Origin of the sequence: Denitromonas halophila, assembly GCF_007625155.1 — a bacterium.
Classification (GTDB): domain Bacteria; phylum Pseudomonadota; class Gammaproteobacteria; order Burkholderiales; family Rhodocyclaceae; genus Nitrogeniibacter; species Nitrogeniibacter halophilus.
In genome coordinates this window covers 1-54,929 of record NZ_VMNK01000019.1, presented here as the reverse complement: position 1 = coordinate 54,929, position 54,929 = coordinate 1, and the positions used below count along the sequence as shown (strand labels likewise).

Annotated in this window: 51 protein-coding genes (1 of these 51 running past the window's edge); 30 read left to right on the top strand and 21 right to left on the bottom strand. The window is 65.9% G+C overall.

Annotated features, from left to right (window positions below):
* Together FHP91_RS19360 and ribA are read left to right on the top strand one after the other, a co-directional pair.
* On the top strand, positions 1-1,192 hold the 3' portion of the coding sequence (locus FHP91_RS19360; RefSeq protein WP_144311142.1) for a uracil-xanthine permease family protein. 53 nt of this gene lie to the left of the window's left edge; the window shows 1,192 of its 1,245 coding nt (coding positions 54-1,245); its start codon lies beyond the left edge, outside the window; the stop codon is at positions 1,190-1,192.
* 116 nt (positions 1,193-1,308) lie between these two features.
* On the top strand, positions 1,309-1,968 hold the full coding sequence (ribA, locus tag FHP91_RS19355; protein WP_144311141.1) for a GTP cyclohydrolase II: 660 nt from the start codon (positions 1,309-1,311) through the stop codon (positions 1,966-1,968).
* A gap of 4 nt (positions 1,969-1,972) precedes the next feature.
* On the opposite strand, the gene FHP91_RS19350 is transcribed toward ribA, so the two are convergent.
* Together FHP91_RS19350 and FHP91_RS19345 are read right to left on the bottom strand one after the other, a co-directional pair.
* On the bottom strand, positions 1,973-3,235 hold the full coding sequence (locus tag FHP91_RS19350) for a nitronate monooxygenase (protein WP_144311140.1): 1,263 nt from the start codon (positions 3,233-3,235) through the stop codon (positions 1,973-1,975).
* Positions 3,236-3,385: 150 nt separating this feature from the next.
* On the bottom strand, positions 3,386-4,168 hold the full coding sequence (locus tag FHP91_RS19345) for an exodeoxyribonuclease III (protein WP_144311139.1): 783 nt from the start codon (positions 4,166-4,168) through the stop codon (positions 3,386-3,388).
* A gap of 35 nt (positions 4,169-4,203) precedes the next feature.
* On the opposite strand from FHP91_RS19345, the gene pyrE reads away from it, so the two are divergent.
* From pyrE to FHP91_RS19330, 3 genes are read left to right on the top strand one after another with little or no spacing between them, the layout of a single operon-like run.
* Entirely contained in the window at positions 4,204-4,845 is a 642-nt protein-coding gene (gene pyrE / locus FHP91_RS19340; protein WP_144311138.1) for an orotate phosphoribosyltransferase, read from the top strand.
* Positions 4,846-4,856: 11 nt separating this feature from the next.
* On the top strand, positions 4,857-5,480 hold the full coding sequence (locus FHP91_RS19335) for a hypothetical protein (RefSeq protein WP_144311137.1): 624 nt from the start codon (positions 4,857-4,859) through the stop codon (positions 5,478-5,480).
* Positions 5,481-5,508: 28 nt separating this feature from the next.
* The gene (locus FHP91_RS19330; protein ID WP_144311136.1) at positions 5,509-7,578 is read left to right on the top strand and encodes a molybdopterin-containing oxidoreductase family protein; all 2,070 of its coding nucleotides are present in this window, start codon (positions 5,509-5,511) and stop codon (positions 7,576-7,578) included.
* A gap of 43 nt (positions 7,579-7,621) precedes the next feature.
* Here FHP91_RS19330 and FHP91_RS19325 read toward each other — a convergent pair whose 3' ends face one another.
* On the bottom strand, positions 7,622-10,054 hold the full coding sequence (locus FHP91_RS19325) for a hypothetical protein (RefSeq protein WP_144311135.1): 2,433 nt from the start codon (positions 10,052-10,054) through the stop codon (positions 7,622-7,624).
* A gap of 113 nt (positions 10,055-10,167) precedes the next feature.
* Here FHP91_RS19325 and FHP91_RS19320 point away from each other — a divergent pair, with 113 nt between their 5' ends.
* The 3 genes from FHP91_RS19320 to FHP91_RS19310 are packed head-to-tail and all read left to right on the top strand — an operon-like array spanning position 10,168 to position 12,220.
* The gene (locus FHP91_RS19320; protein ID WP_144311134.1) at positions 10,168-11,013 is read left to right on the top strand and encodes a DMT family transporter; all 846 of its coding nucleotides are present in this window, start codon (positions 10,168-10,170) and stop codon (positions 11,011-11,013) included.
* 53 nt (positions 11,014-11,066) lie between these two features.
* Complete coding sequence (locus FHP91_RS19315) at positions 11,067-11,837, top strand: SIR2 family NAD-dependent protein deacylase (RefSeq protein WP_144311133.1); 771 nt, start codon at positions 11,067-11,069, stop codon at positions 11,835-11,837.
* Positions 11,834-12,220, top strand: a complete 387-nt coding sequence (locus tag FHP91_RS19310) for a hypothetical protein (RefSeq protein WP_144311132.1) — start codon at positions 11,834-11,836, stop codon at positions 12,218-12,220. Before FHP91_RS19315 ends, FHP91_RS19310 begins: the two co-directional genes overlap by 4 nt.
* Before the next feature lie 69 nt (positions 12,221-12,289).
* Here the strand turns inward: FHP91_RS19310 and FHP91_RS19305 are convergent, their stop codons facing one another.
* Positions 12,290-13,606 (bottom strand): diguanylate cyclase, encoded by a 1,317-nt coding sequence (locus FHP91_RS19305; protein ID WP_222105258.1) that lies wholly within the window; start codon positions 13,604-13,606, stop codon positions 12,290-12,292.
* Positions 13,607-13,753: 147 nt separating this feature from the next.
* A complete protein-coding gene (locus FHP91_RS19300; RefSeq protein WP_144311131.1) occupies positions 13,754-14,518 on the bottom strand; it encodes a metallophosphoesterase family protein in 765 nt (254 codons plus the stop codon).
* Between the two features lie 82 nt (positions 14,519-14,600).
* Here FHP91_RS19300 and FHP91_RS19295 point away from each other — a divergent pair, with 82 nt between their 5' ends.
* On the top strand, positions 14,601-15,935 hold the full coding sequence (locus FHP91_RS19295; protein WP_246116379.1) for an MFS transporter: 1,335 nt from the start codon (positions 14,601-14,603) through the stop codon (positions 15,933-15,935).
* Between the two features lie 9 nt (positions 15,936-15,944).
* Here the strand turns inward: FHP91_RS19295 and FHP91_RS19290 are convergent, their stop codons facing one another.
* Positions 15,945-16,148, bottom strand: coding sequence for a hypothetical protein (locus FHP91_RS19290; protein ID WP_144311130.1), 204 nt, complete (start codon positions 16,146-16,148; stop codon positions 15,945-15,947).
* 192 nt (positions 16,149-16,340) lie between these two features.
* Between FHP91_RS19290 and FHP91_RS19285 the strand changes: the two genes are divergently transcribed.
* Positions 16,341-17,345, top strand: coding sequence for a HEAT repeat domain-containing protein (locus FHP91_RS19285; protein ID WP_246116380.1), 1,005 nt, complete (start codon positions 16,341-16,343; stop codon positions 17,343-17,345).
* Between the two features lie 441 nt (positions 17,346-17,786).
* On the opposite strand, the gene FHP91_RS19280 is transcribed toward FHP91_RS19285, so the two are convergent.
* Genes FHP91_RS19280 through FHP91_RS19270 form a run of 3 tightly spaced genes read right to left on the bottom strand, consistent with a single transcriptional unit; the run spans position 17,787 to position 21,258 of the window.
* On the bottom strand, positions 17,787-18,932 hold the full coding sequence (locus FHP91_RS19280) for a hypothetical protein (protein ID WP_144311128.1): 1,146 nt from the start codon (positions 18,930-18,932) through the stop codon (positions 17,787-17,789).
* Entirely contained in the window at positions 18,929-19,501 is a 573-nt protein-coding gene (locus FHP91_RS19275; RefSeq protein ID WP_144311127.1) for a sigma-70 family RNA polymerase sigma factor, read from the bottom strand. Before FHP91_RS19275 ends, FHP91_RS19280 begins: the two co-directional genes overlap by 4 nt.
* A complete protein-coding gene (locus FHP91_RS19270; RefSeq protein WP_144311126.1) occupies positions 19,498-21,258 on the bottom strand; it encodes a vWA domain-containing protein in 1,761 nt (586 codons plus the stop codon). Before FHP91_RS19270 ends, FHP91_RS19275 begins: the two co-directional genes overlap by 4 nt.
* A gap of 171 nt (positions 21,259-21,429) precedes the next feature.
* Here FHP91_RS19270 and FHP91_RS19265 point away from each other — a divergent pair, with 171 nt between their 5' ends.
* Positions 21,430-22,827 (top strand): NfeD family protein, encoded by a 1,398-nt coding sequence (locus tag FHP91_RS19265; RefSeq protein ID WP_222105256.1) that lies wholly within the window; start codon positions 21,430-21,432, stop codon positions 22,825-22,827.
* Positions 22,824-23,609 carry a slipin family protein gene (locus FHP91_RS19260; protein ID WP_144311125.1) on the top strand — a complete coding sequence of 262 codons (786 nt, stop codon included), beginning with the start codon at positions 22,824-22,826 and terminating at the stop codon, positions 23,607-23,609. Before FHP91_RS19265 ends, FHP91_RS19260 begins: the two co-directional genes overlap by 4 nt.
* Before the next feature lie 320 nt (positions 23,610-23,929).
* On the opposite strand, the gene FHP91_RS19255 is transcribed toward FHP91_RS19260, so the two are convergent.
* Positions 23,930-26,386: a Lon protease family protein gene (locus tag FHP91_RS19255; RefSeq protein ID WP_144311124.1), complete on the bottom strand. Its 2,457-nt coding sequence runs from the start codon at positions 26,384-26,386 to the stop codon at positions 23,930-23,932.
* Positions 26,387-26,412: 26 nt separating this feature from the next.
* Here FHP91_RS19255 and FHP91_RS19250 point away from each other — a divergent pair, with 26 nt between their 5' ends.
* Positions 26,413-26,604, top strand: a complete 192-nt coding sequence (locus FHP91_RS19250; RefSeq protein ID WP_144311123.1) for a hypothetical protein — start codon at positions 26,413-26,415, stop codon at positions 26,602-26,604.
* Here FHP91_RS19250 and FHP91_RS19245 read toward each other — a convergent pair.
* Positions 26,592-27,470, bottom strand: coding sequence for a spermine/spermidine synthase domain-containing protein (locus FHP91_RS19245; RefSeq protein ID WP_144311122.1), 879 nt, complete (start codon positions 27,468-27,470; stop codon positions 26,592-26,594). The genes FHP91_RS19250 and FHP91_RS19245 overlap by 13 nt on opposite strands.
* Positions 27,471-27,640: 170 nt before the next feature.
* Here FHP91_RS19245 and FHP91_RS19240 point away from each other — a divergent pair, with 170 nt between their 5' ends.
* Positions 27,641-28,516 carry a lytic transglycosylase domain-containing protein gene (locus FHP91_RS19240; RefSeq protein WP_186301645.1) on the top strand — a complete coding sequence of 292 codons (876 nt, stop codon included), beginning with the start codon at positions 27,641-27,643 and terminating at the stop codon, positions 28,514-28,516.
* A 97-nt stretch (positions 28,517-28,613) separates the two neighbouring features.
* A complete protein-coding gene (gene mgtE / locus FHP91_RS19235; RefSeq protein WP_186301644.1) occupies positions 28,614-30,245 on the top strand; it encodes a magnesium transporter in 1,632 nt (543 codons plus the stop codon).
* Between the two features lie 30 nt (positions 30,246-30,275).
* Here the strand turns inward: mgtE and FHP91_RS19230 are convergent, their stop codons facing one another.
* From FHP91_RS19230 to FHP91_RS19220, 3 genes are all read right to left on the bottom strand, one after another.
* Entirely contained in the window at positions 30,276-31,277 is a 1,002-nt protein-coding gene (locus FHP91_RS19230) for an asparaginase (RefSeq protein ID WP_144311121.1), read from the bottom strand.
* On the bottom strand, positions 31,277-32,677 hold the full coding sequence (locus FHP91_RS19225; RefSeq protein ID WP_144311120.1) for an aspartate ammonia-lyase: 1,401 nt from the start codon (positions 32,675-32,677) through the stop codon (positions 31,277-31,279). Before FHP91_RS19225 ends, FHP91_RS19230 begins: the two co-directional genes overlap by 1 nt.
* 68 nt (positions 32,678-32,745) lie before the next feature.
* Positions 32,746-34,203: an alanine/glycine:cation symporter family protein gene (locus FHP91_RS19220; protein ID WP_144311119.1), complete on the bottom strand. Its 1,458-nt coding sequence runs from the start codon at positions 34,201-34,203 to the stop codon at positions 32,746-32,748.
* Between the two features lie 261 nt (positions 34,204-34,464).
* On the opposite strand from FHP91_RS19220, the gene FHP91_RS19215 reads away from it, so the two are divergent.
* The 4 genes from FHP91_RS19215 to FHP91_RS19200 all read left to right on the top strand — a co-directional run bounded on the left by FHP91_RS19215 (position 34,465) and on the right by FHP91_RS19200 (position 38,231).
* Complete coding sequence (locus tag FHP91_RS19215) at positions 34,465-35,277, top strand: helix-turn-helix domain-containing protein (protein ID WP_144311118.1); 813 nt, start codon at positions 34,465-34,467, stop codon at positions 35,275-35,277.
* Positions 35,278-35,419: 142 nt separating this feature from the next.
* Positions 35,420-36,268, top strand: a complete 849-nt coding sequence (locus tag FHP91_RS19210; RefSeq protein WP_144311117.1) for a hypothetical protein — start codon at positions 35,420-35,422, stop codon at positions 36,266-36,268.
* A 536-nt stretch (positions 36,269-36,804) separates the two neighbouring features.
* Complete coding sequence (locus tag FHP91_RS19205; RefSeq protein ID WP_144311116.1) at positions 36,805-37,761, top strand: DMT family transporter; 957 nt, start codon at positions 36,805-36,807, stop codon at positions 37,759-37,761.
* Positions 37,762-37,820: 59 nt separating this feature from the next.
* Positions 37,821-38,231 (top strand): hypothetical protein, encoded by a 411-nt coding sequence (locus FHP91_RS19200; protein ID WP_246116378.1) that lies wholly within the window; start codon positions 37,821-37,823, stop codon positions 38,229-38,231.
* Positions 38,232-38,329: 98 nt separating this feature from the next.
* Here FHP91_RS19200 and FHP91_RS19195 read toward each other — a convergent pair whose 3' ends face one another.
* The gene (locus FHP91_RS19195; protein WP_246116377.1) at positions 38,330-39,313 is read right to left on the bottom strand and encodes an alpha/beta fold hydrolase; all 984 of its coding nucleotides are present in this window, start codon (positions 39,311-39,313) and stop codon (positions 38,330-38,332) included.
* A gap of 141 nt (positions 39,314-39,454) precedes the next feature.
* On the opposite strand from FHP91_RS19195, the gene pqqA reads away from it, so the two are divergent.
* From pqqA to pqqE, 5 genes are all read left to right on the top strand, one after another.
* Positions 39,455-39,589 carry a pyrroloquinoline quinone precursor peptide PqqA gene (pqqA, locus tag FHP91_RS21530; RefSeq protein WP_246116376.1) on the top strand — a complete coding sequence of 45 codons (135 nt, stop codon included), beginning with the start codon at positions 39,455-39,457 and terminating at the stop codon, positions 39,587-39,589.
* A gap of 49 nt (positions 39,590-39,638) precedes the next feature.
* The gene (gene pqqB / locus FHP91_RS19185) at positions 39,639-40,553 is read left to right on the top strand and encodes a pyrroloquinoline quinone biosynthesis protein PqqB (protein ID WP_144311115.1); all 915 of its coding nucleotides are present in this window, start codon (positions 39,639-39,641) and stop codon (positions 40,551-40,553) included.
* A gap of 18 nt (positions 40,554-40,571) precedes the next feature.
* The gene (gene pqqC, locus FHP91_RS19180) at positions 40,572-41,345 is read left to right on the top strand and encodes a pyrroloquinoline-quinone synthase PqqC (protein ID WP_144311114.1); all 774 of its coding nucleotides are present in this window, start codon (positions 40,572-40,574) and stop codon (positions 41,343-41,345) included.
* Positions 41,342-41,605 (top strand): pyrroloquinoline quinone biosynthesis peptide chaperone PqqD, encoded by a 264-nt coding sequence (gene pqqD, locus FHP91_RS19175; protein WP_144311113.1) that lies wholly within the window; start codon positions 41,342-41,344, stop codon positions 41,603-41,605. The genes pqqC and pqqD overlap by 4 nt, the downstream gene beginning before the upstream one ends.
* Before the next feature lie 109 nt (positions 41,606-41,714).
* Positions 41,715-42,842 carry a pyrroloquinoline quinone biosynthesis protein PqqE gene (gene pqqE / locus FHP91_RS19170; protein ID WP_144311112.1) on the top strand — a complete coding sequence of 376 codons (1,128 nt, stop codon included), beginning with the start codon at positions 41,715-41,717 and terminating at the stop codon, positions 42,840-42,842.
* Between the two features lie 88 nt (positions 42,843-42,930).
* On the opposite strand, the gene FHP91_RS19165 is transcribed toward pqqE, so the two are convergent.
* A complete protein-coding gene (locus FHP91_RS19165; RefSeq protein WP_186301643.1) occupies positions 42,931-43,626 on the bottom strand; it encodes a YceI family protein in 696 nt (231 codons plus the stop codon).
* Positions 43,627-43,780: 154 nt separating this feature from the next.
* Between FHP91_RS19165 and FHP91_RS19160 the strand changes: the two genes are divergently transcribed.
* Positions 43,781-45,250, top strand: coding sequence for a sensor domain-containing diguanylate cyclase (locus FHP91_RS19160; protein WP_144311110.1), 1,470 nt, complete (start codon positions 43,781-43,783; stop codon positions 45,248-45,250).
* A 48-nt stretch (positions 45,251-45,298) separates the two neighbouring features.
* On the opposite strand, the gene FHP91_RS19155 is transcribed toward FHP91_RS19160, so the two are convergent.
* Positions 45,299-46,225 (bottom strand): carbon-nitrogen hydrolase family protein, encoded by a 927-nt coding sequence (locus FHP91_RS19155; protein WP_144311109.1) that lies wholly within the window; start codon positions 46,223-46,225, stop codon positions 45,299-45,301.
* A 298-nt stretch (positions 46,226-46,523) separates the two neighbouring features.
* Here FHP91_RS19155 and FHP91_RS19150 point away from each other — a divergent pair, with 298 nt between their 5' ends.
* A complete protein-coding gene (locus FHP91_RS19150) occupies positions 46,524-47,129 on the top strand; it encodes a hypothetical protein (RefSeq protein ID WP_144311108.1) in 606 nt (201 codons plus the stop codon).
* Positions 47,130-47,199: 70 nt separating this feature from the next.
* Here the strand turns inward: FHP91_RS19150 and FHP91_RS19145 are convergent, their stop codons facing one another.
* Positions 47,200-48,534, bottom strand: a complete 1,335-nt coding sequence (locus FHP91_RS19145; RefSeq protein ID WP_144311107.1) for an SLC13 family permease — start codon at positions 48,532-48,534, stop codon at positions 47,200-47,202.
* Between the two features lie 270 nt (positions 48,535-48,804).
* Here FHP91_RS19145 and FHP91_RS19140 point away from each other — a divergent pair, with 270 nt between their 5' ends.
* Complete coding sequence (locus FHP91_RS19140) at positions 48,805-50,916, top strand: TonB-dependent receptor plug domain-containing protein (protein WP_246116375.1); 2,112 nt, start codon at positions 48,805-48,807, stop codon at positions 50,914-50,916.
* Positions 50,917-50,959: 43 nt separating this feature from the next.
* On the opposite strand, the gene FHP91_RS19135 is transcribed toward FHP91_RS19140, so the two are convergent.
* Positions 50,960-51,724, bottom strand: a complete 765-nt coding sequence (locus tag FHP91_RS19135; protein WP_144311106.1) for an SDR family oxidoreductase — start codon at positions 51,722-51,724, stop codon at positions 50,960-50,962.
* 208 nt (positions 51,725-51,932) lie between these two features.
* Between FHP91_RS19135 and FHP91_RS19130 the strand changes: the two genes are divergently transcribed.
* The 3 genes from FHP91_RS19130 (at position 51,933) to msrA (ending at position 53,535) form a co-directional block, all read left to right on the top strand.
* A complete protein-coding gene (locus tag FHP91_RS19130; RefSeq protein WP_186301642.1) occupies positions 51,933-52,418 on the top strand; it encodes a type VI secretion system amidase effector protein Tae4 in 486 nt (161 codons plus the stop codon).
* Entirely contained in the window at positions 52,403-52,768 is a 366-nt protein-coding gene (locus FHP91_RS19125) for a T6SS amidase immunity protein Tai4 family protein (RefSeq protein WP_144311105.1), read from the top strand. Before FHP91_RS19130 ends, FHP91_RS19125 begins: the two co-directional genes overlap by 16 nt.
* 104 nt (positions 52,769-52,872) lie before the next feature.
* Positions 52,873-53,535 carry a peptide-methionine (S)-S-oxide reductase MsrA gene (gene msrA, locus FHP91_RS19120; RefSeq protein WP_144311104.1) on the top strand — a complete coding sequence of 221 codons (663 nt, stop codon included), beginning with the start codon at positions 52,873-52,875 and terminating at the stop codon, positions 53,533-53,535.
* A gap of 104 nt (positions 53,536-53,639) precedes the next feature.
* Here the strand turns inward: msrA and FHP91_RS19115 are convergent, their stop codons facing one another.
* Both FHP91_RS19115 and FHP91_RS19110 read right to left on the bottom strand, forming a co-directional pair.
* Complete coding sequence (locus FHP91_RS19115) at positions 53,640-54,047, bottom strand: VOC family protein (RefSeq protein WP_144311103.1); 408 nt, start codon at positions 54,045-54,047, stop codon at positions 53,640-53,642.
* A gap of 161 nt (positions 54,048-54,208) precedes the next feature.
* Positions 54,209-54,754, bottom strand: coding sequence for a cold shock domain-containing protein (locus FHP91_RS19110; RefSeq protein ID WP_144311102.1), 546 nt, complete (start codon positions 54,752-54,754; stop codon positions 54,209-54,211).
* Positions 54,755-54,929 lie beyond the last annotated feature (175 nt).

Genomic DNA, 54,929 nt, shown 5'->3' with positions numbered 1-54,929 from the left:
GGGTGCGCAGATTTTGTTCGTGGCCTTTGGCGCGCTGGTGCTGGTGCCCTTGCTCACCGGCCTCAACCCCAGCCTGGCGCTGCTGGGCGCGGGCGTGGGTACGCTGCTGTTTCAGGCGGTGACCGGCCGGCAGGTGCCGATTTTCCTGGGTTCCAGCTTCGCCTTCATCGCGCCGATCATCTACGCCACCCAAACCTGGGGTGTGTCGGCCACCATGGGCGCGCTGGCCTGCGTGAGCCTGGTGTATTTCGTGTTTGCCGCGCTGGTGCGCAAGCACGGTGCCGAGATCGTGCATCGCTTCATGCCGCCGGTGGTGATCGGGCCGATCATCATGATCATCGGTCTGTCACTGGCCGCGGTGGCGGTGAACATGGCGATGGGCAAGAGCGGCGATGGCAAGATCGAGCTGGTGCCCTACGCGACGGCGATGGTGGTGGCGACGGCCTCACTGCTGACCACGGTGGTGGTGTCGATTTTTGCGCGCGGCTTCCTGCGTCTGGTGCCGATTCTGGCCGGCGTGCTGGTCGGCTACATCCTGAGCGTGATGCTCGGGTTGGTCGATCTGAGCAAGATCGCCGACGCGCCGTGGTTTGCCCTGCCCGTCTTTGTGACGCCGAGCTTTGAGTGGGCGGCGGTGCTGTTCATGCTGCCGGTGGCGCTGGCCCCGGCCATCGAGCATGTGGGCGACGTGGTCGCTATCGGCGGCATCACCGGCAAGGATTATACCGAGAAGCCCGGCCTGCATCGCACGCTCGCCGGCGACGGCCTGGCAGTGCTGTTTGCCGGCCTGATCGGCGGCCCGCCGGTGACCACGTATTCGGAAGTGACCGGAGCGGTCACGCTGACGCGCAACTTCAACCCGGCGGTGATGACCTGGGCCGCGGTGTTGGCCATCTTCATGGCCTTCTTCGGCAAGTTCAACGCCATCTTGCAGTCGGTGCCGGTGCCGGTGATGGGCGGCATCATGATGCTGCTGTTCGGCTCGGTGGCCAGCATCGGCTTGAAGACGCTGATCGCGGCGCGGGTGAACATGGACGAGCCGCGCAATCTGGTCATCGTGTCGACCGTGCTGGTGTGCGGCATCGGCGGGCTGGCGGTGAACCTCGATGGCTTCAGCCTGCAAGGCGTGAGCCTGTGCGGCGTGGCGGCGATCGGCCTGCATCTGCTGCTGCCCGAGCGCCGCAGCGCTTGAATGAACGAGAGGGCAGCGATACTGTCATCTGTAAGCCAGGTCGCGACATGGCGCTCGCGATCCTCGACCGCTCCGGTGGCGAGACAACAAAAACGCCCCCGCTAGGAGAGCATTGAATGACCCTTCGTTTTGTCGAAGCCTGCAAGCTGCCCAACCGTTTCGGCGTCTTTACGCTGCATGGCTTCGAGGATACCGACACCGGGATCGAGCATCTGGCCATCACCCATGGTGATATCGCGGACGGCACGCCGGTGCTGGCGCGCATCCATTCCGAGTGCCTGACCGGCGACAGCCTGTTCAGCGAGCGCTGCGACTGCGGCTACCAACTTGAAGCGGCGATGCGCCAGATCGTGGCCGAGGGGCGGGGGCTGATTCTGTACCTGCGCCAGGAAGGCCGCGGCATTGGCCTGCTCAACAAGATTCGCGCCTACAAGCTGCAGGACGAAGGGGCTGATACGGTCGAGGCCAACGAGCAACTCGGCTTCCCGGCAGACATGCGCGACTTCGGCATCTGTCAGCCGATGTTGGCGCACCTGGGTGTGAAGTCACTGCGTTTGATGACCAACAACCCGCGCAAGCTGGAGAGCATGCGTCAGCATGGCTTGATGGTGGTCGAGCGGGTGCCGCTGCAGGTTGGGCGCAATCCGCACAACACCGACTATCTCGATACCAAGGCCAACAAGCTGGGACATCTGATGAAGCCCGCCGTGGCCTACCGCGCGCCCCACCGTAAAGCAGATGGTGGGGCGTCGGCGCCCGAGCGGGAAACCGCCTGAGCGCTCAGGCGGTGGAGGAGATCAGCTCGGGCAGGGCAATCTTGTTGTCCTTGCTGAACTGGTAGTCCTGGAACACATGCTCGGCAGTGAGTAGCTGATAGCTGCCGTCCTCGTTCTGACGCGTGGTGTCTTTCAGGCGATAGGTATAGTGCCCGCAGGTCCAGCACTCGAAGTTGCGCATGTGGGTGCACAGACAGGTCTTGTCCATCACCTTGACGCGCTTGGCGCCGGGGTGCAATGCCACTTCGCGGTTGTAGGCTTCGATGTACTGGCAGTTGCCCTTGGCGTCGAGCAGGTAGCCGTAGGCTTCGCAGTTCGGGCGGATGCCGTCGCCGATCGCCGGGCTGCTCTTGAGCATGCGCATCGGATAGCCGGTGGGCGAGATCTGATTCACCTCGATACCGTCTTCTTCGGCCGTCAGGTAGTGCTGTTGCACGTCTTCTGGCAGGCCGCATTCGTGCGTGACGGTGAAGCGCGTGGCCACCTGAACCGCGGCGGCGCCGGCTTCGAGGAAGTTCACCGCGTCGGTGCCAGTGAAGATGCCGCCGGCCGGAATCACCGGAATCTCGAGCTGTTCGGCTTTCAGCCAGGCCTGGATCTCGTTGGTGATGGTGGCCAGGTCGTACTCCGCCCAGTCCATGCCAAAGCCGAGGTGACCGCCAGCCAGCGGGCCTTCGACCACCACGTAATCGGGCAGGCGACCGGTGCGGGCACTCTTTTTGAGAAACAACTGCAGCGCGCGCAGCGACGACACGATGATGCCCAGATGCACATCGCGGAAGCGCGGGTGATCTTCGATCAGGGCGAAAGAGCCCAGGTGCAGACCGGCGGCCAGGGTGATGCCCTCGATGCCGGCATCCATGGCGGCCCGCAGACGAACGCGCAGGGTTTCCCTGGGCGCGTTCATGGTCAGCTTTTCCATGCAGTTGATGAAGATCAGCCCCGGGCCGCGTTTGGCCTCCATGGTGGCGCTGACGTGGCGAGCGGTCGCCTCGGCGAGCATGTCCATGTTGAACTGCACGACGGATTTGTCGGAGTTCGCGACGTTGAATTTGTACTGCTGGAGTTTGTCCTTGACGTACTTGGTCTTGAAGCGGCGGTCAGACACCGTCGGCACCATGGCATCGGAAATATGCCCGACACCGCCCAGGCGCGCGGCTTCAAGGGATAGTTCGGCGGCGGAAATATCCACCCCCATGCCACCTACCATAATGGGCACGAGCTCGTGCTTGCCCAGTCGCAGGCGGAAATCATCTACGCATTTCATTCGGTCAGTGCCCCCCATGGCTGAGCCACCATTATCGCGCACTCGCCTGATTTACGCAGGTTTTTGCCGGATGAACTGAAAATGTCCGAGTGAAAATGACGTTGTCACTTGCCGGACGGCCGTGATGGCCGGCCTTTCGGCGCTTGCCGGTCACAGGCTGATGTCGTAGTCGACGGTCAGTGGCGCGTGGTCGCTGAAACGTTCGTCCTTGTAGACCGACGTGGCCCTGGCGGTGAGCGCGATGCCCGGCGTGGCGATCTGGTAGTCCAGTCGCCAGCCCACGTTCTTGGCCCAGGCCTGACCGCGGTTGGACCACCACGTATAGCATGCGTCGGTCGCGTCCGGATGCAGGGTGCGATATACATCGACCCAGCCCACTTCGTCAAACAGGCGGGTCAGCCAGGCGCGCTCTTCGGGCAGGAAGCCGGAATTCTTCTTGTTGGACTTCCAGTTGGTGAGGTCGGCCTCGCGGTGGGCGATGTTCCAGTCACCGCAGATGATCACCTCGCGGCCGCTGGCGATCAGCTCGGCCATGTGCGGCATAAAGATGTCCATGAAGCGGTACTTGGCGGCCTGCCGTTCTTCCGAGCTGGAGCCAGAGGGCAGGTAGAGCGAGACCACCGACAGCGTGCCGAAGTCGGCCTGAAGGTAGCGGCCTTCGGCATCGAATTCGGCGTTGCCCAGGCCTTCGATCACCCGGTCGGGTGCGCGTCGGCTGTAGATCCCGACGCCGCTGTAGCCGCGTTTGTCGGCGCAGTGGAAAAATCCGTGGTAGCCCGGCGGGGCGAGCATCTCCTCGGAGAGGTCCGGGCGCTGGGCCTTGAGCTCTTGCAGGCAGACGATGTCGGCGTTCTGATTCGACATCCAGGCAAAAAAGCCCTTACGTTCTGCCGATCGGATGCCGTTGAGGTTGATAGTGATGACGCGTAACATTCGGTGTCTTGAGAATCATTCTGATTGAGGCCAACGTGGATTTTAGCCGGGATTTCATTGCACTGGCCTGTGACAAGGGCGTGCTGCGCTTTGGCGAGTTTATGACCAAGGCGGGGCGCAAGTCGCCCTATTTCTTCAACGCCGGGTTGTTCAACGACGGCGCGTCCTTCGGCGCGCTGTGCAGTTTTTATGCGCGGGCCATACTCGCCTCAGGGCTTGACGCGACCATGCTGTTTGGCCCGGCCTACAAGGGCATCCCCCTGGTGGCTGGCACCGCCATGCGGCTGGCCGAGCAGGGCGTGAACCTGCCCTACTGCTTCAACCGCAAGGAAGCCAAGGACCATGGCGAGGGTGGCACGCTGGTGGGCGCGCCGCTGGCCGGCCGGGTGTTGATTCTTGATGACGTGATCTCCGCCGGGACTTCCGTGCGCGAGTCGGTCGAGATCATCCGCGCGCATGGCGCCACGCCTGCGGGCGTGGTGATCGCGCTCGATCGCATGGAACGCGGGCAGGGCGCTTTGTCGGCGGTGCAGGAAGTACGGGCGCAATTCGACATGCCAGTGATCGCGGTGGCGACGCTGACCGATCTGATCGGCTATCTGGGCGGCAGCCCCGATCTGGCCGCCAACCTGTCGGCCGTGCAGGCCTATCGCGACGCCTATGGCGTTGCATCGTAAGGGTAATGCTCATGATGATCCGCTGCCTGGCTGCGATCGGCCTGTTGTTCGCCAGTATGCTGAGTACGCCAGTGAGCGCGGCCGGCGCGATTCTGTGTTGTGAAAGTGCCGAAGGGCGCCGGGTGTGCGGCGATGTGCTGCCGCAGGCCTGCTACGGCCGGGCTTACCGACGCGTGGCCTCGGATGGCACCGTCATCGAGCGGATCGCCGCGCCAATGAGCGAGGCCGAGCGCATTGCGGCCGAGCGTGAATCGCGCCTGCGCGAACTCGAAGAGGCGCGCCGCCGTAGCCAGCGCTTGCAGGACCGGGCACTGCTTGACACCTACCGCAGTGCTGCCGATATCGATCAGCGCGAGAGCCGTGCCATTGGTGAAATCGAACACGATCTGGCCAAGGCCAAAGAGCGCCAGGTGCAGTTGCAGCAAAGTCATGAGCGCTTGCAGGAAGAGGCCAAGCTGCACCCGACCGGTGCCGTGCCGGCCGATCTGACTCAGGCCATTCGCGACAATCAGTCAGAACTGGCCGCGCAGGAAACCGTCATCGACGCCAAGCTCAAGAACATCGAAGCCGTGCGTGCCCGTTACTCGCGCGACCGCGAACGCTACCGGTCGCTGACCAGCCCCGCCGCGCGCTGAGCGGCGCCAACACCCATCGGGAGGTCTGATGGCATCCGAATCCCGCATCGTCCGCGCCGCCTGTCCGCATGATTGCCCCGACACCTGCGCCATGCACATCACCGTCGAAGACGGTCGCGCGGTCAAGGTGCGCGGCGCAGAAGACCATCCCTTCACCCATGGCGCCTTGTGTACCAAGGTGGCGCACTATCTTGACCGCGTCTATTCGCCCGACCGCCTGACCCACCCGATGAAGCGCATCGGCAAAAAGGGCGAAGGCCGTTTTGAGCGCATCAGCTGGGACGAAGCCCTCGACACCATCGCCACCCGTTTTGCCGAGATCGCCGCGGATGACCCGCGCGGCATCCTGCCCTACAGCTACGCCGGCACCATGGGCCTGGTGCAGTCCTCGGGTATGGACCGTCGGTTTTTCCATCGCCTCGGCGCCTCGCTGCTCGATCGCACCATCTGCGCCTCGGCCGGCAGCGCGGGCTGGAAATCCGTCATCGGCGCCTCGGTCGGCACCGACCCCGAGGCCGTCGTCGATGCCAGGCTGATCCTCATCTGGGGTGCCAACCCGGTGGTGTCCAACCTGCACGGCTGGCGCTTCATGCAGCAGGCCAAGCGCAAGGGCGCCCGGCTGGTGTGCATCGACCCGTGGCGTACGCAGACGGCTGAGAAGTGCGACCTCCACCTCGCCCCGCTGCCCGGCACCGACGGCGCCATCGCGCTGGCGATGATGCAGGTGCTGATCGAAGACGACCTCATCGCCCACGACTACATCGCCCAGCACACCCTCGGTTTCGAAGCGCTCGCCGAGCGCGTACGCCACTGCACGCCCGAATGGGCCGCCCCGCTTACCGGCCTCCCCGCCGAGGCGATCCGCCAGCTTGCGCGCGACTACGGCAGCACCCGGCCCAGCGTGATCCGCCTCAACTACGGCCTCAATCGCTGTGCCGGTGGCGGCACAGCGGTGCGCAACATTGCGTGCCTGCCCGCACTGGTCGGCGCCTGGCGCGACGTGGCCGGTGGCGCCGTGTTGTCCACCTCGGGCAACTTCCCCATCGACACCGCGGCGCTCGAGCGCCCCGATCTCTACCCGAACGCCGACCGCTTCCCGCCGCGCACCATCAACATGTCGCCGATTGGTGAAGCGCTGCTCACCGCCAACGACCCGCCCATCCGCGCGCTCTACGTGTACAACAGCAACCCGGTCGCCGTCGCTCCCGACAGCAACCGGGTGCGCGCCGGCTTTGCCCGTGAAGACCTGTTCTGCGTGGTGCATGAGCTGTTTCAGACCGACACCGCCGACTACGCCGACATCCTCCTGCCGGCCACCAGCCAGCTCGAACACGTCGACGTGCACAAGGCCTATGGCCACCTGTACGCCGTGGCCAACACGCCGGCCATCGACCCGGTCGGTGAATCGCTGCCCAACAGCGAAGTGTTCCGCCGCCTTGCCGCGCGCCTGGGCTTTGACGACCCCGCGCTGTTCGAAGACGACGCCACCATCGCCGCCGCGGCCTTCATCCAGCGCGACGCGCGCAGCCTCGGGCTGAGCGAAGGCCTGGCGACGCAGGGCTGGGCCCGCCTCAACCTGCCGCGTCCCTTCGCGCCCTTTGCCACCGGCGGCTTTCCGACGCCGTCTGGCCGTTGTGAATTCTTTTCGCAGACGATGGCCGATCAGGGCTTCGATCCGTTGCCCGGCTGGGTGCCGCCCATCGAATCGCCGGTCAGCAACCCGACGCAGGCCGCACGCTTCCCGCTGGCCATGATCTCGCCGCCGGCGCGCAACTTCCTCAATTCCAGCTTCGCCAACCTGCCGCGCTGGCGCGACAAGGAAGGCGCGCCAACATTGGAAATCCACCCGGACGATGCCGTCACGCGCGGCATCACCGACGGCGCGCGACTGCGAATCTTCAATGATCGTGGCGCGTTTCACGCCCTGGCGGTAGTCACCGACCGGGTGCGCCCCGGCGTCGTCGCCGCGCCGTCGGTGTGGTGGCAGAAGTTCTCCGGCGACGGCGAAAACGCCAACGCCGTCACCTCGTCGGCACTCACCGATATCGGCGGCGGCCCCGTGTTTTACGACTGCCTGGTCGAGGTCGCGCCGGTCTGAGCGTCCTTTTACCTGCCGCTTATCGGCGGCGGCCCCGAGGGAGTCAAGGAAGCTTGGGACGGCCTGGCGCTTCCTTGAGCGCGGCCGGATTCATACACAGCGCCAGCCAGGCGGTGAGCAGCAGCATCAGCGTCATGCGTGGCATGTCGAGCAGGCTGTCGAACACGCCCACCGCCACAAAGCCCGCCAGGCCGGCCAGCACCGGTGCCGCGAACGGATGCTCACGTGCCCGACCCAGCCCCACCCGGCCGGCAGCTGCCAGCAGCATCAGGCCAAGCATCACCAGCCCAAGTGCGCCTTGTTCGACCCATACGTGTACAAACAGGCTCTTCGCGTGCCAGGGCAGGTGGTGGCGGTCGGAGCTGAAGAACCATCGATCCACCCCCGCCTGAAAGTCGCCATTGGCAACCAGCGAGCGACCGGCGTTGTCGATGACCTCAATGTCGTCCACATCCACCGGGGCCCGCCCGTCGATCGCGAGCGCCAGCACACTCGGCCGGTAGGGTTGCCCAGCACCGTTGGTGAGGCTGCCCGCCTCCATCGTGCCTTGCACCTCTACCCAGATCGGGCTGTCGATCCTGATGAGGGCGATTGCGCAGGTCTGGGTGTACAGCAGGTGTTTGCGACAGATTTCGAGGTGCAGACCAGAGCGTGCGGGCGCGCGCAGTTTCATGCGGTAATGGAAGGGGCCGGTGGTGTCGGCGGCCACATGCTGCGAGACCCGGAACAATTCGCCAAAGCCGAGGACGAAGCGAGTCGCACCGATGCGGCTGAAGCGGTTTCCGTTTTCCTCGGGCAGCTCCCAAGATCCCGCATTCGCGGCCAGTGGGCCAGACCAGAAATACGCGTCCGGATAGCGACCCAGGCCGAGGCCCAGCCAATGATCGGCAGGCGTGCGCACCAGCGCGGCGCCTTCTTGCCAGTGCGCGATGCGACCTCCCAGATCCTCGCTGACCGTCGAAAAGCGTTCGCCCATGTAGTAGCTGGTGGTGCCGGTGGCCAGCGCGCCGGCCACGCCGAGTACCAATAGCGCGTGCGCCAGACCGTTGCCCGCCTGATGCCACAAGGGGCGCGGCAACATGAGCTGCACGGCGAGGATCAGCAGGCCGGCGCCCGCGGCGGCAACAATGCCGGCTTCGCCCACGCCTTCGCCCCAGTAGCGACCGACCACCGCCGCCGACACGGCGCAGGCACTCGTCAGCGCGAGTCCGGCGAACGCTGGAGCGGTGGACTCGGGACGACGCAGGCTGATCGCTGCAACCGTCAGGGCCGACAGGCACAGCACGCCGAAGGCGAGATACGGCCCTTTGTCGATCATCGGACTGAGCAGTGTGACGGCACCGAGCAGCACGCCCGCGCCGAGTGCCAGCATGCGTTGGCCGCGGCCCAGCCGGCGGGCGATATCGCCAAACAGATAGGCCGCCAGCGCGAAGCCGATCAAGGCCGCCAGGCCGCGATAGCCGCCGCCGGCGAAGGCCGGCATGGCCGCGCCGATCAGCACTGCGGCGGCCAGCCACGCACCGCCGGGCAAGGGGCGTGGACCGTCGGCGGCGGGGGCCGCAGTCGGGCTGGGCCGTCCGGCCAGCAAGAGCAAAACCAGGCTGACCCCGACCGCGGCATACAGGCCGCGCGAGAAGGTGGTCAGGATCGCATAGCCGCCAATGGCGAGTACCGCCAGGAAAAGCAGCCGCCGCGTCAGGTCGCGACTGCGCAGAAAGCCGGCCAGCGCGAAGGGAAAGCTCAAGGCCAGCCAGGCATCAAGGGCAGCGCCACCGACATGCATTTCCCAGAACAAGCCAGTGGTGCGGTAGTCCGCCGAGAAATTGGTCAGGCCGGGGAAGGCGTCGCGCTCCCACACCGCCACCAGCGAGGCGGTCAGCAGGCCGAGCGTCATGCCGAGCGTGAGTCGGTCAAACGCGGCCGCGCCGCGCGCGCGGCCGGCGGCGTGCAGGCAGGGCAGCAGCATCAGCAGCAGGATCGGCGCCTTGAGCAGGCGCAGGCCGTTGAGCGGGGTCTTGTAGCCGGCGAACAGGCTGGCATCGAAGGGCGGTAGCGGAATCGGCGTGCGCCAGGCCGACATGCCATAGCTCACCAGCCACAGCAGGGCGATCAGCAGCGCGATCGGCGAGAGCCGGAAGGCCGGCGCGCCGCGCACCGGCAAGGGCGGCGCCAGGCTTTCGCGCAGGCCGACGCCGGCGACCACGGCCAGCACCAGGGCGTCGCTTTCAGTGAAGTGGATCCAGCCGGTGAGCGGGGCGAGGTCGATGATTGGCCATAGCGCCGGCAGGATGAGCAGCCAGGCGGAGGGGCGCGCCAGACAGCCCATGACGGCGAGCGCGGCAATCGCGGTAGCGGCCACCCGATCGAGTGGATGATGCCAGGCCCACAGGCCGAGCGCGGCGAGGGCAACCACGGCGCTGACGGCGAACCACAGCCGTGCCAGCGGGCCGGAGCGGTGTGCCTGCAGGGAGGACATATGAGCGGGCATGGGCGGGCAGCGAGTTGGCAACGACATCATCCTAACCGAACGCCATCTTGCCGTCTGCCCGGGGCAGGGCTGCGCGGTCAAAAGCCGCTATCATCGCCGCCATGTCTGCCACCCCGCCGCCCCGCGCCTGGATCGCCCTGCATGTGGCGGTGTTCCTGTTTGGCAGTGCGGGGTTGTTCGCCAAAGGATTGCCGCTGTCAGCCGAAGCGCTGGTGTTCGGGCGCACCGCCATTGCGGCGGCGGCCTTGTGGCTGTGGCTGCGCTGGCGGCCGGAGGCGGGGCGCTTTCGCGGCTTGAGTCTGCTCGCCGGGCCGCTGCTGGCGGTGCACTGGCTGAGTTTTTTCGTGGCCATTCAGGTGTCGTCGGTGGCCATCGGTTTGATGGGTTACGCCAGTTATCCGCTGTTTGCGGCCGTGCTCGCGGCGCTGGGGGGCGAGCGGCCGAAGCGGGCGGACTGGGTGTGTGCCGGTGCCGTGACGCTGGGGCTGGTGGTGCTGGTGCCGCACTGGCACTTCGGCGACAGCACACTCGTCGGCCTCTCGTGGGGCGTGCTCTCGGGCTTCAGCTTTGCCTTGCTCGCCAGTATCAATCGGCGCATCAGCCGCAGCAGCGGGCCGGTGCGCCTGGCCATGGCGCAGAACGCCATCGCCGCCTTCTGTTTGATGCCGTTTGTGGATGGGGTGATGCCCGGCAGTGCCACCCAGTGGCTGTGGCTGATCGCGCTGGGCGTGGTGTGGACGGCGCTGGCCCACACCTTGTTCATTGCCTGCCTGCGTCATGTGCCGCCGCAAACGGCGGCGGTGGTTGCGTCGCTGGAGCCGGTGTACGGCATTGCGCTGGCGGCGATGTTGTTTGCCGAGCTGCCCGGCATGCGCGAGTGGATTGGCGGCGTGCTGATCATCGGCGTTACGGTGTGGACGACGCTGCGGCGGTCTTCAGGGGCGTGACGATTTTGTGACCGGCGTATGATGACGCCTTCCCGTCCCGCATCCCGCCCGTCATGTCCGATACCGACACCCTCGCCGCCGTCACTGCGCTGATCCGTCAGGCCAAACGTATCCTCTTCATTACCGGCGCGGGCCTGTCTGCGGATTCCGGTCTGCCGACCTACCGCGGCATTGGCGGTTTGTATGACGACAAGCTCACCGGCCATGGCATCCCGATCGAAAAGGCGCTTTCCGGCCAAATGATGGCCAACCGGCCGGAGGTGAGCTGGACCTACCTCGCGCAGATTGAAGCCAACTGCCGTGGCGCCCAGCCCAACGCGGCTCACCACGCCATTGCGCGGCTGGTGGCCGATCGGCCCGGCTCGATGGTGTTTACGCAGAATGTGGATGGTTTTCACCGCGATGTGGGCACGGCCAATCTGGTCGAGATTCATGGCAATTTGCACCAGCTTGAGTGCACCGAATGCGGCCGTGGCCGCCGCGTGCCCGACTACGCCGGCCTGCAGATACCGCCCGGCTGCCCCACCTGCGGCGGCGTGATGCGCCCCGACGTGGTGCTGTTTGGTGAAGACCTGCCGCGCGACGGCATTCTGCGCCTTGAGCACATGCTGGTTGAAGGCGTCGACCTGGTCATGAGCATCGGTACCTCCAGCGCCTTTCCTTACATCGCCGGCCCGGTCATCTGGGCCGCCGAGGCGGGTGTGCCGACGGTCGAGATTAATCCGGGAGAGACGCGGGTGAGCGCGCTGGTGACGCATCGCGTGCAGATGGGCGCGGCGCATGCCTTGGGTGAAATTCTGGCGCGCCTCGGCGTGGCGGCATGAGCGTCTTTCGGCCCGACGCCACACCACCCCCGCCCGCCGACAGTCGGGGCACCCGCGCGGCGCTGATCTTCGCGCTCACCGCCGAGCGCTTGTCGCTGTGGTACGAGCACGGCCAGTGGCCCACCGAAGCCCAGGGCGCCACCTTGCTCGCCGACTGGCTGTCGCGCACCCGACGCAAATTGCCGCTGGGCGAACGGCGTCATTTGTCGGACCTCAGCGATCAGCTCGCCCGTCACATGGCTGGCACCCTGTCGCGTGAGGCCGGGCTCTTTACGACGCACGAAATGATGGAAGCGCTCGACCCCAACTACGACTCCGAGCACGCGCGGGCCTTGATGGTCGAGTGCGAACGCCTGCTCGATGGCGAGGCGGAGCCCGGGTAGATCGGCTGCAAGCGTCAACTGCTCGCGGCGGTAGGTCGGAGGCGGCGGCGCGACGTTTTGCGTACGGCCTTAAATGCCCCCGCCATCCTCCGACACCAACATCCGCCTCACCGGTGTATCCACCGCTCGCACCACCGTGTTTCGGCCCCGGTCCTTGGCCTGATACAGCGCGCGGTCGGCGCGGTTGATGAGGGCATGGGCGTCTTCCTGGTGGTTCCAGGTGGCGACGCCGAAGCTGGCGCTGACAGTGCCGACGATTTCGAAGGGCACGTCGGCGATTTTGGCGCGCACCGCTTCGGCCACGGCCATGGCGGCGTCGATGGGCGTCTCGCGCAGTAGGATCATGAATTCCTCGCCACCGAAGCGGGCCGCACAGTCGGAGCTGCGCAGCAATTCGCGCACACGCACGGCAGTGTGCTTGAGTACCTTGTCGCCGCTGTCGTGGCCGAAGGTGTCGTTGATGCGCTTGAAAAAGTCGAGGTCGAACATCACCACCGACAGGCTGGTGTTGCGCACGCGAGCCTCGGCCATCTCGGAGGCCAGCCGTTCGAAGAAGCGGCGGCGGTTGACCAGATCGGTGAGGAAGTCGGTGGTGGCCAGGGTTTCGAGCCGGCGGTTGAGCCGGGCCATGGGCTCGATGACCATCGCCGACAGCGCCAGGTTGAGGCCGAGGAACATCAGCCCGAAGATGATCAGCAGCGAGATCATGAAGCTGTTGAAGGTGTGGCGCGCTTTCTCCAGCGGGTAGAGCATCGGCACCTTGACGATCTGCATGCCGATGGTCTGGCCCAGCTGCCAGCCGTAGCCACCTTGCTGGCCGTACACCTTGACCATGCTGGCCGGCGCGTTGGCCGGCTCGCCGTGGCAGGTGAGGCAGCTCGGGTCGGTGATGGTGATCGGCCGGGCCACATACAGCGAGCGGGCGATGCCGCTGCCGTAGACGCCCGACACCTCGACCTCGTCGCGTGGCGAGCGGGCGGCGGCGGTGGCGAGCTGTTCGATCAGCTCGGCCTCCCAGCTATTGGCGCGGTCGCGCGGATTGGTGGCGTCGAGCGCGGCCTCGCGGTACTCATAGCCGGGGTAGCGGCCGGCCAGCCGGCGCAGGGTCTCGACCGCGGCGAAGGCGGGCACCGTCTGCGGCAGGAACTGGTCGGCGTTGAGCGGATCGAGGTGGGGTTTGATCTGGTCCGTGGTGTAGCTGCGGATGGCCAGCGCGGTTTCCATCATCACCTGCGAGTCGTGGTGCACGTCGTCGAAGGCGCTCTGCTCGAGGAAGCGGTAGTAGTAGAGGCCGGCGCCGACCAGGCTGAACACGAAGATGGCGGCGAGAACGAGATTGAACTTGAGCCGCAGCATGATGCCGCGCGCGGTGCGGGAGGATCGCATGGGGCTTCTCTCTGTCCGACGCACCGTCTGGCGCGGTGTCTGTCAGCCGGGCGGGGCCCGGGTTAAAAAGTGTGTCGCATTGTCGCACGCGCGCCCGGGCACGCCAACGTCGTACGCGATGCGCATCGGTCGGCGCTGCGCACGGGGTCAGGGCAGCGTGACGCACAACCCGGGGTCGAAGGCCGGGTTTTCGGCAATCTCGCCGGTCAGGTAGCCGCGCGGATTGCACAGCACACGGGTGTCGCCGATGCGGTAGTCGAAGCTGTCGTGGGTGTGGCCGTGCACCCACAGCGTGGCGCCGCTGGCGGCGACCAGCGGATCGAGATTGGAGACGAAGCAGGCGTTGAGCGGTGAGTCGGCAAAGCGCGGGGCGATGCTGCCGGGCGAGGGCGCGAAGTGGGTGATCACCACCGTGTGGCCATCAAAGGGCTCGGCCAGGCGCTCGGTCAGCCAGCGGCGGTGCTGTTCGAACAGCGCGGCGCAGTGCGCCGGCGTCAGCGGGGCGTCGCCAGTGTCGTCGATGCGGATGCGGCTGAAGTCGTGCGAGAAGCGCACCGCCTCGGCCATCGCCTGCTCTCGCGCCTCGCCAGGGCCGGCGATGTGGAAGTCGCTCCACAGCGTGGCGCCCAGGAAGCGCACGCCGTTGATGCATGTCTCGTCGCAGTCGAGCACGGTGATCTGGCTGCCGTGGCTCAGCGCATCGAGCTGGCGGCGGGTCTCGGCGAGCGAGAAACCGTAGCGCTCGTGGTTACCCGGCACGTACAGCACGGGGGGCGATGCGTTGCGGGCCCAGGCGATGGCTTCGGCCGGACGGTGGATGTCGCCGGCCAGGATCAGCAGGTCAGCGCCCACGTCGGGCAACGTGCAGGGGCCGCGGCCGAGGTGGAGGTCGGAGACGATGTGCAGTTTCATGGTGGCGGAATCCTCAGGCATCGGCGGGTCACCCTCGTCTAACTGCGGTCGGTGGAAAAAGTTCCGCCCGCGGCACAGACACATGACGCACGATCCGGGCATTATCGTGTCTGGCAGCCGGGGTGGCGTGTTCGTCATCATTGCGGCAGGGATTTTGACGGGCATCCACATGACGATTCAGACGGTACCGACGGCCGATGAAGAAAACGCCATCGCGCGGCGCAACGCGGTGTTGTATGCCGCCTGCCAGGCCTTCGGCGGCGCGGCGGCGCCGCTCAATTTTGCGCTGGGCGCCATCGCTGGCAGCTATCTGCTCGGGCCCGACAAGGCACTGGCCACGGCGCCGGTCACCGGCTACACCCTCGGCGTGGCGCTCGGTGCCTTGCCGGCGGCGATGCTGATGCGGGCCGTCGGCCGCAAGCGCGGCTTCATGGCCGGTGCGCTGATCGGCATCGGCGGCCTGCTGTTCGCCACCTGGGCGCTCACGGTGCATTCGTTCTGGCTGTTCTGCATGGCGCTGATGGTCAATGGCTTCTCCGGCGCCTTCGTGCAGCAGTACCGATTCGCTGCGGCCGACCGCGGCACGGCGGACTTCAAGGCCAAGGCGATTTCGTGGGTGCTGGTCGGCGGCATCGCGGCGGCCGTGCTCGGCCCGCAAACGGTCATCCTGACCAAGGATCTACTGTTGCCCGTACCCTTTGCCGGTGCCTTTCTGAGCGGCATCGCGCTGCTGGTCACCTCGCTCATCGTGATGCTGTTTCTGGCGCCCTCGGTGCCGGTGCCACCCGTGGCCGGCGTCGCGGCCAACACCGGCCGCCCGCTTGGCGAGATCATCCGTCAGCCGCGTTTCGGCGTCGCCGTGCTGTGTGGTACGGCAGCCTATGCGTTGATGAGTCTGGTCATGACCGCCGCGCCGCTGGCCATGATCGGCTGCGGCTTCACCGCCGACGAGTCGACCCTCGGCATCCAGTGGCATGTGCTGGCCATGTTCGGCCCGAGCTTCTTCACCGGCAGCCTGATCGCCCGCTTCGGCAAGCCGCGCATCGTCGCCACCGGCTTGCTCATCCTCATCGCCTGCGCCGTGGTCGCCCTGATGGGTGTCGAACTCGCGCACTTCTGGGGCGCACTGATTCTGCTCGGTATCGGCTGGAACTTCGGTTTCATCGGCGCCACCGCCATGGTCACTGAAACCTACCGGCCCGAAGAAAAAGGCAAGGCCCAGGGCGCCAACGACTTCATCCTCTTCGGCACCGTCGCTTTCGCCTCCTTTGCCTCAGGGCAACTGCTCAACGCCTGGGGTTGGGGCACGGTGAACGCGATCGTCTTTCCGGTGGTGCTGATCAGCCTTGGGGCGTTGGTGTGGTTGGCGCGGCTTGAACGGATGAACGCGATGGCGGGTGAGGTCGCCGGTCGGTGAGTCGGGTGCTTAGCTGAGCGACATCACTGGCGCGTCGTGAAGCAGGCCGAGCGCGCCGTTCTCATTGAATTCCATCCTGACGCGCCGGTCGGTCACGGCGGCGCGGCCGTCGGAGCCGCGGGTGGCTTTATCCGATTCGAGTTTGGTTGGCGGGGGTGTAGTCAGTGGGGATTTGGGATGTGCTCCGACGCCGGTGGGCAGCGAGCTATTCACCCTATGGCACTGCCGGGGCAGCCGGCGGCGCGGCGCACCAGGTGTTGGCGGTCTCTTGGCTGGAACCGACATCCATGGCCCGGTTATACGGCGTTCTCGTGGCAGTGTTGCTTACCCGATATCAATGCGCCGGAAATTCTTTCTTGATACTCTTGCGCACCATTTGAATATCAGGAAAGGATTCACTTGATCATGCGCTTTCTACAACTCAACGGGCTCGGCGCAATCGTTCTTGTCGCCGGTCTGCTGCAAGGGTGTGCAACCCAGCTTCCGATCACATTTGCTGTTGACGTGGATACGCCAGAGCCGTCGCAGCACGCGTACGTCTCTGCTGACCAGGACCAGCCCAGGTCGCTTGCCTTCAGCCACCAGATTCCGGCCGGGCAGGTGCAGGCCAACGGACCTGTTCTGGCCTACAAGTTCCAGCAGGAAAAGAAAGACATCGACACACCGAAGTTCTTTACGGATGCGCTGAGCCGTGAGCTCAAGGCCCGCGAGTTGCCGGTCGACCTTAACGGAACGGCCGATGATCAGATTCAATTGCTGAGCTATGAATCGATATCTCACCGAAACAACGGGTTCTCCCCCCTGGTGATGATCGCCATGGTCAAGCTCAACCTGATCGAAAACGGAACGAATCACCGTATCGCCGCGATGATCAAGCGTGCGAAGGTACCCGTCTGGACGGTGGTCGAGTCCCGCTTGGTCGAGGCGACAATCAACCAGCCGCAGGAGCTGCTCGTCAAGGAAGTGGCTGCGAAGGTCAATCTGGCGCTATTCAAGAACCGCCTTGCCGACGAGCAGGTGGATGCGCTGATCGATAGCGTGCGCGGCAATGCGGGCAATGCAGGCGACGAGGATCTGGCATACCAGCAGGTCTACGAGCTGGGCTTCTCCAACAACCCCAAGGCCCTGCCCGCGTTGCGCGAATTCAGCGCGTCAGAGGCTGAATACATTCGTTTGGCAGCGATTTCCGGCATGGGCATGCTCGGTGGCGAGGCTGTGCTGGATGAGCTGAAGGCACTGTATCAGTCCGGCAAACTGTGGCAGGACAGGGCCGTCGCCCTGAAGGCCATTGGCGACATCAACTCACCGGACGCACTGGTATTCCTCAAGCAGGAACAGCAAAAGTGGCAGGGCCAGACCAGCCAGGAGGCTGTCTGGAACAGCAAGCTGGTCGCACTGTATCTGGACTGACGGTTCCGGATGCCTCGAAGCGAGGGGGGCATCCCCTCGCCATGTGAATCCCGAACCACTGACACGACCGGGGACGGGTGTTTCTCACCTTACCGTCCCTGGCACCAGGGTGCCGTCTGATGGCTGTTGCCACCATCTGGTCTTGACGGCACATCGCAGATTTCCTGCCGGCTTCACTCCGCGCTAAGGCGCTACGGTGTGATGTCCCGCACCAGTCGGAACCCGATCAACACATGCTTCACTCCCGCCGACCGGTGTGGCGGTCCATGCGTAGCGCGGGCCAGCGGCTTTTTTCCGATTCGAGTTCGGTCGGCTGCGGGGCAGTGGGGCCTTGGGATGCGCTCCGAAGCTAGTGGGCTGCGGGCTGACCACCCTGCGGCAGGATGGCCCAAAGCCACGCCACGTAGGGTGGCTTGCCGCCCACCATCGCCCGCTGACCGTTCACTCCACAGGCGTGATCCGCAGCCGTCCGGGGGGGACCGGCCCCACGACGAGGGCGACCGTATCAGCGCGACCGGCGGCTTTGAGCTCGGCCATGAGGGCGGCCTGGAGTGTGTTGCCGGCGGCTTTGTCGTCGGCGGCGATGGTGAGGGTCCAGTCAGTTGGCGGCAAGGCTTTCAGGCGTGCGGCGAGCGCCGTGGGGGTGATGTCGAGTGGCGCGTCGATCGGCTCGACGGGGGCGTCGGTCGTGATGGTTTCGTCGGCTTCGACATGCATCGGGGCGCTCATGGCGGGCGCTCCGCGCAAGGCTTTGGCCATCATTGGCGGTGCGGCGGCCGGGGGGGGCATGGCGAGTGCCGGCGCGGGCGGCGCTGCTTCTTGCATGGGCTCTGCGGGCGGTGGCGTTGCGACGGGCTTGGCCGGGGCGGCGCCGGCTATCATCGCTGCGGGGGCGGCGGGTCGGGGGGCGGTGCGTTTGGCTTCGCGTTCCAGCGCGTCATCTTGGCGGGCACGGGCGATCCTGGCGGTGGTGGCTTCGGCTTTGCCGAGGCGCTCGGCGCGCTGTGGCTTGGGCGCGAACGCGATGCTGTCGTTGGCGGCGCCGGTGGTGCTGGCCATGGGTTCGGCGATCACTTCGGCCGATGCCTCGGTGCGTGATTCGGCGGGCGCGGGGGCCTGCATCTGCGCCGGCATCGGCGGTGGCGCGGCGGGTTCTTGCACGATGCGCAGGGCGACGCTGACGGCCAGCGCGGCGGTGAGGGCGGTGCTGATGCCGGCGAGCCAGGGCCAGCGCCGGCGGCGCATGCGTGGTGCGGCGGCGGGGGTGGGGTGCTGCTGGGCGAGCCAGGCGGCGGTGGCCGGGCTGACCTCGGCGCCGAGGGCATCGCTCGCCTTTTTGCCGGCGGCCAGTTCGGCGAGCAGGGCGGCGCGGCGCGGGGCCTGGGCGCTGTCGATGCGTTCGGCTTCGGCCATGACGGCGTCGAACAGCGCGGCGGGCGGCTCGAAGCCGGCGTGGGCGGGGGGCGTGTCCAGCGCGGCGAGGATGTGTTCGAGCAGGCGCGGCGGGGCTTCAAATACGGGCTGCGCACGGATCAGTGCGGCGAGCGGGCCTTCGCCGGCGATGAAGCGGTCTTCTGCGCGGCTCATGTGGCGCGCTCCAACTCGGTGCGCAGGTGGCGAAAGGCGCAGCGCAGGCGGCTTTTGACGGTCTCGAAGCCGACGCCGACGGTGGCGGCGATGTCGTCCACGCTCATGTCGGCAAAAAAGCGCAGGGCGATGGCTTCGCGTTGCTGTGCGGGCAGGGTGAGCAAGGCGGCGTGTACCCGCTGGCTGTCTTGCTGCAAGGCGAGCACGGTGTCGGGCGACAGGTCGCCGTCGTCGCTGGCCTCGGGGGCGGTCTCTTCGGGCGTGCTGTGGCGCTGCCAGGCGCTGCCGCGCGCGTCGAGCCACAGGTTGCGGGCGATCTGGAACAGAAAGGTGCGAAAGGCCGCTGTCGGGGTGTAGTCGCCACAGCGCGAAAGCACCCGGATCCAGGTGCTTTGCGCGATGTCTTCGGCTTCGCCGAGGTTGCCTTGCGCCAGCCAGGCGAGGTAGTTGAACAGCGCACGGTTGTGTCGGTTGAACAACTCCGCCGCCGGTTCGCGCACCAGCCCGCGGGCGACCAATAGCATCAGGTCTTCATCGGGCAAGGTGGCGAGCGGCGGCGTGTCGGTCATTCGAGCGGGGCGGTGGCTTGAGGCGGCTGGGGGCTGAGCGCGGCGGCCAAGTCCATCAGCCGCAGCGCTTCGCCACGATACCCGAATTGATCGGTGCCGAGGGCGGTCGCGGCCAGCGCACGGGCATCGGCGACGGACCACTGGCCGGTGTAGCTGCCGCCGCGCAGGATCTGACCGAAGCCGGCAATGGCGCTGGCGAAGCGGAAGTTGTCGCTGGTGGCGCTGATCGAGCGCGTGGCTTCACGGCGCACCGGGTGCTCGATGAGCTGGCTGGTGCTGGCGTGGGGCCGCTTGTAGCGCAGGCGCACATGGGCCAGTTCGGCGCTGCGGGCGACCGTGGCGGCGCCGGGGCGCGGATCGCTGCCGTAGCGCAACGGGTCGATCAGGCCGCGCTGGCCGGCGGGGGTGAGTTCATACAGCGCGGTCACCGAGTGGCCGGCACCGATTTCGCCCGCGTCGATCTTGTCGTTGTTGAAGTCTTCGCGGCGGAGCATCCGGTTCTCGTAGCCGATCAGGCGGTATTCGCTGACCGCGGCGGGGTTGAACTCGACCTGGATCTTCACGTCCTTGGCGATCGTCACCAGGGTGCTGCTCATCTCGTTGACCAGCACCTTGTGGCCTTCCATCAAGGTGTCGATGTAGGCATAGGCGCCGTTGCCGGCGTCGGCCATCTGCTCCATCAGTTGCTCGTTGTAGTTGCCGGTGCCGAAGCCGAGCGTGGTCAGCTGTACGCCGGTGGCGCGCAGTTGCTCGACGCGCGCCTTGAGCTGCTCGAAGTTGGTCTGGCCAACGTTGAAGTCGCCGTCGGTGGCGAGCAGGATGCGGTTGATGCCGCCTTGCACGAAACCGGCCTGCGCGGTCTGGTAGGCCAGCTCGATGCCGCTGGCGCCGGCCGTGCTGCCGCCGGCATTGAGCGCGTCGATGGCGGCGAGGATGGTCGCCTTGTCACTGCCCGACGTGGCCGGCAGGGCGAGGCCCGAGGCGCCGGCATAGGTCACCAGCGAGATGCGGTCTTGCGCCCGCAGTTGCTGCACCAGCAGCTTGAGCGAGCTCTTGAGCAAGGGCAGTTTGTTGGCCGAGCGCATTGATCCCGACACATCGACGAGGAAGACGAGGTTGGCCGGCGGCAGCGTCTGCTTGCCGATGTCCTGCCCCTTGAGCGCGACGCGCATCAGCAGGCGCTCGGGGTTCCACGGCGATTGCGCCAGCTCGGTGTGCACGGCGAAGGGCGTGTTGCCGGTGGGCGGCGCGTCGTCGTAGGGGAAGTAGTTGATGCACTCCTCGACGCGCACCGCGTCGCTCGGCGGCAGACGGCCCTCGTTGAGAAAGCGGCGCAGGTTGGACCAGCTGCCGGTGTCGACGTCGATGCTGAAGGTCGACACCGGCGCGGTCGCCACCTGATGCACCGGGTTGGTGGTGATGCCTTGATAGCGTTCGCGGTCCACCGGCTGCGGCGGGGCGATGCTCGGCATGGGGTGGGGCATGACGCGCATCAGCTTGGCTTCGCCTTTCATGGCCAGCGATTCCAAGGCGCGTTGGCGGGGGGCGGCGACCGCGGCGGGGGCGCTGACCATGGGCGTGTCGTGTTCGGCGCGCGGTTCGTTGAGCGTATCGGCGCTGCGGCCGACTTTGGCGGGGGCCTCGGGGGTGGCTGGCGGCACGGCCTGGCCGGCGGCGTCGGCCATGGGGGCACGGCCGGTGGGGGCGCAGGCGCTCAGGATGAGGCAGAGGATGAGGGGGGTGGCAGTGCGTTGCATGGTCGTTGTCCTGTTGGGCGGGGTGATGTCCATGAAACGAAGCGGGGGTGCGTTCGGGGTTAAATCGAGTGGTAAGCAAATGTGTCGATCATGCCACGCGGAACTTGGCGGCGCCGATGGTCTCTGAATGAGTGTGCCGCGCGATGTCTTGCGCGACCCTGGGAGGACACGATGATCCGATGCGACACCGCAAGGTTCTGGATGGCCCTGCGCCACATGTTGATGATGTTGGCGCTGTTCGGCGTGATGTCGGCGCAGGCCGCGACGGTGCGTGTGTTGCAGGTCGACGGCGTGATCGGCCCGGCCTCGGCAGACTTCATCCTGCAAGGTCTGGAGGATGTGGGCGAGGTGGAGGCGGTGGTCATCGCCCTCGACACCCCCGGCGGGCTGGACACCTCGATGCGCCAGATCATCAAGGCGATTCTCGCCTCACCCGTGCCGGTCATTACCTATGTGAGCCCAGAGGGCGCACGCGCCGCCAGTGCCGGCACCTTCATTCTCTACGCCAGCCATCTCGCAGCGATGACGCCCGCGACCAACCTGGGCGCGGCTTCGCCGGTGGCGGTGGGCATGCCGGGGGGCACGAAGCCCAGCCCGAAACCGGGCGATCCGGCCCCCGACTCGGCCGACCCGGCGGACAAAGCGGACGGCCTCACCCCCTCGCTGGGCGGTGACACCCTGGCCCGCAAGGCCACCAACGATGCCACGGCCTATATCCGCAGCCTGGCCGAGTTGCGCGGGCGCAATGTGGATTTTGCGGAAAAAGCGGTGCGCGAGGCGGCCAGCCTGTCGGCCGAGGCGGCGCTGCGCGAGGGGGTGATCGATGTGATCGCCGCCGATGTGCCCGATCTGCTCAAACAGATCGACGGCCGCGAGGTGACGCTGCCCGGCGGCAAGCGCGCGCTGCAAACCGCTGGCGCCGCCATCGACACCCAGTTGCCCGACTGGCGGCATCAGGCGCTGGCCGTGCTGGCCAACCCGCAACTGGCGCTGGTACTGATGATGATCGGCTTCTACGGCCTGTTCGTGGAGTTCACCAGCCCTGGCTTTGGCGTGCCCGGCGTGGCCGGCGCGATCTGCCTGCTGCTGGCCATGTATGCCTTCCAGATGCTGCCCATCAACTGGGCCGGCGTCGGGCTGGTGGCCTTGGGGCTGGTGTTGATGACGGCGGAAGTGTTTCTGCCCAGCTTCGGGGTGCTCGGCATCGGCGGCATTGCGGCGATGGTGCTCGGCGGGCTGTTTTTGATCGACAAGGAAGCCCCGGGCTTTGCTGTGTCGCTGCCCTTTATTGTGGGCACGGCAGTGGCTGCTGCCGGGCTGATTTTTCTGGCCGGCACGCTGTTTCTCAAGAGCCGCGGCCGGCCGCTCGCCAGCGGTGCCGGCCAGTTGCTTGGCCGGGTCGGTGAAGTCACGGCCATCGACGGTGCCGAGGCCTGGGCGCATGTCGATGGCGAGCAGTGGCAGGTCCGCAGCGCCCAGCCCCTGAGCGCCGGCCAGCGCATTCGTATTACCGCCATTGACGGGCTGGTGCTGTCCGTCGAACCCATCGATTCAGGGAGTCTCTCATGAGTTTCGATACCCTCACCGGCATTGCGCCGGTCATCATCCTGCTCGTCGCCCTGCTGGCGGCGTCGATCAAGATCCTGCGCGAGTACGAGCGCGGCGTGGTGTTCACCCTCGGGCGCTTCACCAGCGTCAAGGGGCCGGGCCTGATCATCCTCATCCCCGGCATCCAGCAGATGGTGCGGGTTGATTTGCGGGTGGTGACCATGGACGTGCCCAGCCAGGACGTGATTTCGCGCGACAACGTGTCGGTCAAGGTCAACGCGGTGGTGTATTTCCGCGTGGTGGATCCGCAGAGGGCGATCATCGCGGTAGAGAACTTCCTGATGGCGACCGGCCAGTTGGCGCAGACGACTTTGCGCGCGGTGCTCGGCAAGCATGAGCTCGACGAAATGCTCACCGAGCGCGACCGGCTCAACCTCGATGTGCAGAAGATCCTCGATGCGCAGACCGATGCCTGGGGTATCAAGGTAGCCAACGTCGAGATCAAGCATGTGGACATCGACGAGTCGATGATCCGCGCCATCGCCCGCCAGGCCGAGGCCGAGCGCGAGCGGCGGGCCAAGGTGATCCACGCCGAAGGCGAAAAGCAGGCCGCGGTGGCCTTGCTCGAAGCCGCCCAGATGCTCGCCGTCGAACCGGCCGCGATGCAGCTGCGCTACTTGCAGACGCTCACCCAGGTGGCCGGTGACCGCACCTCGACGGTGATCTTCCCGGTGCCGGGCAACCTGCTCGATGGCCTGTTCAAACAGGCCATGGCCGGCAAACCGCCGGCCGCTGAGCCGTAGGGCGGATAAGCGCAGCGCATCCGCCGAACAACGCCCCGAAGTCGCACCGATGGCGGATGCGCCTGCGGCGTATCCGCCCTACGTGATTCGGGCCGTCGGGCGGGGCAGCCCACCATCACCGCACGGGCGTAGGTTGGGTTGAGCAACGCGAAGCCCAACGCAACAACGCGGCTCTCTGGGGCATTACCTGTTGGGCTTCGCTACGCACGACCCAACCTACTCGACTGCCCACCGTCGGTGCTGGATGCGTCGGCAGGCGGGCACGAAGGTATCGGCCGGATTTGGTGGGCGGCAAGCCGCCCACCCTGCGGGAATCGGCCTCAATCGCCGGCGGTGATGTCGCGCTGACGTGCCACACCGCGCCCGCGATGGCGTGAAATGCGACTGTTCTCGTCCGGGCTGGCGTGGCGGCGGGCGGCCATGTCGGCCAATGCGGCAGCCACTTTGTAGTTGATGCTGTTGCGCGGCATGGCGCCTTTGCTGTCGGGGGCGCCGGCGGCCAGGCCGGTGAGGATCTGCATGGCCTGGTCGACGGTGGTCACCGCGTGGATATGGAAGCGCCCTTCGCGGGCGGCGGCCACCACGTCTTCGCGCAGCATCAGGTGGCGCACGTTGGGCGCGGGAATCACCACGCCCTGGTCGCCGGTCAGGCCCTGCGCCAGGCACAGGTCGAAATAGCCTTCGATCTTTTCGTTCACCCCGCCAATGGCCTGCACCTCGCCAAACTGGTTCACCGAGCCGGTGACGGCCAGATTCTGGCGGATGGGCACCTGCGCCAGCGCCGACAGCAGCGCGCACAGCTCGCCCAGCGAGGCCGAGTCGCCTTCGACCGGTGCGTAGGACTGCTCGAACACCAGGCTGGCGGTGAGTGACAGCGGCTGGTGGCGGGCGTAGCGCGCGGCCAGAAAGGCGGTGAGGATGAGCACGCCCTTGGAGTGGATCGCGCCGCCCAGATCGGTTTCGCGTTCGATGTCGACCACGTCGCCCTCGCCCACGCGGGCGGTGGCGGTGATGCGCACCGGGTGGCCGAAATGCTGGCCGGCCAGCGATACCACCACCAGACCATTGACCTGGCCGGCGCGCTCGCCGGCGGTGGAGATCAGCGTGGTGCCTTCGATGATCGACTGGCGCACCTGGTCGGGGTAGCGCGCCATGCGCCGGGCGCTGGCGGCCAGGGCGGTGTCGATGTGTTCGCGACCGATCGCCGGGGCCGCTTCACCGCGGGCAAAGTGGTCGGCCTCGCGCATGATGTCGGAGATCAGGCGGGTGTGCAGGGTGAGGCGGTCGGCGGCTTCGGCCAGCCGGGCGCCTTCTTCCACCAGCCGTGCCATGGCGCCGCGGTCGAGCGGCAGCAGCTCGGCATTGCGCGCCAGCGTGGTCAGTAGTCGGGCGTAGCGTTGTTCGTTGTCGGGCGTGCGCGGCAGGTCGTCGTCAAAGTCGGCCGCCACCTTGAACAGTTCGCCAAACTCGGGGTCATGATCGGTCAGCAGATAAAAGGTGTCGCGGTCGCCGATCATCACCACCTTGAGCGCACAGGGCGCCGGCTCAGGCTCCAGGCTCAACGAGCCTGACCAGCTTTGCGCCTCGGCCGGCGGTTCGATGCGGATCTCGCCGCTGCGCAGCGCACGCTTGAGGCCCTCCCAGGCATAGGGCTGGGCAAACATGCGGTCGGCGTCGAGGATCAGGTAACCGCCGCTGGCGCGGTGCAGCGCGCCGGCGCGGATCAGGTTGTAGTGAGTGACCACGTTGCCCATCTGGGTCACATGTTCAATGCGGCCGATCAGGTTGCCGAAGCCGGCGTTGGTCTCGTGCACCACCGGCGCGCCCTCGGTGGCGGCATGGTCGACCAGCAGCTTGATCTGGTAGCGGTGGAAGCGGCTGCCGTCTTCGGCGGGGGTGTCTTCCTCCTCCTCGCCGGGGCTGATCCAGTTGGCGCCGGAGTCGAGCAGATCCTTGCGGATGGCGTCGAAGAAGGCCTGCACCTGCGGCAGGTCGGCGTATTTTTCGCGCAGCGGGCGCAGCAGCAGCGCCACGGCGGGGCCGAGCACCTCGCGCTCGGCACGGTCGATGGCGTCGCGCAGCTCCTGGCGCCAGCTGGGGAATTCGTCGAGCAGGTCGGCGAGGCGGTCGCTCCAGTCGCCGACTTTCTTCTCGACCGCGGCCTGCGCGTCCTTGGGCTGGGCTTCGAAGAGCTCCGGCGTCATCGGTTCGCCATCGACGGTGGGTGCAAACACAAAGCCCTCGGCGGTGCGCAAAAAAGCGAGTCCGTCGGCGTGGCATTGCTCGCCCAGTTCGCGTAGCGCGCCTTCTTCACGCGCCTTGTGCGCTTCTTGCAGGGCGGAGACGCGGCCTTCGTGGGTTTCGCTGTCGAGTGCGTCGTCAATGGCCGGGCCGAGCTCGCGGATCAGGGTCTGCATGTCGGTGCGCAGCTGCGCGCCGCGACCAGCGGGCAGGCTGAGCAGTTGCGGGCGCTGCGGATCGTCGAAGTTGTGCAGGTAGCACAGGTCGGGCGGCACGGCACGGGTGGCGGCGTGTTCCTTGAGCAGCCGGTTGACGATGGCATGACGGCCGCTGCCGTGTGCACCGAGCACAAACACGTGGTAACCGGGTTGGTGCATGGCCAGTGCAAAGCGTAGCGCTTCTTCGGCCCGGCCCTGGCCGAGCGACACGGTGGCGTCGGGCAGGCCGGTGAGTTGCTCTGTGGTGTCGAAAGGAAAACTGGCGGGATCGCAGATGGTGCGCAGGCGGTGGTCGGGCAGGGCGGGCGAACCGGCCATGGAAGCGTGCTCCGGATAAGAGGGGGATGCGCAATGTTAACCGAAGCCGGACCGGGCGGGTCGATGCTGCCAATGCGGAAGACGACGATGGCATCACGTACTTCACGAGCCCGGCGACAGGCGTCATCAATACCGCGCAGCGTGCCGAGGCGAGTGCGGTCGAACAGGGCCGATGCGGTGTCGTTGATGGCGCGGGTCAGGCCGCTCAGCGGCCGTGATGAAACGCGCGCTGCGCCAGACGCAGCTTGGCGGCGCGCTCGAGCTGGTCAACAAAGTCCGGAAAATCGAGCTGACAGCGGTCTTGCCATTGCAGCGCCAGTTTGCGCAGCCGGCGCCAGTCGGGGCGAAAGGCCCGATCATTGAACGCGAACAGCAGATGGTTGCCGTCGTCGTGAACCGGTAGAACGATCACGCGGTCATCGAAGACGTCGAGCGCCGTGCCGATCAGCCCCCCGTAGAGCGATTGCTCGCCGGCCAGGTTGATGACCAGCAAGCCGCGCGCCGACAGTTTTTCCGCCGCGTTTTCAAAAAACACCCGGTTGCCCAGCGTGGGCGCGTAGCCCGTGGCGTTGAAGGCATCGACCAGCAGCACGTCGACGCCCGCCTCGGCATGTGCCAGGTAGTCGGCGCCGTCGGTCTGAAGCACCTGCAGATGCGCATCGTCTGGCGGCACCCGGAAGGTGTCGCGCAGGGCGATCACGTCGGGGTCGAGCTCGATGGCGGTGAAGTGCGTCGTGGGCAGGTGCTGGCGGCAGAATTTGACGATCGAGCCGCCGCCCAGGCCAATCAGCGCGATGCGTTGCGGCCGCGGCATGAACACCATGAACAGCATCATCTGCTGGGTGTAACGCAGGGCCAGCGTGTTGGGCGAGCGCGTGCGCATCGCGCTCTGGATCAGGCGCAGCGTGAAATACAGGGTGAGGTGCTCGCCGTCGTCGACGACGAAGGGGCGGGTGTAGCGGTCGTCGCGCAGTTGCTCGCTGAGTGCGACGGGATCGGCCGTCGGAGGTTCGAGCAGCAACACACGCCCCGGTTCGGTCATGAAGGGGCTGGGGATCTCGAACAGCAATTGGCTGGGCGGCATCGGCGCAACAACGACGGATAAGGACGGACAGATTCTAGCCGGTTGTCGGCACGCACCACCGGCCGACCGGCGTGCGGATGTCACGGCCGGCCTAAACTTGCTGCGCTGCCGGGACGTTATCAATACAGGTGTCACGGAAGCCGCCGTGTGTTTGAGGTAGTTTGTCCCCCATGATTCTGGCGAAACTGAATCCTCGCGTGCTGTTGTGCGTGCTGTCGGTCGTGGTGTTGATGCCGCTTGTGGCGCACGCCGAGAGCGGCAGCCTCTTCCCCGACGAGGCGCCGGTCATTGCCCGGCTGCTCGACGATGGCATCGCCGCCGAGGCGGTGGGTTTTGCGGCGGGTGCCGAGGCGCGCTATTGCTGGGCGGCGCGGCTTGGCAGCGTCGAGGGGCAATATCGCCTCGGTAGGTTCTATCAGACCCATCCGCGGCCAGGGGTGGGATCCACGGTGGCGACCACCTTGCTCTCTTTTGCCGCGCAGCGCGGTCATCTTGCGGCGCAAAGACGTCTCGCCGGGCGGGCGCCCGGCCGCATCGACACCCCGGCCTGCTTCGAGCAGCCGCTCGATCTTGCCGTCATCAAGACGCTTGGTCGTGTCATTTCGCGGCATGAAGTCCAGCGCTATGTCGCCGCGCTGCCGGTCGGTCGGCGTTCGCATGCGCAGATGGTGCAGCGCCTCGCGCCACGCTTTGGTGTCGATCCGCGCTTTGCGCTGGCCATCGTGCGCAATGAGTCGGGCTTCGACCCCAGCGCACGCTCGCCCAGGAACGCCATGGGCCTGATGCAGCTCATTCCCGAAACCGCCAAGCGATTCGATGTTGTCGACGCCTTCGACCCCGAGCAAAACATTCGCGGCGGCCTGGCCTATCTGCGCTGGTTGCTCGATAAATTCGAGGGTGACATCGCCCGCACGGCGGCAGCCTACAACGCCGGCGAAGGGGTGGTGATGCGCTACGGCGGTGTGCCGCCCTATCCCGAAACCCGAGAGTACGTCGAGCGGGTGTTGGGTTTCTATCGTGCCACACGGCATGTGGCACCCGGGTGAGTGGCGAGGGGCTCAGCCTTGTCTTCCTGACGTGTCACAATGTTGAACTGCGCCATCCCGGCGCAATGGACGAATCTAGCGAATAACAGGCGACGGTATGACCGATCAGGCGATGGACAGCGTGCGCACGGAGATCGCCCAGATCATCGATGCGCTCGAGACGGGCAAGTACAAGCGGGTTCGCAAGCGCCTGCGGCACATGCATCCGGCCAAGATCGCCAGCCTGATCGAAACCCTGGACGACGCGCTGCGGTTGTCAGTGTGGCAGCAGGTCGACGCCGCACATGAGGGGCGGATTCTCGCGCACCTGACGCCAGAGTTGGCGCGCCAACTGCATAGCGAATCCGGCGAGTCGATATCCACCGAAGAGGAAGCGGCCGCGGCCAGCGAAGCGCATCACGCCAGCACCCAGATGCGCGAAGTGCGTGAAGCGCTGGCACTGGGCAAGCTCAAGCGGGTCGGCAAGATTCTGCATGCCATGCATCCGGCCAAGGTCGCCGGGCTGCTCGAATCCTTGCCGCCCAAAGAGCGGGTCGACGCCTGGAGCATGGTCGAGACCGACCGCGCGGGCAAAGTCCTGAGCTACCTGCATGACGAAAGCTGTGCGTCGCTGGCGATGGAGATGGATCCCGAAGATCTGGTGATCGCGGTGCGCCGGCTCGATCTCGATGACCTGGTCGACTTGATCCAGGCTCTGCCTGAAGAGGTGGGCCGGCAGGTGCTGCAGGCCACCGATGAGCGCCACCGTGAAAAGCTGGTGTCGATGCTCTCCTATCCGGAGGACTCCGCCGGCGGTTTGATGAACACCGACCACATCTCGGTGCGCCCCGACGTCAAGGTGCAAACGGTGCTCGGCTATCTGCGCCTGCTCAAGACCCTGCCGGTGCAGACCGACAAGCTGATGGTGGCCGACCGTAAAGGCGTCTATCAGGGCGCGCTGCGCCTCAGCACGCTGGTCACCGTGCAGCCCGAGCGGCGGGTGGCCGACATCATGGACACCGAGATCCCGGCCATTCCGGTCGACATGCCGGACGACGAAGTGGCCCGCCTGTTCCAGGATCTCGACCTGCTCTCCGCGCCGGTGGTTGACGCGCAGAACAACCTGATCGGGCGGATCACCGTCGATGACGTGGTCGACCAGATCCGCGAAAGCTCCGAGCGCGCCATGATGAACATGGCCGGTCTCGACCAGGAAGCCGACATTTTCGCCCCCGTGCTCACCAGCTCGCGGCGTCGCGCCGTGTGGCTGGGCATCAACCTTGTCACCGCCTTTCTTGCCGCCTGGGTGATTGGCCTGTTCCAGACCACCTTGGAGCGCGTCGTTGCGCTCGCCGTGCTCATGCCCATCGTCGCCAGCATGGGCGGCATCGCCGGCAGCCAGACGCTCACGCTGGTGATCCGCGGCATGGCACTCGGTCAGGTGGCGGGGGGCAACGCGCGCGCGCTGCTGAGCAAGGAGATGGGCATCGCTGCGCTCAACGGCGTGGTGTGGGCGGTGGTGGTCGCCGGGCTGGCGGTGGCGTGGTTTGGCGACTGGCAGATCGGCGGCGTCATCGGCGCCGCCATCCTCATCAACCTGCTCTTCGCCGCCCTGGCCGGCCTCATTGTGCCCTTGGTGCTCGACCGCATGGGCATCGATCCGGCGCTGGCTGGCGGGGTGATCCTCACCACCGTCACCGATGTGATCGGCTTTTTCGCCTTTCTGGGGTTGGCGACGGTGGTGTTGTAGGCGTGGCGGTGTGGCCGGATGAATCCGGCCTTACGACATCTCCCCGCACAGCGGCCGGCCGAGCTGCGCGCGCACGGCCGCGGCGTCACCGCCGTCGGCCAGCAGCACATGCAGCTTGGCAAAGGCGGCTTCGGGCGTCATGTCGCCGCCCGGTACCACACCGATGCGGTTGAGCACCGCGCCGGTGGCGTAGGCGCCCTGAGCCACCGGGCCGACCGGGCATTGGCTGGTGTTGAGCACCACCACGCCGCGGTCCACGGCGCGGGCCAGGGTGTCGATCAGCGCGGCGTCGGCGTCGGGCACGTTGCCCACGCCGTAGCTGGCGAGGATCAGGCCGCGCACGGCGGGGGATTCGAGCAGGGCGTCGACCACCCGCGCCGGCAGCCCCGGCCAGATCGGCAGCACCGCCACCGCTTCGGCATCGAACGCCGGCAGTGTGAAGCGGCGTTCGGTCGGCGCCAGCAGGCGCTCGGGGTGGACGGTGATGTCGATGCCGATGTCGGCCAGCGGTAGGCAGTTGGGCGAGTCGAAGGCGTCGAAGGCGACGCTCTTGAGCTTGCGGCTGCGGTTGCCGCGCAGCAGGCGCTGGCCGAACAGCAGGCCGACTTCGCGCACCGTGCCGGCGGCGGCGATCTCCAGCGCGGCGCGCAGGTGGCCGGCGGCGTCGCTGCGCGGCAGCAGCAGCGGGATCTGCGCGCCGGTGAAGATCACCGGTTTGTCGGCGCCGCGCAGCATGAAGGACAGCGCCGAGGCGCTCCACGCCATGGTGTCGGTGCCGTGCAGCACCACGAAGCCGGCGTAGTCGTCCCAGCGGCTGAGCAGCGCGTCGGCGATGTGGCGCCAGTGCGCCGGCTGCAGGTTGGCGCTGTCGATCAGCGGCGCCAGCTCGACAATGTCGCAATCCGGCGCGCCCGTCGCCTGCAACTGTGCGCCGAGCGCCGCGCCGAAGCCGGCCATCGGCCGCAGGCCGTCGGGCGAGCCGGTCATGCCGATGGTGCCCCCGGTGTGGAGGATCAGCACGCGCGCGTTCATCAGGCGGCGCGCTGCGGCGCGAGCATCGATTGCGGGCTGAGCAGCAGGTCGAGCTGCGCGGTGCTGAGCAGGCCTTCGCCGATCACCAGCTCGCGCACCGTGGCACCGCTGTGGAGCGCCTGCGCGGCGATGCGCGAGGCGTTGGCATAGCCGATGTGCGGCACCAGCGCGGTGATCACGCCGATGCTGCGGTCCACATGCGCCTGGCACTGTTCGCGGTCGGCGCGAATGCCGCGGATGCAGCGCGTTTCGAACATGTGGCAGGCCGCGCCGAGCATCTTGAGCGAGTTGAGCAGGTTGTAGACGATCAGCGGCTCCATGGCGTTGAGCTGCAGCTGGCCGGCTTCGGCGGCCATGGTGACGGCCAGATCGTTGCCGATGACCTGGTAGGCTACCTGATTGACCGCCTCGGGGATCACCGGATTGACCTTGCCCGGCATGATCGACGAGCCCGGCTGCATCGGCGGCAGGTGGATCTCGCCCAGGCCGGTGCGCGGGCCGCTGGAGAGCAGGCGCAGGTCGTTGGCGATCTTGGAGAGTTTGACCGCCAGGCGCTTGAGCACGCCCGAGAACAGCACGAAGGCGCCCATGTCGGAGGTGGCCTCGACCAGGTTGGCTGCCGGCACGATCGGCTTGCCGGAAATCTCGGCCAGATAGCGTACCGCCAGCGCCGCGTAGTCGGGGTGGGTGTTGATGCCGGTGCCGATGGCCGTGCCGCCGAGGTTCACTTCGCACAGCAGACGGCACACATCGTTGAGCCGCTCGATGTCTTCGCCGAGCGTGACCGCAAAGGCGTCGAACTCTTGGCCCAGCGTCATTGGCACGGCGTCTTGCAGTTGCGTGCGGCCCATCTTCAGCACGTCGGCAAACTCGCGGCCCTTGGCTTCGAGCGCGGCCTTGAGGCTGGCGATGGCGGCGATCAGCGGCTCGGTGGCCAGTTGCAGGCCGACGCACACCGCGGTGGGGTAGGCGTCGTTGGTCGACTGCGACTTGTTCACATCGTCGTTGGGGTGCAGGTACTCGTAGGCGCCCTTGGGGTGGCCGAGTTGCTCCAGCGCGAGGTTGGCGATCACCTCGTTGGCATTCATGTTGGTCGAGGTGCCGGCGCCGCCCTGGATCAGGTCAACCACAAAAGCGGCGTGCAGTCGGCCGTCGGTGATCTCTTCGCAGGCCGAAAGGATGGCCGCCGCCTTGTGCGGGGCGAGCAGGCCGAGGTCGCGATTGGCGCTGGCCGCGGCGGCCTTGACCATCGCCAAGGCGTTGATGAAGTGCGGGAAGTGGCTGATCGGCACGCCGGTGAGGGCAAAGTTGTCGACCGCGCGCTGGGTCTGCACGCCGTACCAGGTGTCGGCCGGCAGGGCCATGTCGCCAAGCAGGTCGTGTTCGATGCGGGTTGTCATGGGGGTCTATCCGTGAAGTCGGAGAGGGCCCCGGGGCCGGTGCGGCCCCGGGGTGTCAGGGGTGAAGCTCAGGCCGGTTGCAGGCGGGCCTTGGTGTTGCGTGCGAGGTCTTCGGGCTCGATCTCCCAGGCCTCGGGGTCGATGTCCAGATCGGCGAAGCGCTTGGCGTCGAACACCGGTTCTTCGATGCCCGCGGCGATCTGCTCGTCGTAGTCGCGCATGATGCGCAGCCCCGGCTTGAACAGCATCGCCAGCGCCAGCAGGTTGGCCAGGGCGAGGAAGCCCATGGTCACGTCGGCAAAGGCAAACACCGTGCCCAGGTCGGTAGTGCCGCCCCAGCCGCACAGGCCGACGGCCACCAGGCGGTAGGTCGTGGTCAGCGGACGGTTCTGGTCGCTGAAGTAGCTCAGGCTGTTCTCGCCCAGGTAGCAGTTGTAGATGATGGTGGTGAAGCCGAACAGCATCAGCGCGATGCTTACGAAGATGCGCCCCCACTCGCCCACATGGCTGGCCAGCGAGGCCTGCGTGAGCGCCACGCCGCCGATGTCGGTGGCAACGCCCGGCTGATACACCGTGCCCAGCAGGATGATGAAGGCGGTGCAGGAGCACAGGATCAGCGTGTCGATAAACACCGAAAACGCCTGCACGATGCCCTGGTTGGCCGGGTGCGGCACATAGGCCACGGCCGCCACGTTGGGCGCGCTGCCCAGGCCGGCCTCGTTGGAGAACAGGCCGCGCTTCACGCCCATCAAAATGGCCGCGCCGATACCGCCGCCGATGGCCGGCTCCAGGCCGAAGGCGCTCTTCACGATAAGCGCGATCACGCCCGGGATCTGCTCGATGTTGAGCACGATCACCGCCACCGCGATCAGCAGGTAGCCCACCGCCATCACCGGCACCAGCACCTCGGCCACCTTGGCAATACGCTTGACGCCGCCGAACAGGATCACCCCGATCACCACCGCCAGCACCGCACCGGTGGCCAGCACCGGAATGCCGAAAGCGTCTTCGAACGAAGTGGCCACCGCATACGACTGCAGCGCCGTGAAGCCGAAACCGAAGGTCATCAGCAGCAGCACCGAATACACCGCCGCCAGCCAGCCCCACTTGGCGCCCATGCCGCGGGCGATGTAGTGCGCCGGGCCGCCGCGGTAGGTGCCGTCGGGCTCGGCCTTCTTGTAGGCCTGCGCCAGCGTGCATTCAAAGTAGCTGGTGGCCATGCCGATCAGGCCCACCACCCACATCCAGAAGATCGCGCCCGGCCCGCCGAGCGTGATCGCCACCGCCACGCCGGCAATGTTGCCGCCGCCCACGCGGCCGGCTACCGACAGCATCAGCGCCTGGAACGAACTCAGGTGACCGTGCTTGTCCTTCGAAAAAGCCTGATTGGCCCCGAGGATGCGGAACATGCGGCCGAAATAGCGGAACTGCACGAAGCGCGAACCGATGGTGAACCACAGGCCGAGGCCGATCAGCACCACGATCAGCACTTTGCCCCACAAGAGGTCGTTGAGCAGATCAAGCATGACGCGGCCCTCCGCAAACGGTCAGTCGGCGGGCGGTCGTGCAGGGCAAAGAAAATAGGGTTGTGTGCATGGCAGGTCTCCATCTGCGGCTGCAGCCGCTGTTGTGTTTTTCATGCCGGACGGCAAGCCCATTTCAACAAGCGATGGGCCACACGACAATTTGACGGAGTGGGTCAAAACGTTGCGCATTGGCGCGCAAACTGCGCCATACTGCGCCAGATGCAGTCGATGACGGGCACGTATCCGCCCCGGGAGTCCCTCATGCACGATGATTTCGCGCGCAACCTGCGCTTGCTGTGCAGCTACTACAAATCCATTGCCGAAGTCTGCCGGCGGCTCAATGTGAACCGCCCCCAGTTCAACCGCTACCTCAGCGGCCGCTACCGCCCCTCGGCCAACACCCTGCGGCGCTTCTGCGAATTCTTCGGCGTCGACGAACACGAGATCCTGCTGCCCAGCGCCCAGTTCGAACGCCTGGTGCAAGTGCGCCCGCGCCACACCCCCGCGCCCGAGCCCGCTGCACCCGAAGCCCCCCACCTCGCCCAGCTCAAGGCCATCGGCACCGCCGGACTCGACAAATACCTCGGCTACTACTTCGAGACCTACCGCTCGATGGCCTGCCCCGGCAAGATCCTGCGCACCCTGGTGTGCCTGGAGCAACATGGCGGCCGCGTCTATTACCAGCGCACCGAACGCCTCGTCGAGCACCCGCACGAAAAGGCCTACCACGGCATCTACCTCGGCATGGCCCACTTCCTCACCGATCGCATCTTCCTGGCCGACTACGAATCGCTCACCGGCCTGGAAATGACGCAGACGATCCTCTTCCCCTCCTTCAAGAACCGCGTCACCCGCCTCACCGGCCTCAAGCTCGGCGTCTCCGGCAGCGGCGAACGCATGCCGTGCTGCGCGCGGGTGGTGTACGAGTTTCTCGGCCAGACGATTGATGTGCGGCGTGCGTTACGACTGTGCGGGCTGTATGACGCGGATGATCAACGGGTGGATGCCGCGACACGGGCGGCTGTGGTGAATGATGTGATGCCGGGGGAGTGGCATTTTCGGGGGCGGTTTTGAGGGGGCTCCATGACAATCAGTCGTTCACTGGCAAGTTGCCGTGCTGTTCAGGGCACCGCCTCCCCGCGTGAGAAAAATTTCACCAACTGATCGCCCAAAAAGCATGCTTGTAAATGTTGTCAGGATATGATTTTGGAAAGCCATGTCCTGCTTTCAGCGGAACATGACTTCTTGCCAGTATGCCTTTGCAAACGATGGATTTTCGGACCTGAATCCGATAGTCGATCTCCCTGTTTTTCGTGATCACAAGGAATCAATGATGAAGTTTGCTGCCTTTTTGGCCTTCGGTGCGACAACGATCATCAGTGGATGCGCCACTGTCATCAAGCCAACTGATCTGGCGACGCCCGAAAATTCGACGTGCGTGTATCTGCCGGAAGCCATTTCTTCTACGGGCAAGTTTGGGGTCGGATTTACCTGGACAACAAAGCTGGAGCGCGGGCCGTACGTTTCCGAGTATAGGGATGAAGGCGGGACGTACTACCGTGCGCCGCAAGGTGGATACTCTGTCATCGGTGAAAAGGGTGAAGGATTTCCTGGTATGGGTCGCACCATGGATGGCGGGATTTACTTGCCGAAGGATGCGTCGATGGCCCCGACGATCTACCGATACTCTACGGTGGGTGATGTTCCCGCCGTGGTACCTCCGGGGGAGGCCGACTGTAGTACGGCCGTGCTTATTGGCGACCCGGTTAGTGCCAAAGTGGACGTAGTGTCCTTCGCAGTGGGAGGTGCCATCGGCGGTGCTGTTGGTGGGGTGGTGGGGCGCAGTGTTACGTCGAAAAGCGCATTGAGCTATGGACAGGCAGCATCTACAGGAGCCGCAGGCGGCTTGATTGGAGGCGTTTTGATTGCGACTTTGATCAATGCTGAGGTCGGGAAAATCGTCAAGGCGCCGGTCATCCAGGACGCCGCATTCCTAGAGAAACTGAAGAACCTTCAGCTGAAGCCTGTTCCGGTGAGGCTGGCGCAAGCTTCGAGTAGCCAGTAGGCGGCGGAAGAGGCGCATTGGTTCACGTTGTAGGTATGCAGGGCCAAGTGCCGAAAGGCCGGCTTACCTCCACTACTTGAGGGCCTCGTTCCAGAAGCTGAATTCAACGGGTGTCGGTACGATCAGGCGATTCGTCAGCACGCGGATGTCGGGGCACGGGCGTCCGCGTTGGGTTCATCGATATCAGCACCTGAAATCCAGCGTTCGCATGGCCTCATGCACGTCCCCCCGAACTGTTTTGCCAAAAACTCGAACAGACTGAGCCTGTCGTTGCCCCTGGTGGCGTGATCTACTCGCAGTGTCCCCGGATGCGCCGCGCGTAGGTTGCGCCTGGCAGCAGGCCGGGCCGTTGAACCGCCCGGATGCTCAGGCACACCACAGAGACGCGTCATGCTCTTCTGCAACACCGCCCCGGTCCGCGCCTGCAGGCCGTGCTTTCATCGTCCCACGCTGGCGATGTCGTCGATTCTTTGCATGGCTGTGCGCGCGGCGTCGAATACCGTTGCAGCTATCGCTGACGACACGGAGCTGCGGCAATGACCCGGGCTTCGCAAGCGACGGCACAACCGCCCGAACATCGCCCCGGTGTAGCCGACGACCCCGCCGTGAGCGCCGCCGATGCCTGGAAGGGCGTGGCCGCGGCGGCGGTGGTGGTGTTGTGCTGGTCGGGGTTCAACATCGTGTCGCGCTTTGGCAGCACGGGGGCGTTTACGCCGTACGACATGGCGGCCCTGCGCTACGCGGTGTCGGCCACGCTGGCGCTGCCGTTTTTCATCCGCGACATTCCGGTGGCGCACTATCCGCGCTACTTCACGCTGGCGCTCTTTGGCGGCCTGGGCTATGCGCTGTTCGCCTACTCGGGCTTTGCGCTCGCGCCGAGCACGCATGCGGGGGTGTTCGTCAATGGTGGCATTCCGTTCTGGACGGCGGTGCTGCTGGCGCTGACCACCGGGCTGCAGCGCTCGCGCAAGGTCGTGGTGTCGCTCGTGCTGACGACTACGGGGCTGGTGCTGATCAGCGCCGAGAGCCTGTTTGCGCCCTTGGAGCCCGGGCAGTGGCTGGGCGATGTGCTGTTTTTGTGCGCGGCGGCCTCGTGGGCGATCTTCGGCCTGCTGGTGCGGCGCTGGCAGCCGGGCGCGCGCAATGCCGTGGTCGGTATTGCCGGGATGTCGGCAGCGATCTACCTGCCGATCTATGTGCTCTGGCTGCCCAAGACGATCCAGTCGGCCGGCTGGGGGGACCTCGTGCTGCAAGGCGTCTATCAGGGCATGGTGGCCGCGCTGCTGGCTGCCGGCATGTATGCCTATGCCACTGCGCGGCTCGGCGCCAGCCGCGCCTCGATGGCGCTGGCACTGGTGCCGGCGGTGTCCGCCATTGGCGCCTATGCGCTGCTGGACGAACCGATCTCGCTGCTGGCCGGGGTCGGTATTCTGGTGGTGTCGGTTGGTGCGGGTCTGGGGGCGTGGGCGCCACGGCGCAATACACCGGTTTGAATTGGACGGGTGGCCGTTTGGCACATGACATTTTCTCAACGCGAGGCGGCGAGCGCGCAATGGCAATGAAGATCGCAACCGCCCTGGCGGTCGCTCTGCTGACGGTCGCTTGTGCCAGCACGTCGGCGCCGCTCGATACGACCCGCCTGTCGGCGGTGTATGTGCAGGACTTCACCTCTTCCGAGCCGATGGCCTGCACCACTGCCGATGTCGACCTGACCCACGCCGAGGCGCAGGCGTTTTTCAAACGCGCACGCCAGCTCGATGCGCGCACGCTGAGCGATAACTACCCGGTCGCGCCGTGCCATATCGAGGGCACCTTGAAGGCGGGCAAGCGCCTGTGCGACTGGCAGATCAGCGCGGCGGCTACCGGGGTGATCCGTTGTGAGGGTGGTGCGTGGTTTTTTGCCTGCGACGATTGCGGGGATCTGTTCGCCTCGACGACAAGCACGCCTGCCAGAAAACCTTGAGTCCGCGTAGGGCGAAAGCGAAGCGCCTTCCGCCGCTTGGCGTCGGCTGATCAATGGGCGTCTGAGTACGGGGCACAACGACGTGTGCGGGTTCTTGCTCAGGTGTTTGAGTCGCCCAAAACTGAACCCGTCTTGTCGGCAAAGTGCCGTGTCGCTTCCTGCAGCGCCGCCGCCATGGCAGGTGCAAACGGGCTGTGGCCGCAACCGTCGATCAGCTGCAGCGTGCTGCCGGGGCAGGCGGCGTGCACCGCGCGGGCGTTGTCGGGGTGGCAGATGCGGTCTTGCGTGCCGTGCAGGATCGCCACCGGCAGGCCGGCCATTGTTGCGGCAGCATCGCGCCACCAGTCGTTTTCCAGAAAGCAGTGGTGATGCAGGTAGTGCGCCTGCACGCGGTATTTGTCGATGGCGGTGGCGAGGGTGTCGCCGGTGGGTGGGGTGAAGCGGGCGGCGGGGCCGTTGTCGAGGGCGTTTTCCCAGGCCATCCAGGCGACAGTCAGCGCCGCCTGCTCGTTCGGATTGGCGGCGAGGAGGGTGGCGGGGAGCCAGTGGGCGAGTTTGGATCGCGCGCCCATGGGGGCGAGGGCGGCGAGGCGGGCGTGGATGGCGGGGGCGTGAGGGTGGCTGTCGTCGAAGAAGCGGCGCAGGTCGTCGCTTGATGCGAGGAAGACGCCGCGCAGAATGACGCCGAGGCAGGTGTCGCGGTGTTCGGCGGCGTAGGCCATTGCCAGTGTGGCGCCCCAGGAGCCGCCGAAGACCAGCCAGCGGTCGATGCCCAGACGCAGGCGGATGCGTTCGATGTCGGCGACCAAGTGCGCGGTAGTGTTGTGGGTGAGGCCGCCGCGCGGGGTGCTGCGGCCGCAGCCGCGTTGGTCGAACTGGATGATGTGGTAGCGCGTGGTGTCGAAGAATTGCCGGTGCCCGGTGGCCATGCTGCTGCCCGGCCCGCCGTGCAGGCAGATGACCGGCAGGCCGTCGGCGGCGCCGCTTTGCTCGATGTGCAGCTGGTGACCGTCGCCGACGTCGAGGGCGAAGACGGACCAGGGATCGGGGGGTGTGGACGGTGTCGATGGCATGGTGCTCATGCTAGTGCGTGGCGGCGCGATTGTCTTTACTGCCGTAGGGCGGGTTTCAACCCGCCATCGATATGGCGGGCGCGCTCGCCTCATGAAATTCTGTAGGCGTGAGTCCACATTCCCCGGATGTGTCGATGGGCGCGGGACGGCATGCTGGGCTCACGTGGCGCAAAGTTGCCGCGACACGCCTACAACCTCAGGAGACACATCATGAAATGGGAAACCCCGACCGCCGCCGACTTCCGCTTCGGCTTCGAGATCACCATGTACATCGCTACGCGTTAAGCCCGGCGAGGTCCGCGGGCGCTGCGCGCGGACCGCTCGGTGACACATCATGAAAATACGCGTACTTGGCGCCGGCGCTGGCGGTGGCTTTCCGCAGTGGAATTGCAACTGCCCCAATTGCGCGGGCCTGCGCAGCGGAAGTATCCGCGCCACGGCGCGCACGCAATCGTCGATCATCGTCAGCGGCGACGACGAACACTGGGCGCTGTTCAACGCCTCGCCCGACATCCTCACGCAGATCCAGCGCTGCCCGGTGCTGCAGCCGGGCCGGGCGCTGCGCGACACCGGCATTGCCGCCATCGTGCTGATCGACGCGCAGATCGACCACACCACCGGCCTCTACATGCTGCGCGAACACCGCCAGCCGCATGCGCTGTGGTGCACCCGGCCGGTGCGCGACGATCTGAGCACCGGCAACCCGCTGTTCGGCGTGCTCGAACACTATTGCGGCATCGACTGGCACGAGATTGCCCTCGGGCAGGACTTCGTAATCGATGCCATCGCCGGCCTGCGCTTCACCGCGCTGCCGCTGACCAGCAACGCGCCGCCTTATTCGCCCCGGCGTGACCGCCCCGAGCCGGGCGACAACATCGGCGTGAGGATCACCGACACCCGCAGCGGCCGCCGGCTGTTTTACGCGCCCGGCCTGGGGCAGATGGAAGACGCGGTGTGGGCGGCCATGCAGGCGGCCGACGTGGTGCTGGTGGACGGCACGCTGTGGACCGACGACGAGATGATCCGCCTCGGCGCCTCGGCCAAGACCTCGCGCGCCATGGGCCACATGCCGCAGTCCGGGCCCGACGGCATGATCGAATGGCTCGACCGCCTGCCGGCGAGCACCCGCAAGATCCTCATCCACATCAACAACACCAACCCCATCCTCAACGAAGACAGCGCCGAGCGCGCCGAGTTGGCGCGCCATGGCATCGAAGTGGCCTTCGACGGGATGGAGATCGCGCTGTAAGGCGCCCGAGGAGTCCGCATGAAGCACGACGACATCCCCACCCCGCACCTGGCCGCCATTGCCGGCGAAGCGCCGTGGGCCAGCGATGAATTCGAAGCCCGGCTGCGCGAAAAGGGCACCAGCTACCATATCTACCACCCCTTCCACGTGATGATGGCCGAGGGCAAACTCACGCAAGCGCAACTGCAGCGCTGGGTGGCCAACCGCTACCTGTACCAGGTGGCGATCCCGGTCAAGGACGCCAACATCCTCGCCAACTGCCCCGAGCGCGACATCCGCCGCGAGTGGATTCAGCGCATTCTCGACCATGACGGCTACGCCATCGGCGGCGTGCAGGACGACGGCGGTATCGAGGCGTGGATCCGGCTCGGCGAGGCGGTCGGCCTGAGCCGCGACGACGTGGTGTCCGAGCGGCTGGTGTCGCCGGCGGCGCGCTTCGCGGTCGACGCCTATGTCACCTTTGCCCGCCAGCGCCCCTGGCAGGACGCCGTGGCCTCCAGCCTCACCGAGCTGTTCGCCCCGCACATCCACCAGCAGCGCCTCGACACCTGGCCCGACAAATACCCGTGGATCGAAACCGACGGACTGCAGTACTTCCGCAACCGGCTGACGCAGGCGCGGCGCGACGTGGCCCACGGCCTGCGCTTCACGCTGGACTACTTCGGCCAGAACCGCGCCCTGCAGCAGCGCGCGCTCGACATCCTGCAGTTCAAGCTCGACGTGTTGTGGTCGCTGGCCGACGCGATCATGCTGCAAAGCTGCGAGATCGAGATCCGCGGGCCGAAAGCATGAGTATCGATACGCCCACGCTGGCCTCGCGCTTTCGGATGCAATGGGAAGAAGCCCAGCAGGCCTGGGTGCTGCTCTACCCCGAAGGCATGGTCAAGCTGAATGCCAGCGCGGCCGAGATCCTCAAGCGCTGTGATGGCACGCGAGACGTGCCGGCGCTGGTCGCCGATCTCGAAACCGCGTTTGACACCACCGGGCTGGAGCCCGACGTACGCGCCTTTCTCGATATGGCGCGACAGCAGCAGTGGATCACGGAAGCATGAACACCCGCAGGGCGGAAGAGCGAAGCGTCATCCGTCAATCCGTCTCAAGGTCGAAGCGGCGGGTGACGCCGTGTTGCGGCGCTTCCGCCCTACGGCAAAGGACAACACCATGACCGCCACCGACCGCCCCGGCCCGCCGCTGTGGCTGCTCGCCGAGCTGACCTACCGCTGCCCGCTGCACTGCGCCTTCTGCTACAACCCGGTGGATTTCGCACGCACCAGCGCCGACGATGAACTCGACACCGAAGCCTGGCTGCGCGTGCTGAACGAGGCGCGCGTGCTGGGCAGCGTGCAGTGCGGCTTCTCGGGCGGCGAGCCGCTGGTGCGCGACGACCTCGAAGTGCTGGTGGCCGAAGCGCATCGCCTCGGGTACTACACCAATCTGCTCACCTCCGGCGTCGGCCTGACCGAGGACCGCGCCGAGGCGCTCAAGCGCGCCGGACTCGATCACATCCAGCTCTCCTTCCAGGACACCACAAAAGAGCTGAACGATTTTCTCTCGCATACGCGCACCTTCGATCTCAAGCAGAAGGTGGCGCACACCATCAAGGCCAATGGCTGGCCGATGGTGATGAACTGCGTGATCCACCGCCTCAATATCGACCACATCGGCCAGATCATCGAGATGGCGGTCGCACTCGGCGCCGAGTATCTGGAGCTGGCCAACAACCAGTATTACTCGTGGGCGCTGCTCAACCGCGACCAACTGCTGCCCTCGCGCGAACAGCTCGAGCGCGCCGAGCGCATCACCAATGAGTATCGCGCCAAGCTCGGCGACAAGCTCCGCATCTTTTTCGTGGTGCCGGACTACTACGAAACGCGGCCCAAAAAATGCATGAACGGCTGGGGCAATGTTTTTCTCACCGTCACGCCCGACGGCACCGCGCTGCCCTGCCACACCGCCAAGATGCTGCCGGGGCTGAGCTTTCCGAATGTGCGCGAGACGAGCGTGGGCGAGATCTGGTATGACTCCGAAGGCTTCAACCGCTACCGCGGCGATGGCTGGATGAGCGATACCTGCAAGACCTGTCCGGACAAGGAAAAAGACCTCGGCGGCTGCCGCTGCCAGGCCTTCATGCTGGCCGGTGACGCCGCCGCGCCAGATCCGGTGTGCGACAAATCGCCGGCGCATCAGGTGGTGCTTGACGCCGTCGCCCGCGCCCAGCGGCCGGGTGCCGTCAGCACCGCGCCGCTGGTGTTTCGCGATCCGAAGGCGTCGCGGCAGATCGCACCGTAGGCCCCCGTAGGGCGGAAAAGCGAAGCGCCTTCGGCCACCTCGGCGGTTGAGCCATCTCCTGCGGCGGAAGGCGCTTCGCTTTTCCGCCCTACGGCGCGCGTGTCGCCACCAGGCGCATGCGCACCGTCACCGCATCAGCCACCTGCAAGGCGCCGCCGAATACCGACATCGGGGTGATGCCGAAGTCGGTCTGGCGGATCTTGAAATCGGCGGTGGCGATCAGCTCGTGATCACTCTGAACGACGGTGACGGGCACACGGACATCGCGTGACACCTCGCGCAAGCGCAGCCGCACCGTGGCGTCCACTGTCGGCAGCGCGCCTTGCACGGCCACCGCGTCGATGCGCACCGTCGGGTAATTGTCCGCATCAAGCACCCGCGCGCCGAGCATGTTGCGGCGGGTGCCGGCGATGGCATCGGCAGAGGGCTGCACCTCGAAGCCTTCGCCTTCGTCGTGGCGTGCGTCGGGCGGGTCGACCGTGAACTGCGTGACCGGCAGGCGCAGAGAAAAGCTCGATTGCGACAGGGTTGGGGCCAGCGCGATCTGCCCGTTCACCTGTCCGGCGCGGATCACATGGTTATGCCCCAGCGCCGCCAGCCGCCCGGCCCGGTAGACCACAAAGCGCACGTCCGAGCGCGCGCTCGCCACCTGGTAGCGCACCGCGTCGGGTGCGGGTTCGGCCAACGGCGCCTCCGCGGCGCGGGCGTCGGCCGGCGGGGGCGGGGCGGGCGTGGTGCAGGCGGTGAGCCACAGTGCGGCGAGCAGGTGGGGCAGATGGCGCATGGGTGGCATCGTCCGCCATCCGGTCGCTCGGGCGCAAGGGGGGCGAGCGGCCCGTCGCTGCCAGCGCCCGCTCTGACGGCCGCGCGTGACGCATGCCTGCGTGGCGTCGCTGCGCTGCATAGTATGATGTCTTACCCTCCGTTGTGGTCCGGCCATGCCCCCCTTCCGTCATCGTCTCTTCAACCACAGCCGACTGCTGCTGATCCTGGGGCTCCTGCTCTCCGTCGGTTTTCTGGTGACCTCGTTCATCAGCTATGAAGTCTCCAAGCGCTCCATTCTTGAGGCCATCGTTGAGCAGAGCCTGCCGCTGACCTCCAGCAACATCTACTCCGAGATCCAGAAGGACCTGGTGCGGCCGGTGCTCATTTCCTCGACCATGGCGCACGACACCTTTCTGCGCCGCTGGGTGTTGCAGGGCGAGGCAAACGTCGAGGAAATGGCGCATTACCTGCGGGAGATCAGGCAGCGCTACGGTGCCTTCGCGAGCTTCTTCGTGTCGGAACGCAGCGGGACCTATTACACCGGCGATGGCATCCTCAAGCAGATATCGCCCGACGAGCCGCGCGACGCCTGGTATTACCGCACCCGCGCCCTGACGGAAGACTACGAGATCAACGTCGACCCCGACCTGGCCAATCAGGATGCGCTGACCATCTTCATCAACTACCGGGTCTACGATTTCGACGGCAACTACATCGGCGCCACCGGCATCGGCCTGACGGTAGATGCCGTTCGCCGGCTGGTCTCCGAGCATCAGCAACGCTTCAATCGCAAGATCTACTTCGTCGACAAGGCCGGCAAGGTGGTGCTGGTGGGCAACAGCGCCAGGGTACTGAACGTCGATCTGCACGCCAGTGCTGGTATCGGGCCGCAGCTGGCGCGCATCCTGGCCGAAGACAGCGGCTCCTACCAGTATGCGGACGCCGACGGCAACACGCAGATCCTGCAGGTGAACTACCTGCCGGAGCTGAAGTGGTACCTGTTCGTCGAGCAGGGCCAGGATGCCGCGCTGACCGGCATCCAGAGAACGTTGTGGATCAATATCCTGATCAGCCTGCTGATCACGGCGGTCGTGATCCTCCTCGCCCACGTGGCGCTGAGGAATTACCAGCATCGCATCGAGGAGATGGCGACCATCGACAAGCTGACCGGCCTGCTCAATCGCAACGCTTTCACCATGCTGATGAAGAAGCTGCTGGCCGACTACAAGCGCGATCCGCAGCCCATGGCCTTCCTGCTCGCCGATATCGACTTCTTCAAGCAGATCAACGATCGCCATGGCCACCTGGCCGGTGACAACGTGCTGGCCGGTATCGCCAAACGGCTGCTCGACGCCCTGCGCGAATCGGATCTGGTGGTGCGCTGGGGCGGCGAGGAGTTGCTCATCCTGCTGCGTCACTGCGACCTGAGCGAAGCCCTGCGGATCGCCGAGAGTCTGCGCCGGGGCATCGGCGAGGAAGCTTTCGCCACCAACGGCCAGGCGATTCCGGTCACGATCAGCATCGGGGTGACCGAGTACCAGGCCGGGGAATCCACCGAGCAGGCGGTCAGCCGCGCCGACGCCGCACTCTACCAGGCCAAGAACGCAGGCCGGAACCGCGTCTGCGTGGCGCCCGAGGCATAGGCCAGCGATCGCGGCATGATGCGCCGCCGGGCGTTCGCCGGTGTTGCCTTACTGCGTGGCGGGCGGCGTCGGCAGCGGGTGGGGATACATGCCGCCTTCGATCTTCTTGAGCTCCGCGATGCGGTCCATGCGCCCCGGCTTGATCAGCGGACCGAGCGAATCGAGGTAGGGGTGCTGCTGGTCGCGCCAGTAGATGCTGAAGTCGCCCATGTGGTCGCGGAAGCTCTTGAGCGGCTGGCCGAGGCGCAGCGTGCCCAGCTCGCGGCTGCGGCGCACGCGGTCGATATCCAGCTCGATCGGGATGATCTCTTCGTTGTTCTGCGCCTGATACTGCACCCGGCCATCCGGCCCGGTGATGATCGAGCGGCCGCTGCCGCCGGCGTCGAGGCCGTTCACATCGAACAGGTAGCACTGGTTGATGGTGCTCATGGCCTGCGCGATGGCCAGCTCGTTGTCGCGGTCGATGGTGCCGGTCAGCGTCGGGTGGAGAATCACCTCGGCGCCCATCACCGCCAGCGTGCGGATGGTCTCGGGGAACCACATGTCGTAGCAGATCGATACGCCGAAACGGCCCACATCGGGCACATCGAACACGCAGTACTCCAGCCCCGGCGTCACGCCTTCTTCATAGGGGTAGAAGGGGAACATCTTGCGGTAGCGCGCGACGACCTCGCCCTGCGGGTTGATGACCGAGGCGGTGTTGTAGATCTTGTCGCCGCTCTTTTCAAAGATGGACCCCGGCAGCAGCCAGATGCCGTACTTGCGGGCCATCTCCTGCATTTCGGCTTCGAAGTCGCACGGAAACTCGCGCGCGGCATAGGTCAGCGGGCCAAAGGCGCACAGCTCGCTGAACATCACCATCTGTACCCACGGGTACAGGTTCATGGTGATGTCGAGCTTGAGCTTCATGCGCGCGACGTTCGACTCGATGGCCGAGACATTCATCTGGATGCCGGCAATGGCAAAAGGCTTCATGTGCACTCTCCTGAAATCGAGTCGTCGCGCCAGACGACAGGCCTGCTGGGCGCGGCATCGGCTGGCGCGACGAGCGCAGCGGGACCGATGGGGATGGCGGGGGCTGGATGGCCGCAGCGCGGGGCGTTTTCTGGCCGTGCGGCTTTGCCCGCCCCGCAAAAATCGGGCTGTTCAGTCTAGCAGAGCACTTTTGGCAAATTGGTTTCCAAAACACCATCGACGGCTGACTACGGTAGGCGAGCACGTCCGCGCGCACGCCGCCATTGCCGCCACCGTCAAAGCCCCGGACAATGCCGGCATGGACCCACTCGTATTGCTTGTCATGGCCGGCCTCGCTGCCTACGCCCTCAAAACCCAGGACCAGCGCCGGCGCATCGCCCTGCTGGGCAACCACCTTCAGAACTACAGCCTCGAAAAGCACATGGAAACCCTCACCGAGGGCTATCTGCGCGCGCTGGGCGAAGACGATGCCGAGCGTCGCGAACAGATCTGGGGCCTCATGCGTGCCAACGAAACCGCACTGAGTGAGCAGCTCGGCCGGCTCGCCAATGACCTGAGTCGGGCTGACGCCGATACCGTCCGTATCAGCAAGCTGGCCTGGGCGGTTCCCTTTGCCGATCGGCTGTTTCCGACGGCGACTTTCGATCTGCGCAAGGCGGTCAGCATTCACGCGCAAGGCGTTGCCAAGGCGATTGAAGATTATCCGGCGCGCAGCGACAAGGACAAAGCCTTTACGGTGATGGCCGAGATGTATCTGTTTCAGCACACCTGCCACTGGTATTGCCGCTCGAAAACGGTCGCTAGCGCCCGGCTCATGGCGCGCCATAAAACCGCTTACGCGCAAGTGCTGGCCGCCGTGTCGCCCGACACCCGCCGTGCGTACACAAAATTGATTGAAGGATAGGACGGCGTGAGGCCTGCGCTGGCGCGTGCCCCGTCGTAGGGTGCGCGGCTTGCCGTCCACCAAGGCCGCATCACACCAGCGCCAGCATCCCGGCCGCTACCGCTACCAGCACTGGATAGATCAGCAGCGACACCCACAATCCGGCGCGGATCATCACCCGTTGTGGCACATGACCGCTGCCGAACACAATCGCGTTCGGCGGCGTGGCCACGGGCAACAGAAAGGCGCAGGAGGTGCCCACCGCCACCAGCACGGCGAGCGGGGTGGAATCAATCTGCGGTGCCAGGCCAATGAACAACGGGATCAGCAGCGCGGCGCTGGCGGTGTTGCTGGTGACTTCGGTAATCAGCATCGCGAAGAGGATCATCAGCGCCAGACAGACGAAGGCGGGCAGGGTTTCGAGCGGGCCGCCCAGTTGCGCCGCCAGCCAGGCCGCCGCGCCGCTTTCGGCCAGCGCGCGGCTCAGGGTGAGGCCGCCGCCGAAGAGCAGCAGCACGCCCCAGTCGGTGCTGCGCTCGACGGCCTTCCACTCGGTCAGGCGCAGGGCGTGCAGCATTACCAGTGCAAATACGGCCACGGCCGCATCGTAGCCGCGCCCCATTTCCAGCCAGACGTTCAGTGGCGCGCCAAATACCCACAGCAGCACGGTGGCGCCGAACAGCGCCAGCATCTGTTTTTGCGGCCGGGTCCACGCGGCTTGTGGTGGCGGCAGTTCGACTTCGGCACTCAGATCGGGCTTGAGCGCAAAGCGCAGCGCGACTTCCATCAAAGGCATCAGCACCAGAACCAGCGGCAACCCCCACACCAGCCAGCCGGCAAAGCCCAGCCCCACTTGTGCGGCGGCGATGGCATTGGGCGGGCTGCCCACCAGCGTGCCGATGCCGCCGATATTGGCCGAAAAGGCCACGCCGAGAAGCACATACAGATAGGCCGAGCGATAGCGTTCGATCGGCAGCGAGGCGAGCAAACCCAGCGCCAGCGGCAGCATCATGGCCGCCGTGGCGGTGTTGCTGATCCACATCGATAGAAAGGCGGTAAGGCCGAACAGCCAGCGTGCGGCGTGGTCCAGCCGGTTGCCCGCGTAGCGGATCACCTGCGCGGCCATCCAGCGATCCAGCCCCTGCCGCTGCAAGCCGGCAGCCAGGGCGAAGCCGCCGAGGAACAGGAAAATGACCGGGTCGGCGAACTGCCGGAGCGCGCCGTCGAAGGGCAGCACGCCGCTCACCGCCGCCAGCAAGGGTACAAGCACGGCGGTCACGCTCACATGCAGCGCTTCGGTGGTCCACAGCCAGGCGATGGTCGCCACCAGGGCCAGCCCGCCGCCGGTGGCGCCAAGCGAGGGCGTGAGCGCCAGATTCAGGCCGAGGAAGAGGCCGACGGCGATACCGAGATTGAAAGTGCGCATGCGCTGCGTCCGGGGCGTGGGGCAAGGGCGCCTGGGGGCAGTCTACGCGAACGGGGGCACAACTTCACACGCAGCGAATGGCCGCTTGGTCGGGGGGGCACGATATGCCACAGGGTGCCGTTCGGCGGTTCGTGGCGGGCTGCGCTTCAGTTGTTCCGCAGGGGTTCGTTATCCTGAATCAAGCGTTGCTCGGTTTCGCATTGACCCTGAAGGGGCTGCGTGAGAGCCTTGCCGCCCGCTAAATACCAACAATACGATCAGGGAGTGCTTGTGGCTGTTGAATGTGTGCGCGACGTGGGGTTTCGCCGCGTGCTGCCGATGTGCGCAACGGTGTTGTACGTCTTCGCAGGGAGTGTCGAGGCCAGTGAGGCCGACGCTTTTTTCGAGGAGGTTCCACTGGTGCTCACCGCGTCGCGACTGGCGCAGTCGCCCATGCTGGCGCCCGCGCCTGTCACGCTGATCGACCGCGAAATGATCGAGGCCTCGGGCTTTACCGAGATCCACGACTTGCTGCGTCTGGTGCCCGGTTTCCAGGTGGCCGACTGGCCCGGCGGTTCGCCGACGGTGGCTAACCACGGTATCGGCGACGCCTATGACCGTCGCATCAAGGTGCTGGTCGATGGGCGGACGGTCAATAACCCGATCTGGGGCGACACCCAGTGGGACAACCTCACCATTCGCGTCGACGACATCGAGCGCATCGAGGTCGTGCGCTCGGCCAACGGCGGCGCTTACGGCGCCAACGCGTTCCAGGGCGTGGTCAACATCATCACCCGCTCGCCGGTCACCGAAGACGGCTACAGCGTGATCTCACGCTTCGGCGTGGACGGCTTCTACGACCACGGCGTGCGCGTCAATGGGCCGGCGGATTCGCCCGTGGCATGGCGGCTGTCGGCATCGACCCGCAGCGCGGCGACCTTCGAGTCCTTTGTCCGGAGTAATGGCGAAAACGAGCTGCAGGAAGCGTTCTCGCGCGAAGTCCTCAATCTCCAGCTGGTCAGCCAGATCAACCCGCAGGACCGACTCAGCCTGCACTTTGGCGTCAGCCAGGGCGTCGACACTCGGGGCTACCCGGAGATGGGTACGCGACTGCGTAACTTCCAGCTCGACCCCGTGCAGGATGGCGATATCCGCAACCAGACGGTGCACGCCGCCTGGACGCGCAGCTACAGCACCACCTCCGAACTGTCGCTGCAGTACTTCTACCAAGGTCAGCAGGCCCGCCGGGCGTGGGAGATTGACGTGCGCAAGGTCGGAGAGGCGCGAGACGGCACCATCTTTGCCGACCGCGACATCGACGTCAGCGTCAACAACCTCGAAGTCCAGTTGAGTGGCCAGATTCTGCCGTCCGTGGAGGCCCTGATCGGTGCCGGCGCGCGTCACGAGCGGGTGCGTTCGGCGGCCTTTTTCGACACCGATGCGGCACTCACTGCCACTTACTGGCAGACCTTCGGCAACCTCACCTGGCAGGCAACCGATGCCATGGCGCTGAACCTCGGCGGCACTTACGAGCACCATGACTACAGCGGAAAGTTGTTTTCCCCGCGTGTGGCTATCAACTACGCCCTCACGCCGACCGCCGGGTTGCGCGTGTCCGCCGGCAAAGCCTACCGGGCGCCGTCCTTGATCGAATCGCACGGTCTCGAAACGCTTCGCGAGGACGGTTCGATCGTCAACATTGGCTACAACGCTGCACAGCCGGTCGACCCCGAAGAGATGCGCTTCTTCGAGATCGGTCTTGTGGCCCGGCCGATGAAAGGCCTGTCGGTCGATGTGCGCGTGTTCCGCGAAGCCTATTCGGGCTATCTCGACAGCCAGAGCTGCCGGCTGCCGACGGCCGCGGTGCCGGTGCCGTCCAAAGAGCGCTGCAGCGATGTCGGTGTCTTCCCGCCGGCCGACTGGTCGGCCGCCAACGCGCTGACCTACCAGAGCGCCAAAACCAAGCGATTTCTCAACCTGGGCAATTTCGTCGCCAAGGGCGGCGAATACACCGTCGACTGGCGCCGGAAAGGCTGGGGCCGGGTGGTGTTCTCGCAGGCCTACATCACGCTCAACGCCAGCGACGACCTGGTCGATCGCGACATCGAACTGAGCGCGCCACAGGTGACCACCTCGCTGCTGTTCATGAAAGACCTGCCCGAGCGCTGGCGCGCCAGCCTCGGCTACTACCACAACGACGACATGTACTGGCTCAACCAGGGCGACCGCGTGCCCAATCGCGACCGCATTGACCTGCGCCTCGCCAAACGCTTCGGCCCGCCGGGGGCCGAGAACGAATTCGCCCTTGTGATGCAGAACCTGGGTGAGATCGCGACCGAGTTCCACGAAGGGCGCTACCGCCACGAACCGTTGATCTACGCCAGCCTGCGGCTGGTGTGGTGAGGGCGTTGGCGCGCGCCGGCCGCCGGGTCGGCGCACGCCACGCTCAGCCGCGGAACACCGACACCCCGCCATCCACAACCATCGCCGAGCCGGTGACGAAGGCCGCCGCGTCGGAGGCCAGATACAGCGCCGCCGAAGCGATCTCCTCCGGTTGCGCCAGCCGGCCCAGCGCATGCAGGCCGGTCACATGGGCCAGCGCCTCGGGCGAATTGGCCACCGTCCGCCCCATCGGCGTGTCCGTGCCGCCGGGCAGGATCGCGTTGGCGCGGATCGCGTCGGGCCCGCATTCCACCGCCAGCGCCTTCACCAGACCCACCAGCCCGGCCTTGCTCGCCGCATACGCCGCCATGCCGGCGAACGCCGTCGTGCTGCCCACCACCGACGAGGTAAAGATCAGCGCGCCACCCCCGCGCCGCCGCATTGCCGGAATCTGCGCCCGCGCCGCGTAGAAGGCGCTCGACAGGTTCACCGCCAGCGTCTCGTGCCAGCCGGCCAGCGGCAGCTCCGGCGTCGGCCCCATGGCGCCCAGTGTGCCCGCGTTGTTGAAGGCGATGTCCAGCCCGCCGAAGCGGTCCATCGTGGCATCCACCAGCTGCTGCGCAAACGCCGCGTCCGCCGCCTCGCCGGCCAGCGCATACGCCGTGCCGCCGGCCGCGCCGATCTCGTCCACCAGCGCGTCCAGCGCATCGATCCGCCGCGCCGTCACCACCACCCGCGCCCCGGCCCCGGCAAACGCCAGCGCCGCCGCCCGGCCAATGCCCGAACTGGCACCCGTCACAATCGCGATCTTGTCCTGTAGCGAAAACATGATGTGTCCCTTCTGTGTTGAGGAAGCATCAGTCTGCGGCGCTGGTTGGTGGGAGGTACGCGCTTGGCGGACGTGGAATTGGGTGCTGCATGCCGACGGCATGCGTGGTAGATTGCGCACATTTCGAATATGTCGATGGCGTATTCAGGCGGTGCGCTTCGCAGACTCGGGGCACTAGACGTCATCACTACCATCGCAAGGAGGCGCCATGGCCACATCCAGACCCACCTTTTCCGCCATGTGGGCAAATTTTTCGACGATCTACGGAGACGGAAAAGTCACCACCGTGGGTGCAAAAATCGGAGGAAAGGTTGCGGAAAATATCGACATCGGTGTCAAGGACCCCAATCTCGGGTTCACCAATGCCTGCGCACTTCGCATGAGCTACAGTCTCAATTATTCGGGTACCAGCATCACCCGAGGCACGTGGAAGACCGTCTCGGGAGCGGACAAGAAGTGGTATATCTACCGCGTTCGTGACCTGATCCAGTTCCTGACGGAAACCCTCGGGCGCCCTGACAAGGTCGTCAGAAATCCCAAACTGAACGATTTCAATGGAGAAAAAGGCATTCTCGTATTTGACGTCAACTGGAGCGATGCAACAGGACACGCCACGTTGTGGAATGGCAGCACCTGTTCAGATCATTGCTACTTTCCCGTCGCTGCGGAGGCGTCGATATGGTATCTAGACTGATCCCGGCCCTCGCCCTGGTCCTCATCCTGACCGGGTGCAACGCGATGGCGGGGGAGCGCGTTCCGTATTCCGCCAAGGCATATTTCAAGAACTACGCGCTGAGCACCTGCATTGCGGATGCGTTCGACGCCTCCGATGTTTCAACCGCGGCGGCCGCGGCGGCCCGGGGGTATCTGGAATTGGGAGACTATCCACTGGAGGCGCATACCGAGGCCACGCTGTTGGGCCGGGAGTTCCTCAAAAGGGATTACGTGAGCAAATCCGGTGCAAATCTCGCACTCATGAAATGCATCGATTTCTTCCATAGCCCTGCACTCGAAGCGCTGGCGGAGAAATACGCAGGGAAGTGATTCGCGACCCGGGATGGGGGGCTGCATCCGGCCCCGGCGCGTCGGGCAGAATCACTGTAAGGTCGGCGCGGGCCAGACGGTCTCATAGGTCAAGGAGAACGCCCATGTCGAAACCCCGTACCCAAACGCGCCGTCTGGCCCTCGGCCTGACCCTCGCCCTCGGCCTTTCCGCCGCTGCCCACGCCCGCGACATCCAGTCGATGGTGGTGGCCGGTGGCTGCTTCTGGTGTGTCGAATCCGACTTCGAGTCCGTGCCCGGCGTGGTCGAGGCCGTGTCCGGCTACACCGGTGGCCATACCGAGAACCCCACCTACAAACAAGTCACCACCGGCACCACCGGCCACTACGAAGCGGTCAAGATCAGCTACGACGCCGACGTGGTCGGCTACCAGCGCCTCATCCACCTGTTCTTCCGCTCCATCGACCCCACGGACCCCGGCGGCCAGTTTTGCGACCGCGGCAGCAGCTACCGCACCGCCATCTTCGTCGCCAACGACCAACAGCGCGCCATCGCCCAGGCCGAACTCGATGCCGCCCAGAAAGCACTCGGTAAGCCCATCGTCACCCCGATCCTTGACGCAAAGACCTTCACCGTCGCCGAGGACTACCACCAGGACTACTACAAGGGCGGCGGCTGGGTATTCACCCGCCGCGGTCCCAAATCACAGGTGGACGCCTACAACTTCTACCGCGAAAGCTGCGGCCGCGATGCGCGGGTGATGCAGTTGTGGGGGGCGGATGCGCCGTTTGTGCATCACGGGAAGTAGGGCGGGGTGGGCGCCGGCCGGTAGGGTGCAATAGGCGCAGCCGTATTGCACCGTTCAACCGTGGATGGGTGCAATGCCCTTCGGCGACTACACCCTGCGCTCGCTCAGCCCGCCGACATCGCGCTCATATCCATCCACATCGCCTCCCACACGTGACCGTCCGGGTCCGCCAGATTGCGGTTGTACATGAAGCCGAGATCCTGCTTCGGATTGATGTCCGCCGTACCGCCGTTGGCCGCCGCCGCTGCGTTCATGGCGTCCACCGCCCCCCGACTGTCGCAGGAGATCGCGAGCATTACCTCGCTTGAGCTCGCCGGCGGAATCGGGCGCTGGGTGAACGTGCGCCATTTCTCATGGGTGAGCAGCATGACGTTGATCGTCTCACTCCACACCATGCAGGCGGCGGTCTCGTCAGTGAATTGCGGGTTGTTCTTGAAGCCGAGTGCCGTGTAGAAGCTCATTGCCGCGGCAAGGTCGGTGACAGGCAGATTTACGAAGATCATTCGGGTCATGGTTCATGCTCCTGAGGGGTTGAACAAGCGGCAGCATCATGGGCTGACGTCTTGTGGTCGACCGGTGCGCCACGATTTCGACATGGCGGGGCATGTTTCTGACTGTGTCGAGCGGTGCGCCACGTCCGTCGCCCGGTTGCGGCAAAGCGGAATGCGCTCGGTTATCGGCCGCACCATTGCATTTCGCACGGCACGCCATCGTGGTTGCCATCCATCTTCACGTTCGGGCAATTGCGCAAAAAGAAGGTCGCCTCTTCGCAAGACGTCATCTGCGAGCAGTGCGTTCGACCGTCGCAATGGAATCTTGCAGGCGCGGCGGGCGTATCCGTTGTGGCAACGGGTTCCGGCGCCGCCGAAAACGAGCCGTCGTAACGGCTAAAGGCCTTGTAACCATACGCGCCGATGGCGATCACCAGCATTAGCGGGACCAGCTTTCCGAACAAGCCCGGTCGAGCAGGCTCTCGTGCGTCTTTGCGCGACGCCCGACGCACGGGGGTGCGATCCGGGCAGCGGACATTGACGGCGCGGGGTTTGCCGTCCTTGCTGAAATCCGTCTCGAAGCTCACCCGCTCGCCAATGTTCGGGCGATCGCCATCGCGCGGGAATTCCGAAATATGGATAAAGACGTCCGGCCCGCCTTCGTTCGGGGTAATGAACCCGAAGCCGCGGTCGTCATTCCATTTGGTCAGCTTGCCTTCGGTGCGCATGGGGAAGGATTTGTCCGTTGGGTGGGGGTGGGGCGGTAATCCCCCCGGAAATTAGTCGCCGCCAGAAGTAGAATTTTCCACTTGCAGCAGGAGGAAGTTCTACGTGAAGACATCGCGTTTTTCAGACAGTCAGATCATCGCCATTCTCAAGCAGGCCGAGGGTGGCACGCCCGTT

What these genes read in the sequence shown, in the direction of transcription:
- ribA (WP_144311141.1), top strand. Translation starts at nt 1,309, where the DNA reads ATGACCCTTCGTTTTGTCGAAGCCTGCAAGCTGCCCAACCGTTTCGGC.
- FHP91_RS19350 (WP_144311140.1), bottom strand. Translation starts at nt 3,235, where the DNA reads ATGAAATGCGTAGATGATTTCCGCCTGCGACTGGGCAAGCACGAGCTC.
- FHP91_RS19345 (WP_144311139.1), bottom strand. Translation starts at nt 4,168, where the DNA reads ATGTTACGCGTCATCACTATCAACCTCAACGGCATCCGATCGGCAGAA.
- FHP91_RS19335 (WP_144311137.1), top strand. Translation starts at nt 4,857, where the DNA reads ATGATGATCCGCTGCCTGGCTGCGATCGGCCTGTTGTTCGCCAGTATG.
- FHP91_RS19330 (WP_144311136.1), top strand. Translation starts at nt 5,509, where the DNA reads ATGGCATCCGAATCCCGCATCGTCCGCGCCGCCTGTCCGCATGATTGC.
- FHP91_RS19325 (WP_144311135.1), bottom strand. Translation starts at nt 10,054, where the DNA reads ATGTCCTCCCTGCAGGCACACCGCTCCGGCCCGCTGGCACGGCTGTGG.
- FHP91_RS19320 (WP_144311134.1), top strand. Translation starts at nt 10,168, where the DNA reads ATGTCTGCCACCCCGCCGCCCCGCGCCTGGATCGCCCTGCATGTGGCG.
- FHP91_RS19315 (WP_144311133.1), top strand. Translation starts at nt 11,067, where the DNA reads ATGTCCGATACCGACACCCTCGCCGCCGTCACTGCGCTGATCCGTCAG.
- FHP91_RS19310 (WP_144311132.1), top strand. Translation starts at nt 11,834, where the DNA reads ATGAGCGTCTTTCGGCCCGACGCCACACCACCCCCGCCCGCCGACAGT.
- FHP91_RS19305 (WP_222105258.1), bottom strand. Translation starts at nt 13,606, where the DNA reads ATGCGATCCTCCCGCACCGCGCGCGGCATCATGCTGCGGCTCAAGTTC.
- FHP91_RS19300 (WP_144311131.1), bottom strand. Translation starts at nt 14,518, where the DNA reads ATGAAACTGCACATCGTCTCCGACCTCCACCTCGGCCGCGGCCCCTGC.
- FHP91_RS19295 (WP_246116379.1), top strand. Translation starts at nt 14,601, where the DNA reads ATGACGCACGATCCGGGCATTATCGTGTCTGGCAGCCGGGGTGGCGTG.
- FHP91_RS19285 (WP_246116380.1), top strand. Translation starts at nt 16,341, where the DNA reads ATGCGCTTTCTACAACTCAACGGGCTCGGCGCAATCGTTCTTGTCGCC.
- FHP91_RS19280 (WP_144311128.1), bottom strand. Translation starts at nt 18,932, where the DNA reads ATGAGCCGCGCAGAAGACCGCTTCATCGCCGGCGAAGGCCCGCTCGCC.
- FHP91_RS19275 (WP_144311127.1), bottom strand. Translation starts at nt 19,501, where the DNA reads ATGACCGACACGCCGCCGCTCGCCACCTTGCCCGATGAAGACCTGATG.
- FHP91_RS19270 (WP_144311126.1), bottom strand. Translation starts at nt 21,258, where the DNA reads ATGCAACGCACTGCCACCCCCCTCATCCTCTGCCTCATCCTGAGCGCC.
- FHP91_RS19265 (WP_222105256.1), top strand. Translation starts at nt 21,430, where the DNA reads ATGATCCGATGCGACACCGCAAGGTTCTGGATGGCCCTGCGCCACATG.
- FHP91_RS19260 (WP_144311125.1), top strand. Translation starts at nt 22,824, where the DNA reads ATGAGTTTCGATACCCTCACCGGCATTGCGCCGGTCATCATCCTGCTC.
- FHP91_RS19255 (WP_144311124.1), bottom strand. Translation starts at nt 26,386, where the DNA reads ATGGCCGGTTCGCCCGCCCTGCCCGACCACCGCCTGCGCACCATCTGC.
- FHP91_RS19250 (WP_144311123.1), top strand. Translation starts at nt 26,413, where the DNA reads ATGCGCAATGTTAACCGAAGCCGGACCGGGCGGGTCGATGCTGCCAAT.
- FHP91_RS19245 (WP_144311122.1), bottom strand. Translation starts at nt 27,470, where the DNA reads ATGCCGCCCAGCCAATTGCTGTTCGAGATCCCCAGCCCCTTCATGACC.
- FHP91_RS19240 (WP_186301645.1), top strand. Translation starts at nt 27,641, where the DNA reads ATGATTCTGGCGAAACTGAATCCTCGCGTGCTGTTGTGCGTGCTGTCG.
- mgtE (WP_186301644.1), top strand. Translation starts at nt 28,614, where the DNA reads ATGACCGATCAGGCGATGGACAGCGTGCGCACGGAGATCGCCCAGATC.
- FHP91_RS19230 (WP_144311121.1), bottom strand. Translation starts at nt 31,277, where the DNA reads ATGAACGCGCGCGTGCTGATCCTCCACACCGGGGGCACCATCGGCATG.
- FHP91_RS19225 (WP_144311120.1), bottom strand. Translation starts at nt 32,677, where the DNA reads ATGACAACCCGCATCGAACACGACCTGCTTGGCGACATGGCCCTGCCG.
- FHP91_RS19220 (WP_144311119.1), bottom strand. Translation starts at nt 34,203, where the DNA reads ATGCTTGATCTGCTCAACGACCTCTTGTGGGGCAAAGTGCTGATCGTG.
- FHP91_RS19215 (WP_144311118.1), top strand. Translation starts at nt 34,465, where the DNA reads ATGCACGATGATTTCGCGCGCAACCTGCGCTTGCTGTGCAGCTACTAC.
- FHP91_RS19210 (WP_144311117.1), top strand. Translation starts at nt 35,420, where the DNA reads ATGTCCTGCTTTCAGCGGAACATGACTTCTTGCCAGTATGCCTTTGCA.
- FHP91_RS19205 (WP_144311116.1), top strand. Translation starts at nt 36,805, where the DNA reads ATGACCCGGGCTTCGCAAGCGACGGCACAACCGCCCGAACATCGCCCC.
- FHP91_RS19200 (WP_246116378.1), top strand. Translation starts at nt 37,821, where the DNA reads ATGGCAATGAAGATCGCAACCGCCCTGGCGGTCGCTCTGCTGACGGTC.
- FHP91_RS19195 (WP_246116377.1), bottom strand. Translation starts at nt 39,313, where the DNA reads ATGAGCACCATGCCATCGACACCGTCCACACCCCCCGATCCCTGGTCC.
- pqqA (WP_246116376.1), top strand. Translation starts at nt 39,455, where the DNA reads ATGCTGGGCTCACGTGGCGCAAAGTTGCCGCGACACGCCTACAACCTC.
- pqqB (WP_144311115.1), top strand. Translation starts at nt 39,639, where the DNA reads ATGAAAATACGCGTACTTGGCGCCGGCGCTGGCGGTGGCTTTCCGCAG.
- pqqC (WP_144311114.1), top strand. Translation starts at nt 40,572, where the DNA reads ATGAAGCACGACGACATCCCCACCCCGCACCTGGCCGCCATTGCCGGC.
- pqqD (WP_144311113.1), top strand. Translation starts at nt 41,342, where the DNA reads ATGAGTATCGATACGCCCACGCTGGCCTCGCGCTTTCGGATGCAATGG.
- pqqE (WP_144311112.1), top strand. Translation starts at nt 41,715, where the DNA reads ATGACCGCCACCGACCGCCCCGGCCCGCCGCTGTGGCTGCTCGCCGAG.
- FHP91_RS19165 (WP_186301643.1), bottom strand. Translation starts at nt 43,626, where the DNA reads ATGCGCCATCTGCCCCACCTGCTCGCCGCACTGTGGCTCACCGCCTGC.
- FHP91_RS19160 (WP_144311110.1), top strand. Translation starts at nt 43,781, where the DNA reads ATGCCCCCCTTCCGTCATCGTCTCTTCAACCACAGCCGACTGCTGCTG.
- FHP91_RS19155 (WP_144311109.1), bottom strand. Translation starts at nt 46,225, where the DNA reads ATGAAGCCTTTTGCCATTGCCGGCATCCAGATGAATGTCTCGGCCATC.
- FHP91_RS19150 (WP_144311108.1), top strand. Translation starts at nt 46,524, where the DNA reads ATGGACCCACTCGTATTGCTTGTCATGGCCGGCCTCGCTGCCTACGCC.
- FHP91_RS19145 (WP_144311107.1), bottom strand. Translation starts at nt 48,534, where the DNA reads ATGCGCACTTTCAATCTCGGTATCGCCGTCGGCCTCTTCCTCGGCCTG.
- FHP91_RS19135 (WP_144311106.1), bottom strand. Translation starts at nt 51,724, where the DNA reads ATGTTTTCGCTACAGGACAAGATCGCGATTGTGACGGGTGCCAGTTCG.
- FHP91_RS19130 (WP_186301642.1), top strand. Translation starts at nt 51,933, where the DNA reads ATGGCCACATCCAGACCCACCTTTTCCGCCATGTGGGCAAATTTTTCG.
- FHP91_RS19125 (WP_144311105.1), top strand. Translation starts at nt 52,403, where the DNA reads ATGGTATCTAGACTGATCCCGGCCCTCGCCCTGGTCCTCATCCTGACC.
- msrA (WP_144311104.1), top strand. Translation starts at nt 52,873, where the DNA reads ATGTCGAAACCCCGTACCCAAACGCGCCGTCTGGCCCTCGGCCTGACC.
- FHP91_RS19115 (WP_144311103.1), bottom strand. Translation starts at nt 54,047, where the DNA reads ATGACCCGAATGATCTTCGTAAATCTGCCTGTCACCGACCTTGCCGCG.
- FHP91_RS19110 (WP_144311102.1), bottom strand. Translation starts at nt 54,754, where the DNA reads ATGCGCACCGAAGGCAAGCTGACCAAATGGAATGACGACCGCGGCTTC.